The sequence below is a fragment of the Bacillus sp. LJBS17 genome, from assembly GCF_019334685.1.
In the GTDB taxonomy this organism is placed as follows: Bacteria; Bacillota; Bacilli; order Bacillales; family Bacillaceae; genus Bacillus; species Bacillus subtilis.
This window is the reverse complement of the sequence record NZ_CP079759.1, coordinates 3,261,184-3,317,117: the sequence shown is the minus strand read 5'-3', so window position 1 is coordinate 3,317,117 and position 55,934 is coordinate 3,261,184. Positions and strand designations below refer to the sequence as shown.

Annotated in this window: 65 protein-coding genes and 2 riboswitches (1 of these 67 running past the window's edge); of the genes, 48 read left to right on the top strand and 17 right to left on the bottom strand. The window is 44.7% G+C overall.

Going from position 1 to position 55,934, the window contains the following annotated elements:
• Positions 1 to 50: 50 nt before the first annotated feature.
• Positions 51 to 203, bottom strand: coding sequence for a YvrJ family protein (locus tag KXZ66_RS17185; RefSeq protein WP_003244090.1), 153 nt, complete (start codon positions 201 to 203; stop codon positions 51 to 53).
• 201 nt (positions 204 to 404) lie between these two features.
• Between KXZ66_RS17185 and sigO the strand changes: the two genes are divergently transcribed.
• From sigO to KXZ66_RS17160, 5 genes are all read left to right on the top strand, one after another.
• Positions 405 to 935: an RNA polymerase sigma factor SigO gene (gene sigO, locus KXZ66_RS17180; RefSeq protein ID WP_003228469.1), complete on the top strand. Its 531-nt coding sequence runs from the start codon at positions 405 to 407 to the stop codon at positions 933 to 935.
• Positions 936 to 938: 3 nt separating this feature from the next.
• Positions 939 to 1,178, top strand: a complete 240-nt coding sequence (rsoA, locus tag KXZ66_RS17175; RefSeq protein ID WP_021480583.1) for a sigma-O factor regulator RsoA — start codon at positions 939 to 941, stop codon at positions 1,176 to 1,178.
• Positions 1,179 to 1,329: 151 nt separating this feature from the next.
• Positions 1,330 to 2,043, top strand: a complete 714-nt coding sequence (gene yvrH / locus KXZ66_RS17170; RefSeq protein ID WP_003243545.1) for a two-component system response regulator YvrH — start codon at positions 1,330 to 1,332, stop codon at positions 2,041 to 2,043.
• Positions 2,040 to 3,782 carry a two-component system sensor histidine kinase YvrG gene (gene yvrG, locus KXZ66_RS17165; RefSeq protein WP_151870057.1) on the top strand — a complete coding sequence of 581 codons (1,743 nt, stop codon included), beginning with the start codon at positions 2,040 to 2,042 and terminating at the stop codon, positions 3,780 to 3,782. The genes yvrH and yvrG overlap by 4 nt, the downstream gene beginning before the upstream one ends.
• A 71-nt stretch (positions 3,783 to 3,853) precedes the next feature.
• Positions 3,854 to 4,732: an SMP-30/gluconolactonase/LRE family protein gene (locus KXZ66_RS17160; RefSeq protein WP_003228493.1), complete on the top strand. Its 879-nt coding sequence runs from the start codon at positions 3,854 to 3,856 to the stop codon at positions 4,730 to 4,732.
• Positions 4,733 to 4,768: 36 nt separating this feature from the next.
• Here the strand turns inward: KXZ66_RS17160 and KXZ66_RS17155 are convergent, their stop codons facing one another.
• Complete coding sequence (locus KXZ66_RS17155; protein ID WP_015384617.1) at positions 4,769 to 5,560, bottom strand: SDR family NAD(P)-dependent oxidoreductase; 792 nt, start codon at positions 5,558 to 5,560, stop codon at positions 4,769 to 4,771.
• 153 nt (positions 5,561 to 5,713) lie between these two features.
• A riboswitch (cobalamin riboswitch) is annotated at positions 5,714 to 5,853 on the top strand.
• 104 nt (positions 5,854 to 5,957) lie between these two features.
• Between KXZ66_RS17155 and KXZ66_RS17150 the strand changes: the two genes are divergently transcribed.
• The 11 genes from KXZ66_RS17150 (at position 5,958) to liaR (ending at position 15,973) form a co-directional block, all read left to right on the top strand.
• A complete protein-coding gene (locus KXZ66_RS17150) occupies positions 5,958 to 6,902 on the top strand; it encodes an ABC transporter substrate-binding protein (RefSeq protein ID WP_041850549.1) in 945 nt (314 codons plus the stop codon).
• Positions 6,865 to 7,926 (top strand): FecCD family ABC transporter permease, encoded by a 1,062-nt coding sequence (locus tag KXZ66_RS17145; protein ID WP_019712959.1) that lies wholly within the window; start codon positions 6,865 to 6,867, stop codon positions 7,924 to 7,926. Before KXZ66_RS17150 ends, KXZ66_RS17145 begins: the two co-directional genes overlap by 38 nt.
• Positions 7,926 to 9,254: an ABC transporter ATP-binding protein gene (locus tag KXZ66_RS17140; RefSeq protein WP_151870511.1), complete on the top strand. Its 1,329-nt coding sequence runs from the start codon at positions 7,926 to 7,928 to the stop codon at positions 9,252 to 9,254. The genes KXZ66_RS17145 and KXZ66_RS17140 overlap by 1 nt, the downstream gene beginning before the upstream one ends.
• Before the next feature lie 22 nt (positions 9,255 to 9,276).
• Complete coding sequence (locus KXZ66_RS17135; RefSeq protein WP_128993403.1) at positions 9,277 to 9,858, top strand: cob(I)yrinic acid a,c-diamide adenosyltransferase; 582 nt, start codon at positions 9,277 to 9,279, stop codon at positions 9,856 to 9,858.
• A gap of 176 nt (positions 9,859 to 10,034) precedes the next feature.
• A complete protein-coding gene (locus KXZ66_RS17130; RefSeq protein WP_003228502.1) occupies positions 10,035 to 11,303 on the top strand; it encodes an MFS transporter in 1,269 nt (422 codons plus the stop codon).
• Between the two features lie 161 nt (positions 11,304 to 11,464).
• Positions 11,465 to 11,845, top strand: a complete 381-nt coding sequence (gene liaI, locus KXZ66_RS17125; protein WP_038829327.1) for a cell envelope stress-induced membrane anchor protein LiaI — start codon at positions 11,465 to 11,467, stop codon at positions 11,843 to 11,845.
• Between the two features lie 26 nt (positions 11,846 to 11,871).
• Positions 11,872 to 12,549, top strand: a complete 678-nt coding sequence (gene liaH / locus KXZ66_RS17120; protein ID WP_015714684.1) for a stress responsive protein LiaH — start codon at positions 11,872 to 11,874, stop codon at positions 12,547 to 12,549.
• 100 nt (positions 12,550 to 12,649) lie between these two features.
• Positions 12,650 to 13,522 carry a LiaG family protein gene (locus KXZ66_RS17115; RefSeq protein ID WP_151870058.1) on the top strand — a complete coding sequence of 291 codons (873 nt, stop codon included), beginning with the start codon at positions 12,650 to 12,652 and terminating at the stop codon, positions 13,520 to 13,522.
• A 33-nt stretch (positions 13,523 to 13,555) separates the two neighbouring features.
• A complete protein-coding gene (gene liaF / locus KXZ66_RS17110; protein WP_100505807.1) occupies positions 13,556 to 14,281 on the top strand; it encodes a LiaRS two-component regulatory system accessory protein LiaF in 726 nt (241 codons plus the stop codon).
• Positions 14,278 to 15,360 carry a two-component system sensor histidine kinase LiaS gene (gene liaS / locus KXZ66_RS17105; RefSeq protein ID WP_128740720.1) on the top strand — a complete coding sequence of 361 codons (1,083 nt, stop codon included), beginning with the start codon at positions 14,278 to 14,280 and terminating at the stop codon, positions 15,358 to 15,360. Before liaF ends, liaS begins: the two co-directional genes overlap by 4 nt.
• Positions 15,338 to 15,973: a two-component system response regulator LiaR gene (gene liaR / locus KXZ66_RS17100; protein WP_021480575.1), complete on the top strand. Its 636-nt coding sequence runs from the start codon at positions 15,338 to 15,340 to the stop codon at positions 15,971 to 15,973. Before liaS ends, liaR begins: the two co-directional genes overlap by 23 nt.
• Before the next feature lie 7 nt (positions 15,974 to 15,980).
• Here liaR and gerAC read toward each other — a convergent pair whose 3' ends face one another.
• Genes gerAC through gerAA form a run of 3 tightly spaced genes read right to left on the bottom strand, consistent with a single transcriptional unit; the run spans position 15,981 to position 19,613 of the window.
• On the bottom strand, positions 15,981 to 17,102 hold the full coding sequence (gerAC, locus tag KXZ66_RS17095; RefSeq protein WP_072175787.1) for a spore germination receptor protein GerAC: 1,122 nt from the start codon (positions 17,100 to 17,102) through the stop codon (positions 15,981 to 15,983).
• A complete protein-coding gene (gene gerAB, locus KXZ66_RS17090; protein WP_032677048.1) occupies positions 17,099 to 18,196 on the bottom strand; it encodes a spore germination receptor protein GerAB in 1,098 nt (365 codons plus the stop codon). The genes gerAC and gerAB overlap by 4 nt, the downstream gene beginning before the upstream one ends.
• Entirely contained in the window at positions 18,165 to 19,613 is a 1,449-nt protein-coding gene (gene gerAA, locus KXZ66_RS17085; protein WP_032726836.1) for a spore germination receptor protein GerAA, read from the bottom strand. The genes gerAB and gerAA overlap by 32 nt, the downstream gene beginning before the upstream one ends.
• 117 nt (positions 19,614 to 19,730) lie before the next feature.
• Between gerAA and KXZ66_RS17080 the strand changes: the two genes are divergently transcribed.
• Positions 19,731 to 19,916: a YvzF family protein gene (locus tag KXZ66_RS17080; protein ID WP_003221676.1), complete on the top strand. Its 186-nt coding sequence runs from the start codon at positions 19,731 to 19,733 to the stop codon at positions 19,914 to 19,916.
• A gap of 66 nt (positions 19,917 to 19,982) precedes the next feature.
• Positions 19,983 to 21,371: a class II fumarate hydratase gene (fumC, locus tag KXZ66_RS17075; protein WP_003228523.1), complete on the top strand. Its 1,389-nt coding sequence runs from the start codon at positions 19,983 to 19,985 to the stop codon at positions 21,369 to 21,371.
• Between the two features lie 39 nt (positions 21,372 to 21,410).
• Here the strand turns inward: fumC and KXZ66_RS17070 are convergent, their stop codons facing one another.
• The gene (locus KXZ66_RS17070; RefSeq protein WP_003243192.1) at positions 21,411 to 22,286 is read right to left on the bottom strand and encodes a TetR/AcrR family transcriptional regulator; all 876 of its coding nucleotides are present in this window, start codon (positions 22,284 to 22,286) and stop codon (positions 21,411 to 21,413) included.
• 167 nt (positions 22,287 to 22,453) lie between these two features.
• Here KXZ66_RS17070 and spxO point away from each other — a divergent pair, with 167 nt between their 5' ends.
• Positions 22,454 to 22,618 (top strand): anti-adapter protein SpxO, encoded by a 165-nt coding sequence (gene spxO, locus KXZ66_RS17065; protein WP_003221681.1) that lies wholly within the window; start codon positions 22,454 to 22,456, stop codon positions 22,616 to 22,618.
• A gap of 27 nt (positions 22,619 to 22,645) precedes the next feature.
• Here the strand turns inward: spxO and cssS are convergent, their stop codons facing one another.
• Both cssS and cssR read right to left on the bottom strand, forming a co-directional pair.
• Complete coding sequence (cssS, locus tag KXZ66_RS17060) at positions 22,646 to 24,001, bottom strand: two-component system sensor histidine kinase CssS (RefSeq protein ID WP_003228527.1); 1,356 nt, start codon at positions 23,999 to 24,001, stop codon at positions 22,646 to 22,648.
• Entirely contained in the window at positions 23,998 to 24,675 is a 678-nt protein-coding gene (cssR, locus tag KXZ66_RS17055) for a two-component system response regulator CssR (protein ID WP_003228529.1), read from the bottom strand. Before cssR ends, cssS begins: the two co-directional genes overlap by 4 nt.
• Positions 24,676 to 24,952: 277 nt before the next feature.
• Here cssR and htrB point away from each other — a divergent pair, with 277 nt between their 5' ends.
• Positions 24,953 to 26,329, top strand: a complete 1,377-nt coding sequence (gene htrB, locus KXZ66_RS17050) for a serine protease Do-like protein HtrB (RefSeq protein ID WP_032726833.1) — start codon at positions 24,953 to 24,955, stop codon at positions 26,327 to 26,329.
• Between the two features lie 42 nt (positions 26,330 to 26,371).
• On the opposite strand, the gene mrgA is transcribed toward htrB, so the two are convergent.
• Positions 26,372 to 26,833, bottom strand: a complete 462-nt coding sequence (gene mrgA / locus KXZ66_RS17045) for a metalloregulation DNA-binding stress protein MgrA (protein ID WP_064671603.1) — start codon at positions 26,831 to 26,833, stop codon at positions 26,372 to 26,374.
• An 89-nt stretch (positions 26,834 to 26,922) separates the two neighbouring features.
• Positions 26,923 to 27,765: an oxidoreductase gene (locus KXZ66_RS17040; protein ID WP_072173519.1), complete on the bottom strand. Its 843-nt coding sequence runs from the start codon at positions 27,763 to 27,765 to the stop codon at positions 26,923 to 26,925.
• Between the two features lie 134 nt (positions 27,766 to 27,899).
• Here KXZ66_RS17040 and KXZ66_RS17035 point away from each other — a divergent pair, with 134 nt between their 5' ends.
• From KXZ66_RS17035 to KXZ66_RS17020, 4 genes are all read left to right on the top strand, one after another.
• Positions 27,900 to 29,696, top strand: a complete 1,797-nt coding sequence (locus KXZ66_RS17035) for a M3 family oligoendopeptidase (protein ID WP_072175788.1) — start codon at positions 27,900 to 27,902, stop codon at positions 29,694 to 29,696.
• A gap of 111 nt (positions 29,697 to 29,807) precedes the next feature.
• The gene (locus KXZ66_RS17030) at positions 29,808 to 30,245 is read left to right on the top strand and encodes a YusW family protein (protein WP_014477935.1); all 438 of its coding nucleotides are present in this window, start codon (positions 29,808 to 29,810) and stop codon (positions 30,243 to 30,245) included.
• A 217-nt stretch (positions 30,246 to 30,462) separates the two neighbouring features.
• Positions 30,463 to 31,290, top strand: a complete 828-nt coding sequence (locus KXZ66_RS17025; protein ID WP_080265401.1) for an ABC transporter ATP-binding protein — start codon at positions 30,463 to 30,465, stop codon at positions 31,288 to 31,290.
• Between the two features lie 24 nt (positions 31,291 to 31,314).
• On the top strand, positions 31,315 to 31,602 hold the full coding sequence (locus tag KXZ66_RS17020; RefSeq protein WP_021480568.1) for a YusU family protein: 288 nt from the start codon (positions 31,315 to 31,317) through the stop codon (positions 31,600 to 31,602).
• Between the two features lie 19 nt (positions 31,603 to 31,621).
• Here the strand turns inward: KXZ66_RS17020 and KXZ66_RS17015 are convergent, their stop codons facing one another.
• Complete coding sequence (locus tag KXZ66_RS17015) at positions 31,622 to 32,509, bottom strand: LysR family transcriptional regulator (protein ID WP_021480567.1); 888 nt, start codon at positions 32,507 to 32,509, stop codon at positions 31,622 to 31,624.
• A 133-nt stretch (positions 32,510 to 32,642) separates the two neighbouring features.
• Here KXZ66_RS17015 and KXZ66_RS17010 point away from each other — a divergent pair, with 133 nt between their 5' ends.
• Both KXZ66_RS17010 and KXZ66_RS17005 read left to right on the top strand, forming a co-directional pair.
• Entirely contained in the window at positions 32,643 to 33,383 is a 741-nt protein-coding gene (locus KXZ66_RS17010) for an SDR family NAD(P)-dependent oxidoreductase (protein ID WP_151870059.1), read from the top strand.
• A gap of 18 nt (positions 33,384 to 33,401) precedes the next feature.
• Positions 33,402 to 33,785 carry a tautomerase family protein gene (locus KXZ66_RS17005; RefSeq protein ID WP_015251261.1) on the top strand — a complete coding sequence of 128 codons (384 nt, stop codon included), beginning with the start codon at positions 33,402 to 33,404 and terminating at the stop codon, positions 33,783 to 33,785.
• A gap of 35 nt (positions 33,786 to 33,820) precedes the next feature.
• On the opposite strand, the gene mdtP is transcribed toward KXZ66_RS17005, so the two are convergent.
• From mdtP to KXZ66_RS16985, 4 genes are all read right to left on the bottom strand, one after another.
• Complete coding sequence (gene mdtP / locus KXZ66_RS17000) at positions 33,821 to 35,446, bottom strand: multidrug efflux MFS transporter MdtP (protein WP_021480565.1); 1,626 nt, start codon at positions 35,444 to 35,446, stop codon at positions 33,821 to 33,823.
• Entirely contained in the window at positions 35,443 to 35,910 is a 468-nt protein-coding gene (gene mdtR / locus KXZ66_RS16995; RefSeq protein ID WP_014480800.1) for a MarR family transcriptional regulator MdtR, read from the bottom strand. Before mdtR ends, mdtP begins: the two co-directional genes overlap by 4 nt.
• 158 nt (positions 35,911 to 36,068) lie before the next feature.
• On the bottom strand, positions 36,069 to 36,401 hold the full coding sequence (locus KXZ66_RS16990) for a spore coat protein (protein WP_003222766.1): 333 nt from the start codon (positions 36,399 to 36,401) through the stop codon (positions 36,069 to 36,071).
• A 12-nt stretch (positions 36,402 to 36,413) separates the two neighbouring features.
• Positions 36,414 to 36,659, bottom strand: a complete 246-nt coding sequence (locus KXZ66_RS16985; RefSeq protein WP_014480799.1) for a hypothetical protein — start codon at positions 36,657 to 36,659, stop codon at positions 36,414 to 36,416.
• Between the two features lie 93 nt (positions 36,660 to 36,752).
• Between KXZ66_RS16985 and KXZ66_RS16980 the strand changes: the two genes are divergently transcribed.
• Positions 36,753 to 37,661, top strand: a complete 909-nt coding sequence (locus tag KXZ66_RS16980) for a proline dehydrogenase family protein (RefSeq protein ID WP_151870060.1) — start codon at positions 36,753 to 36,755, stop codon at positions 37,659 to 37,661.
• Positions 37,662 to 37,685: 24 nt separating this feature from the next.
• Here KXZ66_RS16980 and KXZ66_RS16975 read toward each other — a convergent pair whose 3' ends face one another.
• Positions 37,686 to 37,832 (bottom strand): YuzL family protein, encoded by a 147-nt coding sequence (locus KXZ66_RS16975; protein ID WP_003240817.1) that lies wholly within the window; start codon positions 37,830 to 37,832, stop codon positions 37,686 to 37,688.
• Between the two features lie 174 nt (positions 37,833 to 38,006).
• Between KXZ66_RS16975 and KXZ66_RS16970 the strand changes: the two genes are divergently transcribed.
• The 21 genes from KXZ66_RS16970 to glxB all read left to right on the top strand — a co-directional run bounded on the left by KXZ66_RS16970 (position 38,007) and on the right by glxB (position 55,848).
• Positions 38,007 to 40,376, top strand: a complete 2,370-nt coding sequence (locus KXZ66_RS16970; RefSeq protein WP_165634582.1) for a 3-hydroxyacyl-CoA dehydrogenase/enoyl-CoA hydratase family protein — start codon at positions 38,007 to 38,009, stop codon at positions 40,374 to 40,376.
• A gap of 10 nt (positions 40,377 to 40,386) precedes the next feature.
• The gene (locus tag KXZ66_RS16965; protein ID WP_029318441.1) at positions 40,387 to 41,562 is read left to right on the top strand and encodes an acetyl-CoA C-acetyltransferase; all 1,176 of its coding nucleotides are present in this window, start codon (positions 40,387 to 40,389) and stop codon (positions 41,560 to 41,562) included.
• Positions 41,563 to 41,576: 14 nt separating this feature from the next.
• Entirely contained in the window at positions 41,577 to 43,361 is a 1,785-nt protein-coding gene (gene fadE, locus KXZ66_RS16960; RefSeq protein WP_095315018.1) for an acyl-CoA dehydrogenase FadE, read from the top strand.
• 110 nt (positions 43,362 to 43,471) lie between these two features.
• Positions 43,472 to 43,828, top strand: coding sequence for an arsenate reductase family protein (locus KXZ66_RS16955; protein WP_003222779.1), 357 nt, complete (start codon positions 43,472 to 43,474; stop codon positions 43,826 to 43,828).
• Between the two features lie 66 nt (positions 43,829 to 43,894).
• Positions 43,895 to 44,278 carry a glycine cleavage system protein GcvH gene (gene gcvH / locus KXZ66_RS16950; RefSeq protein WP_003222781.1) on the top strand — a complete coding sequence of 128 codons (384 nt, stop codon included), beginning with the start codon at positions 43,895 to 43,897 and terminating at the stop codon, positions 44,276 to 44,278.
• A 55-nt stretch (positions 44,279 to 44,333) separates the two neighbouring features.
• Entirely contained in the window at positions 44,334 to 44,570 is a 237-nt protein-coding gene (locus KXZ66_RS16945; protein ID WP_003228581.1) for a YusG family protein, read from the top strand.
• A 77-nt stretch (positions 44,571 to 44,647) separates the two neighbouring features.
• On the top strand, positions 44,648 to 45,010 hold the full coding sequence (locus KXZ66_RS16940) for a toprim domain-containing protein (protein WP_032677076.1): 363 nt from the start codon (positions 44,648 to 44,650) through the stop codon (positions 45,008 to 45,010).
• Position 45,011: 1 nt separating this feature from the next.
• Positions 45,012 to 45,332 (top strand): thioredoxin family protein, encoded by a 321-nt coding sequence (locus KXZ66_RS16935; protein WP_003228585.1) that lies wholly within the window; start codon positions 45,012 to 45,014, stop codon positions 45,330 to 45,332.
• A gap of 106 nt (positions 45,333 to 45,438) precedes the next feature.
• Complete coding sequence (locus KXZ66_RS16930) at positions 45,439 to 45,783, top strand: SCP2 sterol-binding domain-containing protein (RefSeq protein WP_003228587.1); 345 nt, start codon at positions 45,439 to 45,441, stop codon at positions 45,781 to 45,783.
• Positions 45,784 to 45,897: 114 nt separating this feature from the next.
• Positions 45,898 to 46,004: riboswitch (SAM riboswitch) on the top strand.
• Between the two features lie 105 nt (positions 46,005 to 46,109).
• On the top strand, positions 46,110 to 47,135 hold the full coding sequence (gene metN, locus KXZ66_RS16925) for a methionine ABC transporter ATP-binding protein MetN (RefSeq protein ID WP_003242531.1): 1,026 nt from the start codon (positions 46,110 to 46,112) through the stop codon (positions 47,133 to 47,135).
• Complete coding sequence (gene metP, locus KXZ66_RS16920; protein ID WP_003228593.1) at positions 47,128 to 47,796, top strand: methionine ABC transporter permease MetP; 669 nt, start codon at positions 47,128 to 47,130, stop codon at positions 47,794 to 47,796. Before metN ends, metP begins: the two co-directional genes overlap by 8 nt.
• 13 nt (positions 47,797 to 47,809) lie before the next feature.
• Positions 47,810 to 48,634 carry a methionine ABC transporter substrate-binding lipoprotein MetQ gene (metQ, locus tag KXZ66_RS16915; protein WP_021480560.1) on the top strand — a complete coding sequence of 275 codons (825 nt, stop codon included), beginning with the start codon at positions 47,810 to 47,812 and terminating at the stop codon, positions 48,632 to 48,634.
• 84 nt (positions 48,635 to 48,718) lie between these two features.
• Positions 48,719 to 49,096, top strand: coding sequence for a carboxymuconolactone decarboxylase family protein (locus KXZ66_RS16910; protein ID WP_014477920.1), 378 nt, complete (start codon positions 48,719 to 48,721; stop codon positions 49,094 to 49,096).
• Positions 49,097 to 49,289: 193 nt separating this feature from the next.
• On the top strand, positions 49,290 to 49,427 hold the full coding sequence (locus KXZ66_RS16905) for a YuzK family famiily protein (RefSeq protein WP_003228600.1): 138 nt from the start codon (positions 49,290 to 49,292) through the stop codon (positions 49,425 to 49,427).
• Positions 49,428 to 49,620: 193 nt separating this feature from the next.
• Complete coding sequence (gene sufC, locus KXZ66_RS16900) at positions 49,621 to 50,406, top strand: Fe-S cluster assembly ATPase SufC (protein ID WP_003151872.1); 786 nt, start codon at positions 49,621 to 49,623, stop codon at positions 50,404 to 50,406.
• Between the two features lie 17 nt (positions 50,407 to 50,423).
• Positions 50,424 to 51,737 (top strand): Fe-S cluster assembly protein SufD, encoded by a 1,314-nt coding sequence (gene sufD, locus KXZ66_RS16895; RefSeq protein ID WP_003228602.1) that lies wholly within the window; start codon positions 50,424 to 50,426, stop codon positions 51,735 to 51,737.
• Positions 51,737 to 52,957 carry a cysteine desulfurase SufS gene (gene sufS / locus KXZ66_RS16890; protein WP_003228604.1) on the top strand — a complete coding sequence of 407 codons (1,221 nt, stop codon included), beginning with the start codon at positions 51,737 to 51,739 and terminating at the stop codon, positions 52,955 to 52,957. Before sufD ends, sufS begins: the two co-directional genes overlap by 1 nt.
• Positions 52,947 to 53,390 carry a Fe-S cluster assembly sulfur transfer protein SufU gene (gene sufU, locus KXZ66_RS16885; RefSeq protein WP_003222809.1) on the top strand — a complete coding sequence of 148 codons (444 nt, stop codon included), beginning with the start codon at positions 52,947 to 52,949 and terminating at the stop codon, positions 53,388 to 53,390. The genes sufS and sufU overlap by 11 nt, the downstream gene beginning before the upstream one ends.
• A gap of 20 nt (positions 53,391 to 53,410) precedes the next feature.
• The gene (gene sufB / locus KXZ66_RS16880; protein ID WP_003228608.1) at positions 53,411 to 54,808 is read left to right on the top strand and encodes a Fe-S cluster assembly protein SufB; all 1,398 of its coding nucleotides are present in this window, start codon (positions 53,411 to 53,413) and stop codon (positions 54,806 to 54,808) included.
• A gap of 268 nt (positions 54,809 to 55,076) precedes the next feature.
• Positions 55,077 to 55,355, top strand: coding sequence for an ArsR/SmtB family transcription factor (locus KXZ66_RS16875; protein WP_015251274.1), 279 nt, complete (start codon positions 55,077 to 55,079; stop codon positions 55,353 to 55,355).
• Between the two features lie 109 nt (positions 55,356 to 55,464).
• Complete coding sequence (gene glxB, locus KXZ66_RS16870) at positions 55,465 to 55,848, top strand: methylglyoxalase (protein WP_167559213.1); 384 nt, start codon at positions 55,465 to 55,467, stop codon at positions 55,846 to 55,848.
• 65 nt (positions 55,849 to 55,913) lie between these two features.
• Here the strand turns inward: glxB and KXZ66_RS16865 are convergent, their stop codons facing one another.
• A protein-coding gene (locus tag KXZ66_RS16865) for a hypothetical protein (protein ID WP_003243521.1) crosses the window boundary here: on the bottom strand, positions 55,914 to 55,934 show its 3' portion. 255 nt of this gene lie beyond the right edge of the window; only the last 21 of its 276 coding nucleotides appear in the window; the start codon falls outside the window, past its right edge — the gene reads right to left on this strand; the stop codon is at positions 55,914 to 55,916.

The following is a 55,934-nucleotide window of genomic DNA, read 5'->3' as shown; positions in this document are numbered from 1 at the left end:
TGTTTTGTTAAGTGAAAAAAACCAGTGAAAAGTCAACTTCGATTGAAAAATTATTTTTTTGCATGATCTTTCAGTTCTGTCATTAGTTCTATTAGTTGATCAAACTTCTTTTCGAATCGGGTCAGCAGATACATTGCAATCAGCGCGGGAAACCCCAAATTGCCGATCTGTTTTACGACTTCCTCTATAAAAACCTGATCCATAGGAAAATACCTCCCTTCTTTTTCTGCAGTCATGTATGTAAGTGAAGGAAATCCGATAAAACGTAAACTGCTGCAAAGTATTTTGCAAAACACTAGTCGGAAAGTAGTAGTTTACTTTTTTTTGCTTTCCTTCATTTAATTTAGTAGGGAGGCGGTTTGATGGACTATCAAAGTCTTTTACGGTCAAAATGTAAGGAGATAATGAAGCATCCCATCGTGAAGCATTTTTTGAGCAATCCTCAGCATTACCGTTTGTTCAAAAACGTAATGGAAAGCCCTAACGAAAAAGATGCAAAATCATTGGACGAGCTATTTAAGCAGTTTTATAAAGAAATCCGCATCGTCAAGTATATGAATTCAATGATTCGCATCTTTTCTATTGATTTTGATAAGCGGGTTCGCAAAAATCAAAAACGGTATCCGCTGACGGTTGATCATCCGGAGGCAGGAGATCGGCTTCCTTCCGAAACAGGAAGCGATGCATTTGAAGAATTTTTAGACAGGCAGGATGATTTGAGCCAGCATGTTCAGGATTATCAGCTCTACCAAGCGATTCAGAATCTGACTGACAAACAAAAAAGTGTGCTGACGAAAGTGTATCTTCACGGTGCCACGATGCAGGAGATTGCAGATTCATTAGGGGAGTCCCGACAAAACATCTCCAACATTCATAAAAAGGGGCTGGAGAATATCAGAAAGCAGCTAGCGGCGCAAAAAAAGGGGGAAAAGTAAGCTGTGAACGGCCAGTTTGAACAAAAAAAGAAACAAAAAGACGAGACTTATGACATTGAGCACCTGATTGCATGCTTTTCACCGATGATCAGAAAAAAACTCAGCAATACGTCCTATCAAGAAAGAGAAGATTTAGAGCAAGAGCTGAAGATCAAAATGTTTGAAAAGGCTGATATGCTTTTATGTCAGGATGTGCCGGGGTTTTGGGAGTTTATTTTGTACATGGTAGATGAGAACTCATAATATTTTCATATGAAAAAACATCAAAAGGGAGCGCTTGTTTGCTCCTTTTTTGCTGTTTTGATTTGCCAATCTCCAATGTATTCAAAAATGTACCATAAATAAACGATATAATGATAAGATGAAAAAAACAGTGACAGAAAGGAACATAAAAGTGGAAAATGCGTCAATTTTAATCGTAGACGATGAGAAAGCGATTGTGGACATGATCAAACGCGTTCTCGAAAAAGAAGGTTATCGAAATATACTGGATGCGGCAAGCGCAGAAGAAGCGATTCCCGTTGTGAAGGCCAATAAGGTTGACTTGATTGTGCTGGATGTCATGATGGGCGGAATGTCCGGTTTTGAAGCCTGCACATTGATCAGAGAGTATTCAGACGCTCCGATTTTTTTCCTGACGGCAAGATCATCCGACGCGGACAAATTATCGGGCTTTGCGGTTGGAGCTGATGACTATATCACAAAACCATTTAATCCGCTGGAATTAGCGGCGCGGATCAGAGCGCATCTCAAGCGTACATATCAATCGAAAGAAACGAGTTCAAATCAAACCTACACATATGATTACTTTACTTTTTCTCCGCAAAATGCCGAGCTGATCGTAGGCGGGGAAGCCGTTGCCTGTTCAGCCCAGCTTCTGCAGCTTTTGCAGTATTTTTGTGAACACCCTAACGTGGTGCTTTCCAAAGATCAAATATATGAAAAAGTATGGGGCTATCCTTCCTACGGTGACAACAACACCGTCATGGTACATATTCGCAAGCTTAGGGAGAAGATTGAGCGCGATCCGAGCAATCCGGAGTATATTGTAACCGTTCGAGGTCTCGGCTATCGTTTTATCCCAAATCCTGAAGGCAAGCGGTCATGAGGTTAAGATGGAAGTTTTTGTTTCACTTTTTCGGCCAGATGCTGATTGTGATCCTGCTGCTTACGGTTATGCTTGTTGCGTCGTTTTTCTATTTAGACGCTCGTTTTAGCGATGCGGAATCCAATTCAGGGCTGACGAAGGCAACGACCGACACACTTGAGGCATATCTCGATGTAAACGAAGACGGGACATGGGAAGTGGATAATTTCCTGAAGAAATCTGTTGATAAACAGCACGGCTGGATGCAAATCATTGATTCGGAAGGAAACACTGATTATTCCTACGGCGTGCCAAAAGAAGTGCCGGGCACCTATACCAAGAAAGAGCTTTTGTCTATTTATAAAACCAAAAAGCTTCATAACTATAAACTGAATTATTGGGCCATCAATATTGAAGATAAGTCGTATCTTCTATTGTCCGGCTGGAAATCAAAAAGTGAACAGCTCCTGACTTCCGTTGAAAAGCGCGAACAAAAGATAGACTCGCTAGCGCACTATAAGTCCAGTACCGTCGACTATATTAAGCGGAAAAAAGGCGCCATTTACCTGTTAGACAGCAATGGAAAGATTCTCGACAGCATCAACAGCACAAAAAGCGAAAGAAAAACGATGAACCAGCTGGAGCTGCTTAAATACAGCTCTAAACCTTGGAACTATAAGCGGGAAATTTCCGTTAAGATCCTCAATAAAGACAGATGGATGGTCGCTACGGTGCCGAACCCTGTCTATGTAACCGATCAGGAGTTTAACAAATCGTTCCTGAAGGTTGTATTAAAAGCGATGTTTCTCGTGATGGCCGTTTTGTTCATGTATATCATTTGGATGACCGTTTGGTATATGTTCCGATTCGGGCTGCCGATTTTTCATACGATTAGATGGCTGGTCAATCTGTCAAAAGGGAAGCTTGAGGAGCCCAGAAACCGGGAAGGCCGTCCTGTCAGCAAAAATAAAAAGGGAAAAATCAAACAGCCGTACCGCTTCTTCGGTGAGATATTTGAATCAATGGATCAGCTGACTGAAACGCTGAGAAGGGATAAAAGAAACAGAGAAAAAATCCAGGCGACAAGGGAAGAATGGATTGCCGGTTTGTCACATGACTTAAAAACACCGCTCAGCAGCATTTACGGCTACAGCATGATGCTCGAGTCGAAGCAGTATGACTGGTCGCCGGAAGAAGTGAAAGAAATGGGGCAGGTTGTCAGAGAAAAATCTGAATACATGTCCAAGCTGATTGAAGACTTAAATTTAACGTATCGCCTGAAAAATGATGCTCTTCCTATTGAGAGAAATCTCACTAGCCTTATCCCGTTTTTTAAAAATGTCATTGAGGATTTTAAGAAAAATCCGTTTTCTGAAGGCTATGATATCTCGTTTGTATCCAAAGAAGAGCATATTGAATTTGCCCTTGATGAAGCGTGGTTCAGGCGCATATTAGAAAACCTCCTTGGGAATGCCGTGAAGCACAACGACAAAGGAACAGAGATTCAAGTCATTCTGGAGCAAACAAAAAATCATATATCTTTAAAGGTGAAGGACAATGGGAAAGGAATGGATGAAGAAACGATTACCCATTTGTTTAACCGTTACTACAGAGGGACGAACACAAAAGATTCAACTGCCGGAACGGGTCTCGGGCTCGCGATTGCCAAGGAGCTTGTCCATCTCCATAACGGAACGATCCATGTGAACAGCAGAATGAACATTGGAACGGTCATTACCATCCTTTTTAAAAAACAATAAACATCAAGTGGTTTGGACACCTCTTTGCCGGGAATAACAATATATAGACTGAAGCTAAAGAGGTGTAACACATGGATGCAGTATTGGAAGCAGACACTCGGGCAGTGATTGGAGAAGGCCCGTTATGGGATGAAGAAAACGGCCGCTTATATTGGGTTGATATCCTGGGGAGCGAGCTCCATATCTTTGACCCTGAAGAAAAAATCAACCGATCAATCAAATTCAAATCCTTTGTGACGGCGCTTGCGAAATATTCAAAGGATGAACTGATTATGACGATGAAGGACGGGTTTTACCTGTATCATCTTCGGGATGACAGCTTGGAAAAAATTAAACAGCCGAAGGACATGCATGAGAGCCTGAGATTTAATGATGCTAAATGTGACCCGTACGGAAGGCTTTGGGCGGGGACGACGAGCATGGAAGGCGAGCAAAAACAGGCGTCGCTGTACCGTTTGAATCTAGACGGCAGTCTTGTCAAAATCAAGGATCAAGTCTCCACCTCAAACGGTTTGGATTGGGACCGCGAGCGGAATTTGATGTATTACATCGACACGCCGACGCAGGAGATTGTGCGTTACAGCTATGATCCTCAAAGCGGAGATGTTTCGAATCCAGAACCTGTCTATCGTTTTGATCAGTCAGACGGATTGCCGGACGGCATGACAATTGACCAAAATGGCATGCTGTGGGTGGCGCTGTTTGGCGGCAGCCGCGTTGTTCACATTGACCCGTTTCAGAAAAAAGAAATCAATTCAATCAGCGTGCCGGCTAAATATGTCACGTGCTGCGCGTTCGGCGGCAGAGACTTAAAAACCCTTTACATTACAACGGCAACAGAACAAATGACAGAAAAAGAGAGATACGAGCAGCCTCACGCTGGAGGGTTGTTTTCAGCACAACTGGAAACAGGCGGATATCAGCCGGTACCATTTGCTGGAGACGTATAAAAAAACGCATCCGAAACACGGATGCGTTTTTTTATACTACAGAGAACGGATAATTCCGCCTTCCACACGCTGTGCCGTGCCGTTAATGGCGGATGCGGCGTCAGACGCGAGGAATACGATTGTGTTAGCGACTTCTTCTGCTGTCGCGTATCGCTGAATAAGTGAGGTTGGCTCATTGACCTTGAAATAGTCTTTGATAAATGTGTCTGTATCCTGGCCGGCTGCTTGTGCGGCACCTTCCATATAGGATGCCACGCCCTCGGTCCAAGTAGGTCCCGGGAGCACTGAGTTAACCGTCACATTTGTGCCTTTTGTCATTTCAGCCATTCCTCTTGAAAGGCTGATCAGCGCCGTTTTTGTCATTGAGTATGGAATCATCGTTGGCAGCGGTTTGACGCCTGCTTCACTTGCAATATTTAAAATGCGGCCGCTGTTTTTGGCAAGCATTTTTGGAAGGAAGTGACGGCTTGTCCGAACGGCGCTCATCACGTTCACTTCGAAATATTGATTCCACTCTTCATCTGTCACATCGGCGAAGTCTTTTACCTCGAAGAAACCAAGGTTGTTGACAAGGATATCGATATCACCGATTTCATTTACTTTTTCGATAAAAGCCGCTGCTTCATCTGTTTTTGACAAATCGGCAGCAGCACCGTGCACTGTTCCATAGCCAGAAAGCTCTTCAATCGTGCGATCGACAGTCTCCTGTTTGCGTCCGTTGACAATGACTGCCGCACCCTCTTGCAGAAAGCTTTTTGCGGCGGCTTTCCCGATACCGGACGTCGAGCCGGTGATTAAGACGAGTTTGTCTTTTAGCTGTAAATCCATAAGAATCATTCCTTTTGATTGATGATGGTATTAAGTATACAAGATCAAATTTAGTGTTTACGAGGATTTTGCTCCCATACACAATATGGGGAAAAGTCATTCAGGACACATATACAAGCCTGTCAGTCATATAGTATAATTACTCCGAAAAAAGGATACGAATGTCAAATAGGTGCCGGTCCGTGAACAACAGCCGGCTTAAAAGGGAAACCGGTAAAAGCCGGTGCGGTCCCGCCACTGTAATTGGCCAAGCGCCAAGAGCCAGGATACCTGCCTGTTTGATCAGCACGAATTCTGCGAGGACAGATGATGTGTAAACAATAGGCTTTTTTGTGTTGTTTACAGCATCTTTACCGTCGTAGAGATGCTTTTTTAGTTCGTTTAGGAGGAAAAAATTATGAAAAAACGAGCCGGGATATGGACTGCGCTCCTGTTGGCTGTTGTTATGCTGGCAGGCTGCGGCAATCCTGCGGATCAGAAGGATTCAAAGGCAAAACAAAAAACAGAAGCGTTTCCTGTCACCATTGATGATGCGTCAAATCAAGATGTAACCATCAAAAAAGAGCCAAAAAAGATTGTTTCATTAATGCCGAGCAACACAGAAATTACATACGCACTCGGCCTTGGTGACAAAGTGGTCGGTGTCACCACAAACGATACCTATCCAAAGGAAGTCAAAAAGGTTGAGAAAGTCGGAGATATGAATGTAAACGTTGAAAAAGTCATTTCTCTAAAACCAGATCTCGTTCTGGCCCATGAGTCTTCCATGTCAGCATCAGCGGATGCCATCAAACAGCTGAAGGACGCGGGCATTACAGTGCTGACTGTCAATGATGCACAATCATTCTCCGAGGTGTACAAATCAATCGAAATGATCGGAGAAGCTGCCGGGGCGGAGAAAAAAGCTGATCAGCTCGTGAAAAGCATGAAATCAGATCTAAAGGATATTCAAGAAAAAGCGAAAACCATTTCAAAAGACGAGGAGAAAAGCGTATTTATCGAGGTTTCTCCTGATCCTGACATTTATACAACCGGAAAAGATACGTTTATGAATGAAATGCTGAATGTCATCCATGCTAAAAACGCAGCTGCGGATCAGACAGGATGGGTGCAAATGACAGATGAGGCGATCGTAAAACTCAATCCTGATGCAATTGTTACAACGGACGGTGTGAAAGCGAAAGCTGTGGAAAAACGCGATGGCTGGAGCGAAATCAATGCTGTGAAACATCATCGTGTATATGATGTGGACCCTGATCTTGTGACACGTTCCGGTCCCCGTCTGATCGAAGGGGTCGAAGAACTTGCGGAAAGCATTTACCCGGATACGTTTAAGGAATAATCGTTATGCCGCATATATCATTGGTTTCTCATTTTTAGCCGTGAGCATCATCTTAGGAATTTCTTGCGGCAGCCTGCATATTCCTATTCCCGCTGTTTTTCGTGTCTTTTGGCATCAAGGCTTCGGCGGCTCTATTGGTTCTGATGATCCGATGTACACTAATATTATGATGAATATCAGACTGCCGAGAGTTGTGCTGGCCGCCCTTGTGGGGGCGGCTCTTTCTATTGCAGGGGCCGCTTTTCAAGGATTATTGAAAAATCCACTTGCTGATCCCTATACGCTAGGTGTGTCATCCGGTGCTTCAGTCGGAGCTGTTGTGACTCTGTTCTTAGGTCTGCACCTTCCTGTCATCGGAGGGTTTACACTCCCGGTTGTGAGTGTAGCCGCGGCACTTGCCACGATGGCGGCGGTCCTTTTCTTCAGCCGCCTCGTTCATGCTTCGATGTCTGTTTCCACCCTCATTTTGACCGGTGTCATCACCAACTCTTTTTTAGGCGCATTTATTTCTCTTATCATCGCCTTGACAGGAGACAACCTGCTTCCGATTGTGCATTGGCTGCTTGGCAGCGTCTCAATGAGGGGCTGGAGCTATGTTATTTTGTTTCTCCCGTTTTTTCTTTTGGGAACCATTTTATTGATTATAAACGGAAGGGAACTGAACGTGATGACATATGGAGAAGATAAAGCAAAGCTTCTTGGAGTCAGCGTTCAGCAGAGGAAGATGATGATATTAATAGCAGGATCTCTTTTGACGGGAAGCGCTGTGGCAGTATCGGGCACGATCGGCTTTGTCGGCCTTGTGATTCCGCATATCACAAGGCTATTGTGGGGAACGGACCATCGGCATTTACTGCCGCTGTCCGCCTTGCTAGGGGCAGGGTTTCTCGTTTTAGCCGATCTGCTTTCCAGAACCATCATTGAGCCGATTGAACTGCCGATCGGGATCATTACGTCCTTGGCGGGAGCGCCTGTGTTCGCTCTTATTTTAATTCGGCAGCACCGCGGGAGGAGAAGCTTATGATGAAGGCAGAAGGGCTGTCGGGAGGATACGGCGACAGCCGCCTAATCAACAATGTCAGCTTAACAGTGGAGAAGGGAGAATTTCTCGGAATTCTTGGCCCTAATGGAAGCGGAAAAACCACGCTTTTGCACTTGCTGACAGGTACGCTGCCGGCCAAGGAAGGCAGCGTTTATCTGGCCGGAAAACTGCTGGCGGACTATAAACCGAAGGAACTGGCGCAAATCATGGCCGTCCTGCCGCAAAAAACGGATCAAGCCTTCACCTTTACCGTCGAAGAAACTGTAGCCTTTGGCAGATATCCATTCCAAACGGGGCTGTTCAGACAGCAGACTGAAAAGGATGAAGCCATTGTACAGGAAGCAATGGAGCAAACAGGAGTGGCCGATTTTGCGCAAAAGCCGATTCGCGAACTAAGCGGAGGGGAACAGCAGCGGGTGTATTTGGCACAAGCTTTGGCGCAGCAGCCGCGTATTTTATTTTTGGACGAGCCGACTAATTTTCTCGATCTGGCTTATCAAAAAGACCTGCTTGATCTGATCAAACGCCTGACGAGAGAAAGCGGATTGGCAGCTGTCAGCGTTTTTCATGATCTGAACACCGCAAGCCTGTACTGTGATGAGCTCATGTTTATGAAAAACGGTGCCGCTGGTCCTAAGCAAAAACCGGAATATGCTGTCACAGAACAAAGCATAAAGGCGGTGTACGATACAGATGTCACCGCCTTGGTACATCAAAGCTCACCTAAACCGATGATTGTGATTCAGCCTGAAAAAGATAGCGCGAAGCGGCAGTCTATCCTATTTGAAGCATTGCTCCAAGCGGGGCGTGATAACATTCTTCTGCAAACGGAAATCCCGCTTCGAACATTGTCCTCGACGCCTATCGGTGCAGGGTTTTCGTGGAGCAGGACGCTGATCCATAAACGGCTGCCAGATCAGCCAGAACCGATAGAAGGACTTACGGCCTGTCTTTCAGAAAGCGGTTTTCAACTGCAGGAGACGTGTGCGATGGCTTCTTCAGAAAGACTTGACCGTTTCGTGTATCGAACGTATGAAGACAGAGAGTTATCCGTTTTCATATGCGTTCAGACCGGCTTTTCGATTTGGATTTTGATAAACGGCTATGCGGCAGATCAATTCTTCATCAAAGCTCTTATGGCTGCCGAAGCAGAACGGACGAAAGTGCTGGGAGACGGAAGAGGCACAGGTGATATTCTCATCGCCGCGACTCAAACTCAGCAATCCCAAAACATAGAACAGCGGCTGAACCAATTGATAAAGAAAGGGACAGCTGAATGTGTAAAAGAGGCTGCTGAGTTGTTTGAATAAGTCTGTAAAGGAGATTCAGGGTATGAAACTATATACAAAAACAGGCGATAAGGGACAAACGGGCTTAGTCGGGGGCAGAACGGACAAGGACAGCCTACGCGTCGAAAGCTACGGCACGATTGACGAGCTTAACAGCTTTATCGGGCTTGCTTTGGCAGAGCTTTCCGGGCAGCCCGGCTTTGAAGATCTGACAGCCGAGCTGCTGACCATCCAGCATGAGCTGTTTGACTGCGGAGGCGATCTGGCAATCGTCACAGAAAGAAAAGACTACAAACTAACGGAAGAATCTGTTTCCTTTTTAGAAACGCGCATTGATGCCTATACAGCAGAAGCGCCGGAACTGAAGAAATTTATTCTTCCAGGCGGATCAAAGTGTGCTTCGCTTCTCCATATCGCACGCACCATTACAAGGCGGGCAGAACGAAGAGTGGTGGCGCTGATGAAATCGGAGGAGATTCATGAAACAGTGCTGCGTTATCTCAATCGTCTGTCCGATTATTTCTTTGCCGCCGCACGGGTTGTGAATGCAAGAAACGGTATTGGCGATGTAGAATATGAAAGAAGTGCCATTGTGTTTCGGGACCGAAACAGCAGTGAATCATAAAAAGTGAAAACGAAAGCCGGCGTGTTCAAATACATGCCGGCTTTTTTTGTTTTTCACTCTGTCAATTTCCCATTTTACGACAAAAAATGAACCTTATGAATTATTGACTGAAAAATGGAAAAATGAGATATTGTAATAAATAGATGTAAAAAATAGGCAGTGGGGGGCTCTGATGGATGGTGAATTTAATTGAAAGTGATAGCATCTGGAAGAGAAATTTCAATTATCTGTTTTTCTCAAGAATAGTCAAGATATCCGGCGATATGTTCGCATTTAATTCAATATTATGGTTTTTAATTTATGACGGCAAAGGTGCGATCGGCACTGCTTTATTGATTGCTGTCACGTTTTTGCCGGAAGCCGTTCTGGCGCCTGTGACGGGGCCTTTTATGAAACAGACCACGCTGAAATTTTGGATGTACTTTTCAGATCTGACAAGGGCGGCGATTGTTTTGATTATCCCTCTATGTCATTTTGCGGGCTTCTCTCCGCTGTGGTTTGTCATGACGCTTATGATTGTGCATTCAGCTACTGGAGCTGCCTACAATCCCGCCTCTATCGCTTTGATTCCTCAAATCGTCAATGAACAGGGCATTCAAAAAGCAAACGCTGTGCTGCAATCCTCCGCTCAAATTGTCCGGCTTGGGGCTGTCACATTATGCGGCGCTTTTCTTACGTTTATCAGTCCTTCTTATACCATGCTTATCGCACTTGTGCTCTATTTGGTGTCAGGTTTTCTCGTTCTTTTTATTAAGTACACTGCGGTTGAATCTCAATCAGAGTCTGCGGTTGTTACACAGAGAGGCACATATATCGGAAGACTGAAACGCGGCTTTAGGCTCGTCAGAAAACACCAGATTTTATATCCGCTCGCCATTTACTGTATCTTTATGAATTTCGCGGCTGCCCCATGGGAAGCGCTCTCTGCCGTATACGTTGCGGAAGATTTAAACGGCCAGCCGATCGTATACTCGCTTTTAAAGGCCACTACCGCCGCGGGCGCGTTTTTACTAGGGTTTGTGCTGGCGAAAGTCAAAGTAAACAGGTACGGCTTGTTATTCGTCACTGCCGGCATTATTGAAGGATTTGCTTTCTTTATTACCGGGATGAACACCTTTTTGCCGCTCGTCTTTTTCGCTGCTTTTACCTTTGGTGCCGCAGTCAGTGCTGTTAATGTTCCTGAGTACACGATTATCCAGACGTCTGTGGATAGTGAGGATCAGCCGCAGGTTTACGCCGTTATACATATGATCTCAAATATTTCGATCCCTGCCGGAGCTGTCATTTGCGGGTATGCCGCTAATGCTTTCGGCTCAGGAACAGTGATTGCTGCCGGCGGGATTGTCGAAATTATTGCGGGTATCGGAATCTTGCTGTTTACAAAACTGGCCAAAGCAGAAAGGTCCGACCTGATTAAAGAAAGGGAAGCAAGTGTTCATCTGTAAAGGGTTTTGAAACGCCATGCCTCGTGCATGGCGTTTTTTTGTGCCAATGGGTCCGGTGCGAGATACGACTCCGGTCTTATATAAAAATCAATCTCTGATTCGTTTTGCATATCTTCCAACTTGTATAAGATGAAGACAAGGAAAACGAAAGGAGGATCTGCATGAAGATCAACAAGAAAACAATAGGCGGATTCTTATTAATTGTATTTGGGATCTCTGTCTTTTTTGGAGGAGGAAGCTTCGGCTTTATCATCCCTCTCGCCATCGGGGGCTTAATGACATACGCAGGAGTCAAAAGGTTTGCCGCGGGAAAAACCATCACGGGAATCATCGTGGGCGGTATCGGGGCCATTATGCTCATCTGCTCACTTCCGTTTGTCGTCGGAATCGCATTGGCGGCCGCTATGGTGTATTACGGCTGGAAGCTGATGAAAAACGGATCAGCTGATAACGGTGTATCATCTTTTGATCCTGAACCGGCTTCTGCTGCCTACCAATCTCACTTTGATGACGAATGGGAAGAATTTTTGAAGAAAAAATAATATCAATATATTAGGAGGAATTAGGTATGGTATTAAAAAGAATCAGAGATATGTTTGTTGCGTCAGTTCATGAAGGACTTGATAAAATGGAGAATCCAAAGGTGATGCTGAATCAATATGTACGCGATATGGAAAGCGACATCGCAAAAGCAAAGCAAACAATTGTGAAACAGCACACGATTGCCTATCAATTTAAGAAAAAATATGAAGAAGCCGCTGAAGTGGCTGGCAAACGGAAAAATCAGGCACAGCTCGCATTTGACGCGGGTGAAGAAGAACTGGCGAAAAAGGCGCTGACTGAAATGAAGTATTTAGAAGGAAAGGCGGCTGAGCATAAAGCTTCCTATGAACAGGCAAACAGTCAGCTGGCCGATCTGAAAGAGCAGCTGGCTGCACTTGAAACAAAGCTTCAGGACGTAAAGGATAAAAAACAGGCGCTGATTGCGCGGGCAAATGCGGCGAAAGCTAAAGAGCATATGAATACGACATTTGACAAAATTGACAGTGAAAGCGCGTATCGTGAATTTTTGCGTATTGAAAATCGTATTGAAGAAATGGAAATCCGCGCGAATTATTCAAAGTCAGCGGAAGCCGGCGCAGAACTTACACGTAAAGAATTCGCAGACGATGTGGAAGCAGAGATTGAAAAAATGCGGACACTTTCACTGCAAAAATCAGACCAGACACAAGCGGCAAATGAATAAGCGGAACGGGGAAGGATTTGCGGTCAAGTCCTTCCCTTCCGCACGTATCAATTCGCAAGCTTTTCCTTTATAATAGAATGAATGAGAAGGATGAAACCGAATGAAAAAAATGCTTGGCAAACTGTTGATCACTGCCGGTATTCTGGTTTTTTTCGCTGTTGTCGTAAAAGATGTGTTTGCTGCAGGCCTAGGTTTCATAAATGGCACAGAAGCCGATTCAGCCAGCGCATCGCCGCGGGAGATTGACAGCATGGTCATTGAGTCGGATAGCAAGGATGTCCGGATTATAGCGGAAGAACGAAGTGACATATCGGCAGGCATTTCAGGAGACTCAGGAAAGTTATTTGTTACTGAAAACAAAAGACAACTGGAGCTGACCGTAAAGGAAAAAGAATTTCAATTTTTGAATGGGTTTAACCGTTCAACTCTTATCGTCAGGCTTCCGTATGATTATAAAGGTGATCTGGCAGTACGAACCTCAAGCGGTGACGTGTCTGTGGCCGGGAATGACCATCTTACGCTTTCCGGGCTGAACGCAGTATCTGCGAGCGGAAATACGAGCGTGACGGACGTCCGCATTCAAGACCTGAAAGTGAAGGCATCATCGGGGGATGTTTCCATTTCAAATACCGTCTCCAAAACAGCCGGCATTGATTTAGCTTCAGGGGACGCAAATCTGGTTCATGTATCAGGCTCTCTTGATGTGAAAATGACTTCAGGAGATTTTAATGCTGTATTGAAAAAGGTAACCGGTCCCGTAACTGTCACGCTGACAAGCGGTGATGCTAATTTAAGCCTTCCCCAAAACGGCAGCTTTGCAGTCAATGCTTTATCAGCAAGCGGTGACGTCAGTTCGCCGTATTCATTTGCTGATAAAGCACATAAAGAACAGCATCACATCACAGGCACGCAAGGAAGCGGCCAGCATCCAATCGACATCAAAACGGACAGCGGGGATCTAGCGATACGGTAGCACCAGGCAGAAGAAAGGAGGCGGACACCAGGAATGACAAAAAAACAGCTTCTCGGATTGATCATTGCTTTATTCGGCATCAGTATGTTTTTGCAAATTATCGGAATAGGCGATCTGCTGTTTTGGCCGCTCTTTTTTCTGATTGCCGGCTATTTCCTTAAAAAATATTCCCGTGATTGGCTTGGCTCCGTCATGTATATCTTTGCCGCGTTTCTATTTTTGAAAAACCTCTTCAGCATCACCTTTAATTTATTCGGCTATGCGTTTGCCGCATTTCTGATTTACGCCGGCTACAGGCTTATCAAAGGGAAGCCGATATTTGAACCGAATGAGAAACAGGTCAACCTCAATAAAAAAGAACATCATGAGACGCCAAAAGATGTAAAACATCCCGACATGCGCAGCTTTTTTATCGGAGAGCTGCAAATGATGAAGCAGCCGTTTGACCTGAATGATTTAAATGTCTCTGGTTTTATCGGTGATATCAAAATCGATTTGTCTAAAGCAATGATTCCCGAGGGAGAAAGTACAATCGTCATTAGCGGAGTCATCGGAAACGTTGATATATATGTACCATCGGACCTTGAAGTAGCTGTCAGCTCGGCTGTTTTTATAGGAGACATCAATCTGATCGGCTCGAAGAAAAGCGGATTAAGCACGAAGGTATATGCCGCGTCAACCGATTTCAGCGAGTCAAAGCGCCGGGTCAAAGTGTCCGTTTCCTTATTTATCGGTGATGTGGATGTGAAATACGTATGAGAAAAAAAATGCTTGCCAGCCTCCAATGGCGCGCCATCCGCATGACAACGGGAATCAGCCTGCTCCTTTTTGTTTGCCTGATTTCTTTTATGATGTTTTACTATCGGCTCGATCCGCTTGTTTTGCTGTCATCAAGCTGGTTCGGAATTCCGTTTATCCTGATTTTGCTTCTGATCAGCGTGACCGTCGGTTTCGCCTCAGGGTATATGTACGGCAACCGGTTGAAGACAAGGATTGATACATTAATTGAATCCATTTTAACCTTTGAAAACGGCAATTTCGCTTATCGGATACCTCCGCTCGGTGATGATGAAATCGGCCTGGCCGCCGATCAGCTGAACGAAATGGCGAAGCGCGTGGAGCTTCAAGTCGCATCCCTGCAGAAACTTTCCAATGAACGTGCGGAATGGCAGGTGCAAATGAAGAAGTCGGTTATCTCAGAAGAACGCCAGCGATTGGCTAGAGATCTTCATGATGCGGTCAGCCAGCAGCTCTTTGCCATATCGATGATGACATCAGCCGTGCTGGAACATGTCAAGGATGCTGATGACAAAACAGTCAAGCGAATCAGGATGGTCGAGCATATGGCAGGCGAAGCCCAAAATGAGATGAGGGCGCTGCTGCTCCATTTACGGCCTGTTACCCTTGAAGGAAAAGGGCTGAAGGAGGGGCTTACGGAGCTTTTGGACGAGTTCCGAAAAAAGCAGCCGATTGATATTGAGTGGGATATACAGGACACAGCGATATCCAAGGGTGTTGAAGACCACTTGTTCAGAATCGTGCAGGAGGCCCTTTCAAACGTATTTAGACATTCAAAAGCGTCAAAAGTAACCGTGATTCTGGGCATAAAGAACAGCCAGCTCCGTCTGAAGGTGATTGATAATGGAAAAGGCTTTAAAATGGACCAGGTGAAAGCCTCCTCATACGGCTTGAATTCTATGAAAGAACGTGCAAGTGAAATCGGCGGGGTCGCCGAAGTGATTTCAGTAGAAGGAAAAGGCACCCAAATTGAAGTGAAGGTCCCGATTTTCGCGGAAGAAAAAGGAGAGAACGAACGTGATTCGAGTATTATTGATTGATGATCATGAAATGGTCAGAATGGGGCTCGCGGCTTTTTTGGAGGCGCAGCCCGATATTGAAGTCATCGGCGAAGCATCGGACGGCAGCGAAGGTGTTCGGCTTGCTGCGGAACTGTCGCCGGATGTCATTTTAATGGACCTTGTCATGGAGGGCATGGATGGCATTGAAGCTACAAAGCAAATTTGCCGGGAGCTTTCCGACCCGAAAATTATTGTGCTCACTAGCTTCATTGATGATGACAAAGTGTACCCGGTTATTGAAGCTGGCGCGCTCAGCTATCTGTTGAAAACCTCAAAAGCGGCAGAAATCGCCGATGCCATCCGCGCCGCAAGCAAGGGAGAGCCGAAGCTGGAGTCAAAAGTGGCGGGAAAAGTATTATCCAGGCTGCGCCACTCAGGTGAAAACGCGCTCCCGCATGAATCGCTGACGAAACGGGAGCTCGAAATACTCTGCCTGATCGCAGAAGGAAAGACAAACAAAGAAATAGGCGAGGAACTGTTTATTACGATTAAAACAGTCAAAACACATATTACCAATATTTTATCAAAGCTGGATGTCAGTGACCGGACGCAGGCGGCGGTGTACGCGCATCGAAATCATCTCGTCAAATAGGCGGCTCCTATTTGTTTGCGCCTTTCGTTCCGAAGTCTCTGACAATCACATTGACCCGGTAGTCTATTTCCGCATTGCTGAAATAATCATCATCCCATTTTCTTGCGATCTTTTTCCACTTTTGAGGATAATGAATTCTGACTTGGTTTCCCAATCCGGTCACATCCGCTTTGATCTCTTTCTGCAGCTTCTCTGTAATAAATGTCGTTACTGTTTTGTGTATTCGTTTTTCGACTGCCTTTTCAATGCTTTTAATATATGAATCCTTAAACGAATCTTCACTGGGATTCCAGTCCTCAGATAGACGACCTTCAATAGTGCGGGTGACGGTGAATTTGAACTTTCCGTCCTTATAGGCCGTCTTGATCTTCCGATTGCTCGAATATACTTCATAAGAAAAGAGATGGCCATCGCGCTTCAAGTCAATGACGCCTCCCTCGACAGTGCCTGAAAATAAGTTAATATTTTGAACCTCAATCGGGGTGAGATCCCGGTGCCATAATTTATTTTTGATGATAGAGGCTCCGTTTATCGCGAGCTTGCCGTTTTCCTTACCGACATGAGGGATGAGGAATGAATCGTCAGAGGTTAAGTGTTCTGAGATCTCCCCCAATGTAACTGGCTCCATCATTCTGATCGTCACCTTATTTTTCTCTGTCAGATCATATATCACGTTGGATGCGGGTTCGCCTTCATCATTCATGTTAAATATATCCTTAGTTCGGCCGTTGGTGATAAAGACATAGGAACTCCTCCTTGTTCCGTTGTCTCTGACAAACTGGTTAATGATCGCGTCCATTCCAATTTGATCCGCAATCACGCTTTTGGAAAGCAGAATGAGACGCAAATGCTGTGAAAACGTAGGATTATGCTTTAATGCAGAGGTTCTCATCATTTGATGGACAGTTTCACCCTTTGTGATAGAAAGCTGTGTCGGATCAGATGAAGAGCCCTCCTTGGCACTGATTTTTTTCGGCACGAGAATTTGCTGTGTCAGCTCTAAGTTTTCATCGTCAGGCTTGTCTAGCCCTACTCCGATCACTAAGCTTAATTCCTCGATATTCTCACTGTCCCAGCATCCGGACAGCAATAGGGTGCATATAAACATACATAAAATCCGGATTTTCATTTTGCTGTAATCCTCCTCTTGAGAGCTACAATGAAAAAGAGAATGAAGGGAAGCAGAAACAGGGAGACAAAAATATAGCCAAGATAATCGCTATACACCATGACTTGATTGGCGTCATCCGGCCAGAGAGAAAAATAAAAGACCGTTATGCCGATAATCACCATGCTTGTTTTAGTCGATAATCCGAATGTCTTCTTTAGCCCGTTAGCGGCAAAGTATCCGTAAATGACAAATGTGGTGAAAAACTGGATGATCCAGACCACCAGTAAAAACGATTCAAACCGTTCAATAAATATGCCTTTAAGCTCAAAGGACTGAAAGAGAGAAATAGTCGGCCAAATCAGCGTTTTTACCTCGGGAGCGGTCAAAGCTCCGACAACGATAATATACGTAAGGATATATAAGATAATCGGAATCAGAAATCCTAGAGACGCATATCTGAACGTGTATTTCTTTTTCTTCATATGTTCAGGAAGAAACAGCATCACTTCCATTCCTAAAAAAGAGATGGAAACGACGGTAAGGGAGTTTGCAATGGGTCCAAGGCCTTCGCCTAAAACAGGACGCAAATTATTAATATCAAAAATTTTAAAACTGATCCCAAACACAACCAGCAAAATAATAATGGTTACCGTTAAATAAAAGGGAAACAGCCGCGACACATCACTTAAACCCCCGACGATTAAATAAATACCGCAGCAAATAAACGTTAAAATAATGACTTGAATTGGGGTTCTCTCCAGCAGGAAAAACTTCACCATTTCAGCCATTGCCCGTGTCTCGAAGCTGGCTACGCCGAGGAAATAGCCGCAGATCAAAAGGCCGATGATGCTGCCGATCCATTTCCCAAGCCCTTCCTTCAAATATTCAAAGAGTGAAGGGTATTGATGTTTTTTCTGAATGAGCGTGTTTAAATAAATGAAGAAAATAAAAATGAAACTTTCTAATATCAGCGTGATCCAGCCGTCAGGCGTATTAGCCTTAGTGGTCAGCGCTCGCGGCAATGTTAAAAGTCCGGCCCCAAGCATTGTATTTGCAACAATAGAAATACCTTGAAAGGTATTAAGTTTCAGTGGAGTCTGTTTTTGGCTCATTTGGATTATTCGCCTCTTTTGGTTTGTTTTTAATTGGGAGACGGATAATGGAGTCATCCGTATTTTTCAGGCTAAAGAATCCGTTTGGCGAAAAATACGGAGACCCAAAGCTCGTTTGTCTCGTTAAGTGCGTATAAACGACAAGCATAAATAAAATAATGCCGTACAGCCCTAAAATAGCGGCGGAAAACATCGAAATAAAACGCAGCACCCGGAAAGACAGACCCATTCCGTATTGAGGAACGGTAAAGGATGCCAGGGCAATGACACTGACGACAATGACCATAATCGAACTGACGAGATTCGCTTCTACAGCAGCCTGTCCGATGACTACGCCCCCAACGAGGCCGATCGTCTGTCCGAGCGGATTGGGGAGTCGCAGTCCGGCTTCCCTTAGCAGCTCGATGGTGACTTCCATCAGCAGGGCTTCAAATATCGGAGGGAACGGCACGTTTTCCCTGTTCGCCGAAATTGTAACGGCGAGCGCGGTCGGCAGCAGCCCCTGATGGAAGGAAACAAGTGCTATATAAATCGATGACAAAAACAAGGTGATAAAGATAGAAGCAAAGCGCAGCGACCGGATAAGAGATGCTGAAATCCAGCGTTCATAGTAGTCATCCGGGGATTGCATCAGGATGCCGAGAGAAACCGGCACCAGCAGCACAAATGGTGAACTGTCGACCAAAATTGCCACACGGCCGTTAAACAGGGCTGAAGATACTTTGTCAGGTCTTTCCGTATTTTGTATCTGCGGAAATGGTGAATATTTATTATCTTCAATGAGCTCCTCGAGCGTTCCGCTGTCCTGGATATCTTCCAGCTGGATATTTTTAAGCCGCGCCTTCACTTCTTTTATGACGGACTTTTTCGCTTTGCCCTCAATGTACATAATGGCTGCGGGCTTCAGCTTGTTTTCGCCGATCATGATTTTTTTGGTGATCAATTTCGGATGAGAGGTTCTTTGTCTGATCAGAGCGAGATTTGTATCAATATCCTCTACAAACGCAACTTTTGGGCCGCGTACCACTTTTTCAGTTGTCGGCTCTGTCAGGCTTCTTGTTTTTTTCTTTCCTGTGGTCAGAATATAGGCTTTATCCAATCCGTTGATAAACACAGCACAATTGCCGTTGAGAATCGATTCAATCGTTTTTTTTGCGGTTTCAACAGGTCTTGCGTCAAGCTGGTCAAGGCGTTTTTTGACCTGGTCAAGCGTTAAGGTCTCCTCATCTTTAATTAAAGTTTTAATGGCTTCTGACACCTTATTCTCATCAGTCAGTTCACTGAAATAGAGATAGTAAAAAACCAGTCCGTTCGCAAGCATTTTTTTGTTTTTCACCAGATCATCGTTTTCTTTTAATTTTGGCAGCACCAATGCTAAATTATCGTGTATATATTCCTTAAACTCTGTTTGTTCCAATGAGGTCACCTCTTATCCAAAACCTTAGTAGAGGTTATCTTTTCCTGTTAAAAAAATGATATACTGTGTTAGAGTATTTCATGGAGTAAGTTTTTTTATGAAAGCGGAGGATACGAAGTGGCACAGGTAAGGCTAGCTGGAAAACAAGAAGAAATTGAACAGCTCATTAGATCATTTGAAAAGCATTATGATGTCTCTTATACATCAAAGGAGTACGGAAGGACGAATCCAAAATACAAATATTCAAAGGATTCCCGCGTATATCTTGAATTAAAATTAAAATCTGCCAAGATCGAAAAATAAAAAGGATTTTTTGTGTCATTGGCGAATTATGATCTATTGAAGCAACCGTTATGGAGGGATACATAAATGGAATACAGAATTGAACGAGACACCATGGGAGAAGTAAAAGTTCCTGCTGATAAATTTTGGGGCGCCCAAACACAGCGAAGCAAGGAGAACTTTAAGATCGGTTCTGAAAAAATGCCGATGCGTGTTGTGAAGGCGTTTGCAATATTAAAACGAAGCACAGCTCTAGCTAATAAACGCCTCGGCAATCTGGATGCTGAAAAAGCAGAAGCGATTGCAGCGGTTTGTGATGATGTGCTCAAAGGCAAGTACGATGACAACTTCCCGCTTGTCGTATGGCAGACCGGAAGCGGCACACAAAGCAATATGAACATGAACGAAGTGGTAGCCAACCGTGCGACTGCTTTATTAAAAGAGAAGAACTCTGATCAAACGATTCATCCAAATGATGACGTGAACCGAAGCCAAAGCTCAAACGACACATTCCCGACTGCGATGCATGTTGCCGCTGTTTTGGCTGTTTACGAGCAGCTTGTGCCGGCGCTTGATCAGCTTCGCAATACACTGGATGAAAAAGCAAAAGCATACAATGATATTGTCAAAATCGGGCGCACGCATCTTCAGGATGCTACGCCACTGACCCTCGGACAGGAAATCAGCGGATGGGTTCACATGCTGGACCGTTCGAAGGAAATGATTTTGGAAGCGACAGATAAAATGCGTGCGCTTGCAATTGGTGGAACGGCTGTCGGAACGGGTATCAACGCCCACCCAGAGTTTGGAGAGCTTGTCTCAGAAGAGATCACTAAGCTGACCGGCCAAACGTTTAGCAGTTCACCGAATAAATTCCACGCGCTGACAAGCCATGACGAAATCACTTATGCGCATGGCGCATTAAAAGCGCTTGCGGCTGACTTAATGAAAATCGCGAACGATGTCAGATGGCTCGCAAGCGGACCTCGCTGCGGCATCGGCGAGATCGTCATTCCTGAAAATGAGCCGGGAAGCTCCATTATGCCTGGTAAAGTCAACCCGACACAAAGCGAAGCGTTAACAATGATCGCAGCGCAAATCATGGGGAACGATGCGACAATCGGCTTTGCTGCGAGTCAGGGAAACTTTGAACTGAACGTGTTTAAGCCTGTTATTATTTACAACTTCCTGCAATCTGTGCAGCTGCTCAGTGACGGCATGAATTCATTCCATGATAAATGTGCTGTCGGTATTGAGCCTAATAAAGAAACCATTCAGGAAAACCTGTCAAATTCATTAATGCTTGTTACGGCGCTGAACCCGCATATAGGTTATGAAAACGCGGCGAAAATCGCCAAGCTTGCCCATAAAGAGGGATTGACGCTCAAAGAAGCAGCTTTGAAGCTTGAATTGCTGACAGAGGAGCAATTTAACGAAATGGTTAAGCCGGAAGACATGGTAAAACCAAAGGCGTAATAGAAAGAAAGAACGGCTGCTTTTTAAGCAGCCGTTCTTCTAAATATGTTGCTGTTTTAATAAATATTTAAGCTGCTCCGCATCTTTGGCGAGAGCTTCAGACTCCGTCAGATTATGAATCATTCCTTTTATGATCGCCAGCTTCGGTGTTTTTTTCTTCATTTCTGCTTCAAGTATGTCCAAGCTCTCCGATAATTCAAGAGAGGAGTTTGTGTTTAAGCTGTTAATTTTGTCACGTAGGCTTTTCACAATTGATTCAGTCAGCGGGTCAGGCCGTCCGTGCGTAAGAGGCCCGAATAAAGAGCTCGCCTCTTCCAATGTGATGAAAGGCTTATCGTTTCGTTCAGACATGCCTTTTACCATATCATCTATTCGATTCATAATGATATCAGCTAATTGAGACGGCTTCACAGTGTACCCGAGCAAAATCATGCATTCCAGGTAAATCTGGCTGATGCCCTCTATTAAAAAACAAAGCTCAGCAGTGTACGGTTCCGCTTTTTTTCCATAGATGTTCAGCAGGCTGTCGATATGAAATTGAAGTGAGGACTGGCGGATTTTTTTTGCGCATTGCTCCACTTCTTCTGTGTAAGGCAGAGAACCTTCCTTCAACTGCATACTGATAAAATCTTTGTGTTCAAGAATGTTTTCATAGAGGACGGTCAGTTGTTTACGGTAAGCCGTTCTGGGGCTGTCGCCCTTCGTTTTAATATTTAAAATTCGGGTAAATGTTTTATCATAATAGTAGTTCAGCATAGAGAGAAGAAGCGCTTCTTTCGAAGGAAAATAAATATAAAAAGCGCCTTTAGATATTTTGCATTCTTTTGCGATTTCCTGAACTGATGTTGAGTTGTATCCTTTTTGGGCAAATAGTTTTAAGGCTGTTTCAATAATCAGTTTTTCTTTTTCCTTCAATGGTTCCACCCTTTCGGAGCCCGGAGGCCTGCTAGGATATGACCATATAGTCACACCGTCTGTTATAAAATTAACCTTATTGTAACTTGTTTTTTTATCATGTATTATTTATATTATAAATTGAGATGACCGAATGGTCAAAGCTCAAGCGAAAGGGTGAATCTAGAATGAGAGAATTGGACGAAATGATCAGCCGCTTGCGAAACAGAGGAATCAAAGTGGAGAAAGTCAAATATCCGAAGCAGACCTTGTCAGAGAAAAAATGGGTTCATCAATGCAAACAGCCGCTCAAAACAAATTACAGAGATTTTAACGGCTATTCTTTCACATAAAAAAATAGACTGCAAAACATCTACAGTCTATTTTGGCACTGCTATGCGGTACGTTACACCCGTTTTGTCATTTTCAATTGAGATAGATGCCTTATGAAGAGTTAAAATTCGTTTTACGATGCTTAGACCAATGCCGAATTCGCCTTTCTTCCCTTTATTAAAAGGCTCATAGAGGCTGGAGAGCATCTCATCTTCAATATGCGGACCGTCATTTTTAATGGTGATCACGATATTTCGATCATCTTGTTTCATGCTGATTTCTATTTTTGTCTCAGCATAGCGGATTTGATTTTCCAGAATGTTTTCGAGGAGTTTGTTCCATTGCTCCGGATCGCCCGGCATCAAAATATCCTCTTCTACATCAATTTCCCACGATAGTTCTTTCCGCGCCCACTTCAATCGTTCGATGACTTCTTCTGTCACTTCCACAATACTGAACATGTCGTGCTGCACTTTTTGCTTCGCTAAATAATCCAGCTTCGTTAAATATAATAAATCCTTTATTTTTTTCTCCAGCTTAAGGGCTTCGCATTCAATAACATCTACAGTGTTTTCAAGGTCTCCTTTAGGAAAAATCCCGTCTTTAATTGATTGTGTATAGCCTCTGATGACCATGACCGGCGTTTTTAAATCATGAGAGATATTTTGCAATAGAGTTCTTTCTGTTTCATCCTTTTGCACAAGCTTTTGGCGCATCTCTTCGATGGTATGGCCCAATTTGCCGATTTCATCTTTCCGATCCACTTTTACTGGGTCATCCCAATCCTGTTCAGAAATCCGTTTGACGTGTTTTTCAAATGATACAAGAGGCCTTGATAAATACTTTGCAAGCCAAATAGCCGGAATCCAGCTTAATAAAATGACGACAGCTATAATAAACAGAAGCTGTTTGAACAAGGTATAGGCCAAATCGTCCCGATAAGAATCAAGCGCGTAAGAGAGCATCATCGCTGATTGTCCATTGACGGAAAGTCCCTTTTTAATGACAAAAAACACTTTCTCTCCATTGACGTCGGCGCTGTAACGTTTCTTTTTAGCTTCCTGCTTATCAGCCAGCTTGTACACCTTGTGGATAAATGAAGATGACAGAATGCTTAAATCCTTGTCTGAAGAAGCCTCTTCATTTTCAGGAAGGAGCACGTGCTGTACGGAGCGGACAGTTGTCGGCGCCGTCGCTTCCTCGCTGTAATAGCGCCTTTCAATCGAACCTGGCAGGCGGTACTCTGTCAGCACATGCTGCTCATTTTCAATCGTCGTATACGTTTCATTAGTGAAAAAATCTCGCAGCGTGTTTGAAAATAACACAAGCAGTAAAATCGATATCGCTAACAGGATGCCGGATATGACAACCCATATCTGAAACGCGAGCGGCTTGTTTTTCATGATGACATCATCCTGTAGCCGAAACCGTAAATCGTCTCCACCTTCAATTCAGGCATCTTTCTGCGCAGTCTCCGGACGAGATCATCAACGACCCGATCTGTTCCGAAGTAGTCATGTCCCCACACTTTTAGGAGGATATCCTCACGAGAGTATGGATGCCCTTTATGATGGATAAATAATAGCAGCAGATCAAATTCCTTTGACGTCAAATTGATGATATTCCCGTTTTCGTCATAAACCTCGCGGGCGTCTTCAGCAACCCGATACGAGGAGACGGCAATTTCATTTTTTTGGACAGGAGGAGCTTCCTTATATACGAGCTGCAGCAGCTTTTGCACACGGATAATCAGCTCCCGCGGCAGAAACGGCTTGGAAATGTAGTCATTGCTGCCAAGCTCTAAGCCAAGCACTCTGTCAATATCCGCATCTCGGGCGGAAATAAAAATGACCGGCACGTCAGGATCTTTCGCCTTGATTTCTTTTATTAATGTATAGCCGTCGGTATCCGGCAGCATGATATCGAGAATCCATAGGTGGGGAGACGGTGTCATTTTCTTTCTGGCGTCTTCACCTTTCGTAAAAGATGTAATGTTCCAGCCCTCATTCTCTAAATACTTCGTCAGCAGTTCATTCAGGTTATCCTCATCTTCAACTAGATAAATGGTGTATGACAAGGCTCTTCACATCCTTTCAACGTCATTATAAACTAGTTTTAACATACGGCAGGCAATTTTCATAATTTCACATATTCTTTTCATTTTTATCCCACAATGTTTGTTTATGATATGTATAAGGGAAGAAAGGAAGAGAAAAAGAGCGAGGAAGATGTAGGATGATCAAACATATTCTATTTTGGTGCTTTGCTTTTCTCCTCATTATTGGGACAATTGAACTTGTACATGCGATGAATATGTAACGATAAATGAATAACCGTTAAAGGAGTGTAAGAACATGGATTATCGACGTGATGGCCAAAACGATCAACATCAAACTGAACCTTCACATACAGAACAGCAGAATACAGAAAACCAGAAGCTGATTGGACATTCTGAACAAGAATTGCTTGACGCGCCTGTGTCGTATGAAGCGGGACGGCAGGAAACGGCTTCTGCTTTAGAAATGGAAAAGCAAGAAACGGCTGTGAAAAAAGAAAAGAAACGGAGAGCCGCATGGCTGAGCCCGATTTTAGGCGGTATTATCGGCGGGGGCCTCATGCTTGGCATCGCGCCTTATCTGCCGTCAGACCAAAATCAGGCGACCGAAACCGCTTCCGCAAATAAACAGGTGCAGTCTGATAATTTTACAACGGCGCCGATAACGAACGCATCAAACATCGCTGATATGGTAGAGGATTTAGAGCCTACGATTGTCGGAATCTCAAATATCCAAACCTCTCAAAATAACACATTCGGCACGGGAGGAGGCTCCAGCTCAGAAAGTGAAAGCGGAACCGGGTCAGGTGTTATTTTCAAAAAAGACAGCGATAAAGCGTATATCATTACAAACAACCATGTCGTTGAAGGCGCGAACAAGCTGACTGTTACGCTATACAACGGAGAAACGGAAACTGCCAAGCTTGTCGGCAGCGATACCATTACTGATTTGGCAGTTTTGGAAATCAGCAGCAAGAACGTCAAAAAAGTGGCGAGCTTTGGTGATTCTTCACAGCTGCGCACTGGCGAAAAGGTAATCGCTATCGGTAACCCGCTCGGACAGCAGTTTTCCGGTACGGTGACACAAGGCATCATTAGCGGACTGAACCGGACAATTGATGTGGATACAACACAAGGGACGGTGGAAATGAACGTGCTGCAAACCGATGCAGCGATCAATCCGGGGAACAGCGGAGGCCCATTAATCAATGCAAGCGGCCAGGTCATCGGCATCAACAGCTTGAAGGTGAGCGAAAGCGGCGTGGAATCACTTGGATTTGCGATCCCAAGCAATGATGTCGAGCCGATTGTTGACCAGCTGCTGCAAAACGGGAAGGTGGACCGTCCGTTTTTAGGCGTGCAGATGATTGACATGTCACAAGTTCCTGAAACCTATCAGGAAAATACGCTCGGCCTGTTTGGAGATCAATTGGGCAAAGGTGTTTATGTAAAAGAAGTTCAAGCAAATTCGCCGGCAGAAAAAGCAGGTATTAAATCTGAGGATGTCATTGTCAAACTAAACGGTAAAGACGTGGAAAGCAGTGCGGATATCCGTCAGATCCTTTACAAAGACTTAAAAGTCGGAGATAAAACAACAATCCAAGTGCTGCGAAAGGGAAAAACGAAAACGTTGAACGCGACACTGACCAAGCAGACAGAAAGCAGTTCAAGCTAAGAAAAAAACAAAAAGCTGAACCCAAATAGGGTTCAGCTTTTTTTATCCTAAGTAAGAGGAAAGCATCCACACTTGTTTTTCAACTTCTTCAATTAATCCGACAAACAAGTCCGCTGTCGCATTGTCTTGATTTTCTTCAGCCAGGCCGATCACGAATTTAGATTCGCTGCTGATTTGTTTGTAGTCGTTTACCAATGCTTGTACCATTTCTGAAGCTGATGTTTCGTTTCCGTCGTCTGTGATAGATGCATGCTCAGTGTATTCTTTCACTGTGGCAACAGGCTGTCCGCCAATCGCCAGCAGGCGCTCAGCGATGGTATCCACTGTTTCAGCCGCATGGTCATAAAGTTCTTCAAATTTCTCGTGCAATGTAAAGAAATGAGGCCCTTTCACATACCAATGAAAACGGTGGAGCTTAGAGTATAAAAGAAACCAGTTTGATAATTGTGTGTTCATTGAATTCTCAACTAATGTTTGATTTGTTTTTGCGTTTTCAGTTTTCATAAGATAACGTCCTCCTTGTGATCTGTTGACTTAATTATATCATATACTAAATAAAAATCAATACTAAATTATAATAATTATAATTTAGATCAGCTGAATAGCTTTTTCTTCAGGATAGACTCCCACGCAGACCAAGGAAAAAGCGATCGGAACAGCAGGGTGAGCTTGATGCCCTTTCCGATCGGGTATCGCAATTTCTTGATATGCTGTTTTGTTGCCAATTGATAAATGAGGTCGGCAACCTCTTGGGGATCTCCGCTTTCTTCTCCGTTTTTTTCAACGTAGGAAAGGATCTTTTTATAGTATTGATGATAGGCTGAATCGTCAGCAGGCACCGACATAAAATTTGATAATGACGTTGACCAGATCGATGTCTTGTATGAGCCCGGCTCGATCAAAGCGGTTTCGATACCGAACGGAAGCAGCTCGATACGCAGGCTTTCAGAAAAACCTTCCAATGCATGCTTGGAAGAAACATATGGCGACAGCGCTGGGAATCCGGTCAGTCCGCTGATGCTGCTCACGTTTATAATCTTTGCGCCGCCATGCTTTCTTATGTAAGGGAGAACGGTTTTTGTCACATGGATCACACCGAAGACATTCGTTTCAAATTGTTCTCTGAAATGTTCCATCGGCACATCCTCGATAAATCCTCCATAAGCCGTTCCGGCGTTGTTAACGAGTAAGTCGATCGGGGCGTAAGCACTAATGGCTTTTCCGAATGAGACTATAGATTGTTCATCGGTGACATCGAGAGCTGTAATGTGAATAGAATCAGACACATTGTGTGCTGCAGCCAATTCTCGAAGCTGTTCCGCTTTTTCAGGCTGTCTTGATGTGGCTATCACGAAAAATGATCGGGCAAGCTTTACAGCTGCCAGCAGACCGAAGCCGCTGGACGCTCCTGTTACGATGGCTATTTTTTTATTCATCCTATACCTCCTATTAAACGGCTACAGCTATTGTACTATCCTGAACAGGAGATGACGCCTGTAAAAAGAAATTTTTATACAACAATTCAGAATTGTTCTATAATAGAACGAAAGAAGGAAAGGGGTTTTGTGATATGGCGCTGCAAGGGGTAGGCCAAAGATGGGATCTTGATTCATTTTTTAAGGGCGGGAGCCAATCGGAAGAATTCAAAGGTTATATTGAGAAGCTGTCACAAAGTCTGCGTGCATTTCAAGACAGGACTGATGCGTTTCAGGTGCCTGAATCGCCTGAAGAGGCTGAAGGGCTGACCGCGTTGCTTGATTTATTCGAACAGACATCCGTCAAGCTTCAGCAGGCCGGCGCGTTTGTTGCCTGTCTTCAGGCCCAGAATATCAATGATCAAAAGGCTATAGAGCATCAGGCACTCATGAACCGGCTTTCCGCAGATTTTCAATCGTCGCTCGTTACATTAGATCATAAACTTGTGGACATTGATCAAGAAGTGTGGAATAGGTTGTTAACAAAACCGGGATTGCGCGATGTTTCTTACATATTAAATGAAAGAAGACAGAGGGTTGCCGAAAAGCTTAGCCCCGGTAAAGAAAAACTGATCGGGAACCTTGCGGTGGACGGATATCACGCTTGGAGTGACTTATACAATATGATTGTCGGGAAAATGACGATCCCGTATGAGGAAAACGGTGAAAACAAGCAATTGTCTGTCGGTCAGGCGGAGAATATGATGGACCATCAAGACCGTACTGTCAGAAAAACAGTATATGAACGTTTCCGCCAAGCTTGGGAGAGTAAGCAAGATATTTTCAGCAGCACGCTGAATCATTTGGCGGGATTCCGGCTTGAAACCTATAAAGCGCGCGGTTGGGAGAATGTCCTGAAGGAACCGCTGCAAATTAACAGGATGAAAAAAGAAACACTTGATACGATGTGGCAGGTCATCACTGAAAACAAGAAGCCGTTCGTTCAGTTTTTGAACCGGAAAGCATCCATGCTCGGCCTTGAAAAACTCAGCTGGTACGATGTCGAGGCACCGATCGGTTCTGACGGAAAGGTCTATTCGTATGATGAAGCCGCAAATATCATTACCAGCCAGTTTTCAACGTTTGGCAAAAAACTGTCCTCATTCACTGAAAAAGCGTTTCGGGACGGCTGGATTGAGGCGGAAGACAGGAGCGGAAAAAGAGTCGGCGGCTTTTGCACCAGTTTTCCGGACAGCGGGGAATCCCGGATTTTCATGACATTTTCGGGAAGCGCCTCAAATGTCTCTACCCTTGCGCATGAACTCGGGCACGCGTTCCATCAGGAAGCAATGCTCAACGTCAGGCCGTTAAACCGTTCCTACGCCATGAACGTTGCAGAAACAGCTTCAACGTTTGCAGAGATGATAGTGGCGGACGCGACTGTCCAGCAGGCCGAGACGAGGGAAGAAAAGCTTGTTCTTCTGGAGGATAAAGTGCAAAGAAGCGTTGCGTTCTTCATGAACATTCACGCAAGATTTCTATTCGAAACGAGATTCTACGAGGAACGAAAGCGGGGAGTGGTACCGGCCAGCCGCTTGAATGAGCTGATGGAAGAGGCGCAAAGAGAGGCATACTGCAATGCGTTAGAAGAATATCATCCGCTTTTTTGGGCATCAAAGCTTCATTTTCACATCACGAGGGTGCCGTTTTACAATTTCCCTTATACATTCGGCTACCTGTTTTCTCTTGGCATTTACGCGCTGGCGCTTGAAGAAAAAAATGCATTCGAAGAGAAGTATATGGCGCTATTGCGCGATACGGCTTCTATGACAGTGGAGGATTTGGCGATGAAGCATTTGGGCGCTGACATCACAAAGCGCGATTTCTGGGAGAATGCCATCAAGCTGGCTGTGCGTGACGCCGAAACCTTTTTACAAATGACCGAATCTTAAAGAAAAAGCCGTGGCGTTATATGCCCCGGCTTTTTCAATTCTTCTCTGAATGAGGATTTCATTCTCTGGATATACCTAAAATAAATGGAATCCTACAGGGGGGAGAAACATATGCATTTGATCAGAGCAGCCGGGGCTGTATGTCTCGCAGTGGTTCTGATTGCGGGCTGCCGTTTCAATGAAGACCAGCAGCAGGCAGAAGGAGAAAATACAGCCGTCACCCAGCTGAAGTCCGTTCCCTACAGCAATTTTTCGCTTCGTGTGAGCTACGGGGATGGTGAGCATAACCGTTATGAAGGAATCTATACAAAGAACGGGACTCAGGAAAAAGCGGAAATACAGGATAAGCTCTCCGGTGTCAATCAGGAGGGAGAAGAAGCATTGGATGAGATGAAAATGATTCTGAGCGAGCTTTCCGTGACAGACCAAATGGCTGAAACAGAAGTGATACACAGTGTGCTGGCAGCATTTAATCTGGACAGTCATTATGATCATATCGATTTAAAATTGAAGCTGAAGGACGGCTCCATCAGAGAAATCAAGAAGTAATCTTGTGATAAAAAACCCATAAACGTCAATTATGTCCATAAAACTAATTGAAAATGATTTTCAAAGTCAGTGTTTTCTGCTACAATGAGGGATATATGACCATATCAAATGGCTGAATATCGGAATCACTTGCATTGATGATAATTGACTTAAAAGCATGTATATAGAAAACGTGCAATACATAGTGCTGCTAAAAAGCCAGCAAAAAGGAGCGGTTATGGGTATGAGTGCAATTTCTACAGAAACGCTGAGCTTAGGATACGGGGATGCCGTTATTATTGATGAGTTGAATTTAACAATTCCCAAAGGTGAAATTACCGTATTTATTGGCAGCAATGGCTGCGGAAAATCGACACTTTTACGTTCATTAGCGCGCCTGATGAAGCCGAGAGGCGGTTCAGTGCTGCTGGAAGGAAGAGCGATTGCCAAGCTTCCGACGAAGGAAGTCGCAAAAGAGCTCGCAATCCTGCCTCAAGGTCCTTCGGCTCCTGAGGGGCTGACGGTGCATCAGCTGGTGAAGCAAGGAAGATATCCTTACCAAAACTGGCTGAAGCAGTGGTCAAAAGAGGATGAGGAAGCAGTTGAAAGAGCGCTTAAAGCAACAAAGCTTGAGGACATGGCTGACCGCGCCGTTGATTCTTTGTCAGGCGGACAGCGCCAGCGGGCTTGGATTGCGATGACGCTTGCCCAGGAAACGGATATCATCCTTCTTGACGAGCCGACGACGTATTTAGACATGACGCATCAAATTGAAATTCTTGATTTGCTGTTTGAGCTGAATGAAAAGGAAGGCCGGACGATTGTTATGGTACTCCATGACTTAAACTTGGCGTGCCGCTATGCGCATCATCTTGTGGCCATAAAAGATAAACGGATTTATGCAGAAGGCCGTCCGGAAGAGGTCATCACTTGTGATCTTGTGCAAAATGTATTTTCTATGAACTGTCAGGTTACACAGGACCCGCTCTTCGGAACGCCTCTTTGCATTCCTCATGGCAGGGGCAGATGCATTGTCCAGGAAGCGGCTTTCACATCGCATGGATAAATAACGCAGCGAAGGAGCTTTCAATTGAGAAAGCTCCTTGCTGTTTTTTCGAAAGGAAGATGGCAAATGGAACAAAAACTTCAGGAGCAGCTGGATGGATTGCTGGAGAAGTATACTGAGCTTCTGCTTGGTGAGACAAACGATGAGCTAAAAGAAGAAGTGAAGCAATGGATTTTGTACACCCATATAGCCAAAAGCATGCCTCCGCTCGCTAAGCATTGGAATGCGACATACCCTGATGCAAAGCAGGGCATTAAAGAGATCATTCAGCATATTAAGGAATTAAATGAAGCGCATCGAAACAAACAATAGCCAAAAAGCAGTCTGTTCATTATTGCAGACTGCTTTTTTGTGATTCAGCCGTTTTATCTGGCGTAAAGGAATCCATAAAGGTTCTCAGCGCGCTGCTGATAAACGAATCTTTTCGAACAATAAACTCTGTTTTCATCTGGCTGAGCGCTTCAGGCAGCGGGTACAATCGAATTGATCCTTCTGCTTCATGTTTCTGCACAACCGTTCTTGGCAGCAACGAGATGCCAAGACCTGCTGTAACTCCGCCGATAATTGCTTCAAGCGTCCCAAATTCCATAATGACCGGCTGTGTGACACCGACGGAACGCAGCCATTTTTCAAGTGTTTCTCGATACGAACAGCCTGTGCTGTAAACGAGAATCGGCTTTGTGATGGCTTCCTCAACATCGGGCACGGAGGCAGCCGAAACAACTACTGGTTCTTCTTCAAACGCAGGATAGGATTCGAGCTCAGGATGATGGCATTCGCATCCGATAAACGCGCCATCCAATTCATAACGAAGAACTTTATCAAGGAGAAATTGCGTATGTCCTGTTGTTAAAGATAGCTGGACGTTTGGATGTTCTTCATAATAAGATGCCAGGAGCTTTGGAAGCCTTACCGCGGCGGTTGTCTGAGTGGAGCCGATCATAAGCGGCCCGCTTGGTTCTGCGGAGGATGAGAGCGCTTTAGACGCTTCATCAAGCAGGCCGATAATTTTATTTGCGTAGTCCAGCAGCAATTTTCCGCTTGCAGAAAGTGTCATGCCCCGATTATGGCGCAAAAACAGTGTGGTACCCAGCTCAGCTTCCAATTGCTGAATTCTGGCCGTGACATTCGATTGTACATAGCCAAGCTGCAGGGCTGCTTTCGTAATGGTTCCTTCACGAGCTACCATTTGAAACACACGTAAATCTCCGCTTTCCATTTTGAACTCCTCCGTTCGTTTGCTATCAATCTAAGTGATATCTAGTATCTTTAACAATCATTATACGTAACATCAAAGCTGGATTACAATGGAATCAGAAATATACTTTAGTCAACAGCAAGGAGTGGCGGCAATGAATGTCTTGAACAAAATAGCTCTCGTAACGGGGGGCGGCACAGGAATCGGAAAAGCAGCCAGTATGGAATTGGCAAAGCGCGGGGCGATTGTGGCGGTGAATTATTCACGCTCGCAATCAGAAGCGGAGGAAACAGTGGAAAAGATTCGAAAAGCTGGCTGGCAAGCCTTCGCCATCCAAGCAGATGTATCCAAAAACAGCGACGTGCAGGATATGGTTCAATCAATCGTGAAAACATACGGCCCGATTGATATTTTAGTCAACAATGCCAGCATTACACGGCATATTCCAATGGATAATCTTGAGGCTGCGACAGAAGACATATGGGATGAGCTGTATGCCGTCAATGTGAAAGGGATGTTTTTCTGCGCGCGGGCAGTGGCTCCGTTCATGAAGAAAAGCAAGGCCGGGGCGATCGTAAACGTCGGCAGCATCGCAGGGGTAACTGGTGCCGGCTCATCTATGCCTTATGCAGTATCAAAATCGGCGGTGCACGGTTTAACGAAATCATTGGCCCACGCCTTAGCACCTGAAATCAGAGTGAGCGGTGTAGCACCAGGAGCTGTGGCAACGAGATGGTGGGCCGGCCGGGAAGAAAAAATGAAAAGCATGATCGGCTCTTTGCCGCTGCAGTGTATTGCTGAACCAGATGATGTTGCCAAATTGATTTGTTCACTAATTGAACAGGAATCACTCACAGGCCAAATTATCACAATTGACAGCGGACAGACGCTGTAAAGAAAGGGGTGCAGGGAGATGCCATTTGTACAGATTCATTTACGGTCGGGAAGAAGCGAAGCGTGGCTTCAAAAACTGAGCAGGACTGTCCACCAATCGATGATTGAAGAAATCAATGTGCCGGAAGATGACTATTTTCAAGTCATCAGACAATATGAAAAAAGCGAATTTTTTTATGATCCATTTTATCTCCAAGTCGAGCGTACTGATGAACTGATATACATTCATTTTACACTGAAACAGTCAAGAACAACTGAACAGAAAAAAGCACTTTACCGCTCAATCGCGAGCCGGATTCATTCCGAGCTTGGTGTCAGAAAAGAAGATGTGTTTATCATGCTGGCCGGAAATCAGGCTGAGGATTGGTCTTTCGGAAATGGAAGAGCCCAGATGATTGAATAAAAAACCCCGCGGATTGATACCCGCGGGGTGCTCTATTAATGGGAAGGTGATTCAACGGCTTTTGCCGCCTTCTCTTTTTCTTGTTGGTCTTCCGCTTTCTTATTTGATAGCTTGATAGGTTTTAAGAACAAGGTGAATACGGCTCCGACTGCGATAAAGATCAGGCCCGTATAAAACACGCTGTGGAGCGAATCCATCAACGATGTTTTTAAAATCGGCACAATATGGGATGAGAAAGCCGCAGGGATTTGTTTGACCGCGTCCGGACTGAACAGTGATTGCAGCAGCCCTTGCGGATTTGTATCAATCATACCCTTTAGCTGGGCGGCAAACGAGCTTGCCTGTGCCGGAAGAGAGTCTAAATATGGAACCAATTTATCTGTTAATAGATTTCCTGATCTCGCATTCATTACGGCTCCCAGCATGGTAATGCCGAATGTTCCACCGATAGAACGGAAGAATTGGCTGGATGAAGTGACAACTCCAAGCTCCTCCTTCGAAAAGCTTTCCTGTAAAGCCAATGTCAGAATCGGCATAACAAGACCCATTCCCAGACCAATAATCGCCATAAAAGATGTAGCGACAAGCTTGCTCGTGTCGAGATCCAATGTCGTTAACAGCAGGAATCCGCCGGCCATAACCAGCATGCCTGCAATGATTTGCGGTTTAATCCCGATTTTATAAACAAGCTGTCCGCCGATGATACTTGTGATAATCATAGAAATCATCATCGGTGTCATAATTGTACCCGATTCAGACGCACTTACACCGACAATTCCTTGCATAAAGAAAGGAACAAACGTAATGGCGCCAAACATACCGATACTCATAAAGAAGCCGATCAAGTTTAGAAATGTAAATGTTCTGTTTTTAAATAAATACATTGGCAGGATTGGCTCTTTTGCTTTTGATTCTACGATGATAAAGCTGACAATGCCGATCAGTGCGAGAGCGAACAACCCAAGAATCTGCCATGAATCCCATGCATAATCTTTTCCGCCAAAGCTTAAGGCGAGCAGGAGGCTGACCACACCCACAATCATTGTGAAAATACCAGCGATATCGAAGTTGATCGGCCCAGTCTGCTGGCGTCCCTGTAATCCCCTGGCAATAAAAATAACCGCAATAATTCCGACTGGCAGGTTAATATAGAAAACCCATTTCCAGTTTAACGAGTCTACAATCCAGCCGCCGATTTGCGGCCCAATCACTGAAGCCAGCCCGTAAATTGCGCCAAAGACACCTTGGAATTTAGCACGCTGTTTTCCTGTGAACAAGTCACCGATGACAATCATCGCCATCGGCATCATGATGCCTCCGCCGATTCCCTGCAGTCCACGGAAGATAATCAATTCCGTCATGTTGTTGGCCATTCCGCACAAAGCAGAAGCTGCCATGAAAATAATTAAACCTGATACATAGACAATGCGGCGTCCCAATAAATCAGCCAGTTTACCGGCAATTGGAACAATGGTTGTTGATGTTAACAAATATGCCGTTGTCAGCCAGGTCATCATGCTCAAACCGCCCAGATCACCGACAATTTTAGGCATGGCCGTTCCGACAATAGTACCGTCAAGGGCTGAAAAAAACATGGCAATAATTAAGCCTGTTATTAATAACGTTCGTTTTGATTGTTTGCCTTCTTTACTCATTTTCATCCGTTTCCTCTTTTCATGTTTTGCTTTTCATCCGTTTCTGCTGCTTGTGCGAGCTTTGCAGTAATATGCGCCGCCTGCAGCATTTCCTCCTCCGTCAAAAAGGAAAGGTAGCGCGCCATAATGGCCTTTCTGCCTGCCAAAACCTCCTCGAACTTTCTGTCTCCTTCGTCAGTAAGACTGAGATCAATCACTCGCCTGTCTTTTGTGTTGTGTGTTCTGGCGATAAGATTTTTTTGTTCAAGGCGATCTGCCATCAGCGTCACCGCGCTTGGCTTCACCTCCATACGCTCGGCAATTTCAGAAATTTTGAGGCTGCCGTGTTTCTTTAGGCTGGCCAGCACAAACAGCTGCGCTGGGGTGACACCTTGTTTCTCCATGCTTTCCAGCATTTCAGGCTGTATCTTTTGAAAGAGCGCCTGAAGCGATAATTGAATATCGGACATTAACTGATCCGCACTCTTCATATTCATTTCCCCTCTGTTACATACACTGTATATATATTTTAATGACAAAATAGTTAATGCTTATTAAATATAAATAAGCGTAAATGAAAAGTCAACTGATTTTACACAAAAAAAGGATAGATGCCCGAAAGAACATCGTATCCTTTTTACTGATGTTGTTATTGCTGATAAGGAGACTGCTGCTGAATGGTCTGCTGGAATTTTTGATAGGACTGCTGCAGCTTTTGTGCATCCTCCGCTTCAACAGAATACCATCCATATTGGAACATGAGATCATATAGTTTTCTTTGCGCTTTTTGTGACTCATCAAAAATGGATTGAATATCCTGATAAAGAGACTCGTGGCTGAATTCGTGCAAGGCAGTGCAATAAGCTGTTGTCATGTATTTTTCGGTTGTCAGCAATTCGTTGACGAAATCTCTGTCATTCATTTCCGATGTTGTCGGTACAGGTGTCTGCGGATTGCTAATTTTTTGATTTTGCTGATTCATTCTGGCGCCTCCTTATTGGATGTAGCCGGACTGCTGCTGGCCTGGCTGCAGGTGCTTTAATATTCTTTGATAGTGATCATGATGCATGTGTCCGATGCGGTCGAGTTCTTGCTTTAACGTTTGATCCTGGCACTGCTGCGCCATGAAATGCGCTTTTTTCATCGCGAGCAAATTCCAGTTCAGCATGTCATTGAGATACAAATGATCCTTTGTCGAAATAACGGAAGGCGGCATTTGAGATTGCTGCTGATTATCCATTGTGATCCTCCTTTGGTTTCTGTTCATTTTATAGTTTCCTTCAGACTGGGAGTTATATACAGGGTTTTGAAGATGACGGCGGGAGGGAGTCGGATGTTGAGACATGTGTTTTTATTCTTATCTCAAAATAAAACACTTACCAAGTTCGCAAAAGCATACGGAACGCGGCTTGGAGCACGAAGGTTTGTCGCAGGGGATACGATTGAATCGGCGGTTAAGACCGTCAAAAGGCTAAACAGATCCGGTTTGTGTGCAACAATTGATTATTTAGGCGAGTATGCAGCTTCAGAAAAAGAAGCAAATCAAGTCGCGGAGGAATGCAAGAAAGCCATTCAAGCCATTGCCGAACATCAATTGGACTCAGAGCTTTCGCTTAAGCTGACCTCAATCGGGCTCGATCTTTCAGAAGAACTTGCTCTTACTCATTTGCGCGCCATTCTTTCCGTTGCGAAGCAATATGATGTTGCTGTGACCATTGATATGGAAGACTATTCTCATTATGAACAGACACTTTCTATTTACAGGAAATGCAAACATGAATTTGAGAAGCTCGGCACGGTCATTCAGGCGTATCTGTACCGTGCGGCAGAAGATATCAGAAAGATGCGGGATTTAAAGCCGAATCTCAGACTTGTAAAAGGCGCTTATAAAGAATCTGCGGCTGTAGCGTTTCCTGACAAAAGAGGAACGGACCTTCATTTACAGAGCTTAATAAAGCTGCAGTTGTTAAGCGGGAACTACACGGCTGTCGCCACACATGACGATGACATCATTGAATTTACGAAACAGCTCGTCGCCGAACATCAAATCCCCGCGTCGCAATTTGAGTTTCAAATGCTATACGGCATCAGGCCGGAGCGTCAAAAGGAACTCGCCAAGGAAGGCTACAGAATGCGTGTGTATGTCCCATATGGAACGGACTGGTTCAGCTACTTTATGAGAAGAATTGCCGAACGGCCTGCCAATGCAGCGTTTGTGTTAAAAGGAATTTTGAAAAAGTGAAAGCAGCCGCGGGAAGCAGCTGCATTATGATTGTTCCATGTTATGTTTTTTATACTGCTGATTTTGACTTGTCCGTTTTCCGCCGCCGTAATGCTGAGTCGGACCGGCATCTCCTTTTACGCTCGCCGCGCTGACTGCCGCTGAAGACGGATTTTTTTTCTCTCGTACCATTCCCTTCACCTCCGGACTTAAGTTGCCCGACTTTTATAGGCTTCATACAAAAAAATAACAAATTAGCTATTGAAGTCGAACCGGAAATCTTTTAAGATGAAAGAAGAAACGGGTTTCATTTTTTTTGGTCAAAAAATGAATGATTATTCATTCAATGTTCAAGGGGGATATCTCATGCACAAACACATTCGGAAGGCAGCCGTTTTAGGATCGGGGGTAATGGGTTCCGGGATTGCGGCGCATTTGGCTAACATCGGAATTCCTGTCCTGCTGCTAGATATTGTGCCGAACGATTTGACAAAGGAAGAGGAAAAAAGGGGTCTGACGAAGGACAGTCCGGAGGTGCGCAGCAGGCTGAGCCGGCAGGCGATGAAAAAACTGCTGAAACAAAAGCCCGCTCCCCTCACATCAGCGAAAAATACCTCCTATATTACACCTGGCAATCTGGAGGATGATGCAGAAAAACTGAAAGAAGCAGATTGGATTATTGAGGTCGTTGTCGAAAACCTTGAAGTCAAAAAGAAAATTTTCGCTCTTGTGGATGAACATCGAAAGACTGGAAGCATCGTCTCAAGCAACACATCCGGCATATCAGTGCAGGAAATGGCTGAAGGCCGGTCGGATGATTTTAAAGCCCATTTTCTCGGAACGCATTTTTTTAATCCCACACGCTATTTAAAGCTGCTGGAGATCATTCCGATTAAGGAAACGGATCCTGATATTTTAAAGTTTATGACAGCTTTCGGAGAAAATGTCCTCGGGAAAGGCGTTGTTACAGCAAAGGACACACCGAACTTTATCGCAAACCGAATCGGGACTTACGGGCTTCTCGTGACAGTCCAAGAAATGCTGAAAGGCGGTTATCAGGTCGGGGAGGTTGATTCGATCACAGGACCGCTGATCGGCAGGCCGAAAAGCGCCACCTTTAGAACGCTTGATGTGGTCGGCCTCGATACATTCGCCCACGTTGCCCGAAATGTGTATGACAAAGCTGATGGCGATGAAAAAGAAGTGTTTCGCCTTCCAAGCTTCATGAACGATATGCTGGAAAAAGGGTGGATCGGAAGCAAGGCCGGCCAAGGCTTTTATAAAAAAGAAGGAAAAACGATTTATGAGCTTGACCCAGTGACGCTTACTTACGGCGAGCGGACAAAAATGAAATCACCGGCACTTGAAGCGGCAAAACAGGCAAAAGGGACAAAAGTCAAAATGAAAGCGCTTATTTATTCGGATGACAGGGCCGGCCGTTTGCTGTGGAATATCACTTCTCAAACCCTGCTTTACTCAGCCGAGCTGCTTGGCGAGATTGCCGACGATATTCATGCGATTGACCAAGCCATGAAGTGGGGATTCGGCTGGGAACTGGGACCTTTTGAGATGTGGGACGCCATCGGCCTCAGGCAGTCAGCGGAAAAGCTCGAGCAGCTTGGAGCAGATATGCCTGGCTGGATAAAAGAGATGCTGGACAAAGGAAATGAAACCTTCTACATCAAAGAGAACGGAACGGTATTTTATTATGACCGCGGCGAATACAGAGCCGTGAAAGAAAACAAAAAACGAATTCATTTACAAGCACTTAAAGAAACAAAAGGCGTGATTGCGAAAAACAGCGGAGCAAGCTTAATTGACCTTGGAGATGATGTCGCCCTTCTTGAATTTCATTCGAAAAGCAATGCGATCGGCCTCGATATCATTCAAATGATCAACAAAGGATTAGAGGAAACAGAGCGGAATTACAAGGGCCTTGTCATCGGCAATCAAGGGAAAAATTTCTGCGTCGGCGCGAATCTCGCCATGATCTTAATGGAAGTCCAAGATGACAACTTTTTGGAAGTTGATTTTGTGATCCGCCGTTTTCAGGAGACGATGATGAAGATCAAATACAGTGCGAAACCGGTCGTCGCCGCGCCATTTGGCATGACGCTCGGCGGAGGAACGGAAGTATGCCTGCCTGCGGCGCGCATTCAAGCGGCAAGCGAAGCCTATATGGGCCTTGTTGAATCAGGTGTCGGCCTCATCCCTGGCGGAGGGGGAAACAAAGAGCTGTACATCAATCATCTACGCCGCGGCCTTGATCCGATGAATGCGGCAATGAAAACATTTGAAACGATTGCGATGGCGAAAGTGTCCGCTTCCGCTCAAGAGGCTCGTGAGATGAACATCTTAAAAGAAACGGATCACATCAGCGTGAATCAAGACCACCTGTTATACGATGCGAAGCAGCTGGCCGCATCTTTATACGATACCGGCTGGCGGCCGCCTGTAAAAGAAAAGGTCAAGGTGCCGGGAGAAACCGGTTATGCAGCACTATTGCTTGGCGCTGAGCAGATGAAGCTGTCCGGCTATATATCTGAGCATGATTTCAAGATCGCGAAAAAACTCGCTTATGTCATTGCGGGCGGAAAAGTGCCGTTTGGTACAGAGGTTGATGAAGAGTATTTATTGGAGATCGAAAGAGAAGCGTTTTTGAGTTTGGCAGGAGAGGCAAAATCTCAAGCGAGAATGCAGCATATGCTTGTGAAAGGTAAACCTTTACGGAATTAGGAGGGAGCTTATGAAAGAGGCAGTCATTGTGTCAGGTGCAAGAACACCGGTTGGAAAAGCAAAAAAAGGATCGTTGGCCACCGTTCGCCCGGATGATTTGGGAGCGATTTGTGTAAAAGAGACACTGAAACGTGCAGGCGGTTACGAAGGCAATATTGACGATTTGATTATTGGCTGTGCAACGCCTGAAGCGGAGCAGGGGCTTAATATGGCGAGAAATATCGGTGCGCTCGCGGGCCTGCCGTACACAGTTCCGGCGATTACAGTTAACCGTTATTGCTCTTCAGGCCTTCAGTCTATTGCATATGCAGCAGAAAAAATTATGCTCGGCGCCTACGATACAGCGATCGCCGGCGGAGCGGAATCCATGTCGCAAGTACCGATGATGGGGCATGTTACCCGTCCGAACCTTGCTTTGGCAGAAAAGGCACCGGAATATTATATGAGCATGGGCCACACAGCCGAGCAAGTCGCGAAAAAATACGGCGTCTCCCGTGAGGATCAAGACGCGTTTGCCGTTCGCAGCCATCAAAACGCCGCTAAAGCCCTTGCAGAAGGAAAATTTAAAGATGAAATTGTACCCGTAGAAGTGACGGTGACAGAAATTGGAGAAAACCATAAGCCTCAGGAAAAACAATTTGTATTTTCTCAGGATGAAGGTGTTCGCCCGCAAACGACTGCAGACATCTTATCGACATTGCGCCCGGCCTTTTCCGTTGACGGGACGGTGACTGCGGGCAATTCTTCGCAGACAAGTGACGGAGCGGCGGCTGTCATGCTGATGGACCGGGAAAAAGCCGATGCTCTTGGCCTGGCGCCGCTTGTGAAATTCCGCTCCTTTGCCGTAGGCGGCGTGCCGCCGGAAGTGATGGGAATCGGACCGGTGGAAGCAATTCCGCGCGCTTTGAAGCTTGCCGGACTTCAGCTGCAGGACATCGGCTTGTTTGAACTGAATGAAGCTTTTGCCTCACAGGCCATTCAAGTAATCAGGGAATTGGGAATTGATGAAGAAAAAGTGAATGTCAACGGGGGCGCAATCGCGCTTGGACACCCGCTTGGCTGTACGGGCACAAAGCTTACACTCTCACTCATCCATGAAATGAAACGGAGAAACGAGCAATTTGGAGTCGTGACCATGTGTATCGGCGGCGGGATGGGAGCGGCCGGTGTATTTGAATTATGCTAAAGGGGGAAAAACAAATGGCAAAAAAAGCGGCTGAAGTACAAAAAGGCGGCGGATTTTTAATCGAGGATGTCACATACGATCAAATGTATACACCGGAGGATTTCACTGACGAGCATAAAATGATTGCGAAAACAACGGAGGATTTCATCGAGCAAGATGTTCTCCCTCATATAGATGATATCGAAAACCACCAATTCGAGCATTCTGTCAGACTGTTGAAGAAAGCGGGCGAACTAGGGCTGCTTGGCGCCGATGTGCCGGAAGAATACGGAGGACTCGGCCTAGATAAAATCAGCTCGGCACTCATCACTGAGAAATTTTCGCGTGCGGGAAGCTTTTCTCTTTCTTATGGCGCGCATGTCGGTATCGGTTCCTTGCCGATCGTCTTTTTCGGGTCAGAAGAACAAAAGAAAAAATATTTGCCTGGACTCGCTTCAGGCGAAAAGATCGCCGCTTATGCTCTGACTGAGCCTGGCTCTGGGTCTGATGCACTTGGAGCAAAAACAACAGCTGTGCTGAATGAAGCAGGAACCCATTATGTATTAACAGGGGAAAAACAGTGGATTACCAACTCTGCTTTTGCCGATGTATTTGTGGTTTACGCTAAGGTAGACGGCGACAAGTTTTCAGCCTTTATTGTAGAAAAAGAGTTCCCGGGTGTCTCCACGGGACCGGAAGAAAAGAAAATGGGAATCAAGGGATCATCGACAAGAACCCTCATTCTGGATCAAGCTGAAGTGCCAAAGGAAAACCTGCTCGGAGAAATCGGCAAAGGGCATGTCATCGCCTTTAATATTTTAAACATCGGCCGTTACAAACTGGCGGTTGGCACAATCGGCGCATCTAAACGCGTCATCGAGCTGTCTGCGGCATACGCAAATCAGCGCCGCCAATTTAAAACGCCGATTGCTGGTTTTTCATTGACACAGGAAAAAATCGGGACAATGGCCTCAAGGCTGTATGCGATGGAAAGCTCTGTATACAGAACCGTCGGGCTGTTTGAAGACAATATGAGCCAGTTCACGGCCGAAGATCTCAAGGACGGCCGGCAAATCGCCAAATCGATTGCGGAATACGCCATCGAATGCTCTCTGAATAAGGTATTCGGCTCTGAAACGCTTGATTATATCGTTGATGAAGGCGTGCAGATTCATGGAGGCTACGGCTTTATGCAGGAGTACGAAGTAGAAAGGGCCTATAGGGATTCAAGGATCAATCGGATTTTTGAAGGCACAAACGAAATCAACAGGTTAATCGTGCCAAGCACCTTCCTGAAAAAAGCGCTTAAAGGCGAGCTGCCTTTATTCGAAAAAGCGCAGTCGCTGCAGGAAGAACTCATGATGCTTATGCCTGAAGAGCCTGGAAGCGGCGTCTTAGAGCAGGAGAAATATATCGTCAAGCAAGCCAAAAAAATTGCGTTGTTTGCTGCCGGCCTAGCCGCGCAAAAATACGGAAAAGCGATCGATCGTGAGCAAGAAATTCTCGTGAACGTAGCGGATATCGTCAGCAATGTATACGCAATGGAATCAGCCGTGCTCAGAACGGAAAAGGCCATTGCCGCACAAGGCGCTGAAAAAGCAGCGCAAAAGGTGCTGTACACAGAAATTTTCGTTCAAGAGGCCTTTAACGAAATTGAAGCGCATGCGAAGGAATCCCTTATCGCAATGGAAGAAGGAGATTCACTCCGCATGATGCTTTCCGCTCTGCGCAAGCTGACGCGCGTAACGCCTAAAAACGTGATTCAGAAAAAACGCGAGGCGGCGGCAGGCATTTTTGAGGCTGAGAAATATACTGTCTGATTGGCCAAGAGCTCCGAATGCGCGGAGCTCTTTTTTAAGAAGCACTGTTTTAGGTTTTTAAAACAAACTGTGTTAAAATAACCTCGATTATTTTATTGAGGGGGAAGAAGATGTCGTTAACTTTTTACTGGTACCCTAAATGCGGAACGTGCCGCAAAGCAAAGAAGTGGCTTGAAGAGCATGGAAAAGAAATAAACGAAATACATATTGCTGAGCAGCCGCCAAGCAAAGAAGAATTAAAAGCGCTTTATGAAAAAAGCGGGCTGGATCTCAAGAAATTTTTCAACACGAGCGGCATGAAATACCGCGAACTCAATCTCAAGGAAAAGCTGTATCACATGTCAGAGGACGAACAGCTCGAGCTGCTGGCTTCAGATGGCATGCTGATCAAACGCCCGCTTACAACAGACGGTGAAAAAGTGACTGTCGGATTTAAAGAAGACCAATTTGAAGAAAACTGGGCTTAATGTAAATTTTTTTTGAAAAGTGTGGTATCTTCTTATTGTAGTGCTGTAAAAAATGGAGGGATTCAATTGAGCATACCAAAAGATTTGCGTTACTCAGGAGAACACGAGTGGGTAAAAGTTGAAGGAGAAAAAGCCAGAATCGGAATTACGCATTTTGCCCAGTCCGAACTAGGCGACATCGTGTTTGTCGAACTTCCTGAAGTGGGCGCTGAAATCAAAGCGGACGAGCCATTCGGCAGTGTTGAATCCGTTAAAACGGTATCTGAGCTTTATGCACCGATTAACGGAACGGTTGTGGAAGTAAACGAAGATCTTGATGACAGTCCGGAATTCGTCAACGAATCTCCGTACGAAAAAGCATGGATGATCGTCGTTGAGCCATCTGACGCTTCTGAAATTGAAAAACTGATGACAGCAGAGCAATACGAAGAGATGACACAAGAAGACTAAAACAGGATAGCCGTAAAAGCAATTGGACACGCTAACGTTATGGGAGGTGTCCAATATGGCTTTCGACAAACAAAAGCTCGATGTCACCAATGACGTGACAGGCCGCTTTCAAAATGGCCGGCTCTCGTTATATCATGATAATGAGATGATCGGCCAAATGACAAGCATGAATGAATATGAGCTTAAGTCCGGTTATTCCTTTGAAAATGAGAAATTTTATAAGACAGCCGATGTGGTCTCTGGAGACGACGCAAAATATGTAGATTGTGACTACGAAAACGGCTGGTGTTAATGTTGGCGGTGAATTTCACTGCCTTCTTTTACAATCTGAACGTTTCAAATTTGACGCGGCAGGTGAACAAGATGAAGATGGATGAGCTGGAAAAGGTTATGATTGTCGAGGGGAAATCAGATAAAGAGAAAATCGAAAGCGTCCTGAATGAACCGGTGCGCATTATCTGCACAAACGGAACAATCAGCCAGCTGAGGCTCGAGGAATTGGCTGACGAGCTTTATGATAAAGACGTCTATATATTAGTTGATGCTGATGAATCAGGTGAGAAATTGAGAAAACAGCTGAAGCGTGAATTTAATGAAGCCTGCCATCTCCATGTCGACAGAGCCTATAAGGAAGTAGCGGCTGCGCCCAGGCACCATATCGCTTCTGTATTGCTGCGTGCGAATCTGAATGTCCATACTATTTTTCTTGAAAGAAAGTCCCGAGGTGTATAGCATGAAAGAACTCCAAGAACACGAACTTGATCACATTGAAGATGATGTGTACCTTCTATATTTATATACTCCGTTTTGCGGCACCTGCCAGCTTGCAAGCAAAATGCTGACAGTGGTGAAAGAAATGCTGCCGGATGTCGCCTTCTATCAAAACAATGTCAATTACTCTCCGACATTCGCAAAAGCGTATCAAATTGAAAGCGTCCCTTGTTTTCTGCTGTTTAAAGGCGGAAAGATGGTCGAAAGAGGATATGCATTTCATTCCGTTTCTTATTTATATGAGCTGATCAAACAAAAATCATCTTCCGCATCCCATTTATGACATATTTCTCAGCATATCCAATGAAATTGTCGTTCGTTTTATAAAGGGGTTCTTGCGACAAAGAGAGAAATGTGTATGTATGACCAACAAATAGGAGGTTGTACATATGGAGAAAGCGGAAGTTTTAGAAGATGAGTATCAGCATCTGTTTTTAAAACCCCTTTTGAATGCCTCAACATTGCTCATTACCTTCCAAGGAGAAGCAGAAGCCTTAACCGTCTCAATAAACGAACAGGGAGAAATGAAAAAAGTTTCTCCGCCCCAAACGTCCAACCTGACCTTTTACGGAAACCAAACGGAAATTATTGATTTATTGCACGGAGACATTTCCCTTCAGCACCTTATTCAGAGCGGAAGCCTCAAAGTAAAGGGGTCATTCAGGGCCCTGTTAAAGCTGGAAGCCATTCTCTGGCTGACAAATGGATTTTTTCAGAGGATTTTAAAAAATTAAAAAATAATAAATTATTATAATAGTAAAAGTTGACATCATTTATTTTATTGACATTTAATCATTCGCCGTGCTATTCTACATTAAGAATTTCCGGACGAAAAAGACTATATATTTCTCTTATCAAGAGAGGTGGAGGGAAGTGCCCTATGAAGCCCGGCAACCATCAACACTGTTGAAATGGTGCCAATTCACACGAAGCGTTCAGCTTTGAAAGATGAGAGAAAGGCATTTTATATAAGCCTTTCTGCTCAAGTGTGCAGAAAGGCTTTTCTTTTGCAGAAAAAACCGGAAGATTTCTTAGAATAGTGTTAAGGCAGGTGATTGCTTTGATCAATCTTCAGGATGTTTCAAAAGTTTACAAGTCGAAACATGGAGATGTCAATGCTGTCCAAAACGTCTCGCTTTCCATTAAAAAAGGTGAGATTTTTGGAATTATAGGATATAGCGGAGCTGGTAAGAGTTCCTTAATCCGTCTGCTGAACGGCCTTGAGAAACCAACCTCAGGAACCGTGGAAGTGGCGGGAACCAAGATTAATGAAGTAAATGGACGCGGTTTAAGAAAAGCACGCCATGAGATCAGTATGATTTTCCAGCATTTCAATTTGCTTTGGTCGCGGACTGTCAGAGATAATATCATGTTTCCTTTAGAAATTGCCGGGGTGAAAAAGAGCGAGCGGATCAAGCGCGCCAATGAACTGATTAAACTGGTAGGTTTAGAAGGAAAAGAAAAATCTTATCCGTCCCAGCTGAGCGGCGGTCAGAAGCAGCGTGTCGGAATTGCCAGAGCGCTTGCAAACAATCCGAAGGTTCTTCTTTGTGACGAAGCGACATCAGCATTAGATCCGCAAACGACAGATTCAATTCTGGATCTATTGTCCGATATTAATGAAAGACTCGGTTTGACGATTGTGCTGATTACGCACGAAATGCATGTCATCCGCAAAATCTGCAACAGAGTCGCCGTCATGGAAAACGGCAAGGTGGTCGAAGAAGGCGAGGTTCTCGATGTCTTCAAAAATCCAAAGGAACAAATGACAAAACGATTTGTTCAGCAGGTGACAGAGCCGGAAGAAACGAAAGAGACGCTTCAGCACCTTCTTGATGATACAGCATCAGGAAAAATGGTTCAGCTCACATTTGTCGGTGAGTCAGCTGAACAGCCTCTGATTACAGAGATGATCAGAAACTTCAATGTCAGCGTCAATATTCTGCAAGGGAAAATTTCGCAGACGAAGGATGGGGCTTACGGTTCACTGTTCATCCACATTGACGGAGACGAGGAAGAAGTGCAAAACGTGATCCGATTCATTAATGACAAACAGGTGAAAGCAGAGGTGATCACGAATGTTTGAAAAATACTTCCCAAACGTTGATTTAACTGAATTATGGAACGCGACATATGAAACACTTTATATGACGCTGATTTCTTTACTGTTTGCTTTTGTCATCGGGGTCATCCTCGGCTTGCTGCTCTTTCTGACGAGCAAAGGAAGCCTCTGGCAGAATAAAGCGGTCAACTCTGTGATTGCGGCCGTTGTTAACATATTCAGATCGATTCCGTTCCTTATTTTAATTATTTTACTATTAGGTTTTACGAAATTTTTAGTCGGCACGATCTTAGGGCCAAACGCCGCATTGCCGGCGCTGGTAATCGGCTCGGCACCATTTTACGCGCGCCTTGTTGAAATCGCGCTGCGTGAGGTGGATAAAGGTGTGATTGAAGCCGCTAAATCAATGGGCGCGAAAACGTCTACGATTATTTTCAAAGTGCTGATTCCGGAATCAATGCCTGCTCTTATTTCTGGCATTACGGTTACTGCCATCGCTTTGATCGGCTCAACGGCAATTGCCGGAGCCATTGGTTCAGGAGGCCTTGGAAACCTTGCGTACGTAGAAGGATATCAGTCTAATAACGCTGATGTTACCTTCGTTGCTACTGTGTTTATTTTAATCATCGTGTTTATTATTCAAATCATCGGTGATCTAATAACAAATATTATAGACAAACGATAAGGGAGGATTTACATTGAAAAAGCTATTTTTGGGTGCATTACTGCTTGTATTTGCAGGAGTCATGGCTGCCTGCGGTTCGAATAACGGCGCTGAATCCGGCAAGAAAGAAATTGTCGTTGCGGCAACAAAAACACCGCATGCGGAAATTTTAAAAGAAGCTGAACCATTGCTGAAAGAAAAAGGCTATACGCTGAAAGTGAAAGTGCTTAGTGATTACAAAATGTACAATAAAGCTTTAGCTGATAAAGAAGTGGACGCGAACTACTTCCAGCACATTCCTTACCTTGAGCAAGAAATGAAAGAAAACACAGATTACAAACTTGTGAATGCCGGCGCTGTTCACTTAGAGCCATTCGGTATTTACTCTAAAACATACAAATCACTGAAAGACCTTCCAGACGGTGCGACAATCATTCTGACAAACAACGTTGCTGAACAAGGACGTATGCTTGCAATGCTTGAAAACGCTGGATTAATCACTCTTGATTCTAAGGTAGAAACAATTGACGCAACACTGAAAGACATTAAGAAAAACCCGAAAAACCTTGAATTCAAAAAAGTGGCGCCTGAATTAACGGCAAAAGCATATGAAAACAAAGAAGGAGACGCGGCCTTCATCAATGTAAACTATGCGATCCAAAATAAATTAAATCCTAAAAAAGATGCAATTGAAGTAGAATCAACGAAAAACAACCCATACGCTAACATCATCGCAGTAAGAAAAGGCGAAGAAGATTCTGCAAAAATAAAAGCGCTGATGGAAGTTCTTCACTCTAAAAAGATCAAAGACTTCATCGAGAAAAAATACGACGGAGCTGTGCTTCCTGTATCTGAATAAGACTGAAACCCCGGATGAGAATTCCGGGGTTTTTTTCGCGTATTTTCCTAAAAGCTGTTCATAATAAAAAGGAATGTTAAACAGATGGAGGGATTTTCTTTGAATCAAGACAGAGGAAGCATGCAGGACGCGTTAAAACAATATAAACATGGTTTAGGCACATTTGAACAAAAGATGCCGCTGATGGGAAGAAAATTTAACGAATTTACTGAACAGTGCTTTGCCGGGAATTCTCTGACTGAAAGAGAAAAACAGCTGATCGCCCTCGGAATTGCCATCAATGCTCAGGACGAATATTGCATGATCTATCATACAAAAGGCTGTCTCGATCAGGGAGCGACAGAAGAAAACATTCTCGAAGCCGTCAGTGTGGCAGCGGCATTTGGAGGCGGCGCGGCTTTCAGCCAAGGCGTGACAGTCGTTCAACAGTGCATTGAGGAATTCGGAAACACCACGCATTAAGAGAAGGAATATTCCGAAAAACCATTCTCATTTGTTCTGAAAGGATGCTTTCGTCTCATCTGCCGCTATTTCATGCCAAATCGTTTTTGCGGCATCCAACGCAGCACTGGTACAATAAAAAGCAAATATATGAAGGGATTGATTCATTATTTGCAGCAGCCAGGACAGACTGAACCTCGATTATACGTCAGAAATGGAAAAAGCGATGCAGCTGTCACACGGAATTGGATACGAGGAATATGGACGCCGGCTGGAAACAAGAATGAAAGTAGAGCGGCAGAGAGAGCTTGATTATGAAAAAAGCAAGCGGATTTCTGCGGGAGCTTATTGAGAAAATCAATCTTTTAAAAAAGGGTGGGAATCCACTCTTTTTCTTTTTCAATCGCTTTAATAAAGTGCTGATCTTTGTTAAACTTGAGGAATGTGCAAGGCACGATAAAAAGTTGTATTTACTTTTCATTTGTTATAAAATTAGAATGAGAATAAAATGAGAATAATGATTATATATTTTTGGAGGTATAGATATGGCTGCTTCAACATTAACGATCAAAGATCTTCACGTTGAAATCGAAGGGAAAGAGATCTTAAAGGGTGTAAACCTTGAAATAAAAGGTGGAGAATTCCACGCAGTAATGGGCCCGAACGGAACTGGTAAATCCACTTTATCAGCTGCTATTATGGGGCATCCTAAATATGAAGTAACAAAAGGCAGCATCACGCTTGACGGCAAAGATGTACTGGAGATGGAAGTGGACGAGCGTGCGCAGGCAGGCTTATTCCTTGCGATGCAGTACCCAAGTGAAATCAGCGGTGTGACAAATGCCGACTTCCTTCGCTCAGCAATCAACGCGCGCAGAGAAGAAGGCGATGAAATTTCTCTCATGAAATTCATCCGCAAAATGGACGAAAACATGGAGTTCCTTGAAATGGACCCTGAAATGGCTCAGCGCTATCTTAACGAAGGCTTCTCAGGCGGGGAGAAAAAACGCAACGAAATCCTTCAATTAATGATGATTGAACCGAAAATCGCCATCCTTGATGAAATTGACTCAGGTCTTGATATTGACGCTTTGAAAGTTGTATCAAAAGGGATCAACAAAATGCGCAGCGAAAACTTCGGCTGCTTGATGATCACTCACTATCAGCGCCTGTTAAACTACATCACTCCGGATGTTGTTCACGTTATGATGCAAGGCCGCGTTGTAAAATCCGGCGGTGCAGAGCTTGCACAGCGTCTTGAAGCAGAAGGTTATGACTGGATCAAACAAGAACTTGGCATTGAAGACGAAACTGTTGGCCAAGAAGCGTAAGCGTTAGGGGGATTAATATGACACTAGGTACAAAACTATCCGTAGATCAGGAGTATCTCAAAAGCTTTTCCGAAAAGCACCAAGAACCTGCCTGGCTGAAGAACCTGCGCTTACAGGCTCTTGAACAAGCTGAGGATCTGCCGATGCCGAAACCTGACAAAACAAAAATCACAAACTGGAACTTCACGAATTTCGCGAAGCATACAGTAGATAACGAACCGCTTTCTTCATTAGAAGATTTGACTGATGAAGTAAAAGCGCTGATCGACATTGAAAACGAAGATAAAACATTATACGTACAGCGTGACCAGACGCCGGCACATCTTTCTCTTTCTCAAGAATTGAAAGACAAAGGCGTCATCTTCACTGATATTCTGACTGCTGCACGCGAGCACAGCGACTTGGTGGAGAAATACTTTATGAAGGACGGCGTGAAGGTTGACGAACATAAGTTAACTGCACTTCACGCGGCTCTTGTTAACGGAGGAGCATTCCTTTATGTTCCGAAAAATGTTCAGGTGGAGACGCCGGTTCAGGCTGTTTATGTCCACGAAAGCAATGATACAGCTCTATTCAACCACGTGCTGATTGTGGCTGAAGACCACAGCTCTGTAACATATGTAGAAAACTACATCAGCACTGTAAACCCGAAAGACGCTGTCTTCAATATTATCAGTGAGGTCATCACAGGTGATAATGCCAGCGTGACATACGGTGCGGTGGATAATCTGTCAAGCGGTGTGACAACTTATGTGAACCGCCGCGGTGCTGCGCGCGGACGCGACAGCAAAATCGAGTGGGCTCTCGGCCTGATGAACGATGGCGACACGATTTCCGAAAACACAACAAACCTTTACGGTGACGGCACATACGGCGATACGAAAACGGTTGTTGTCGGAAGAGGAGAGCAAACAGAAAACTTCACAACACAAATCATCCATTTCGGTAAAGCTTCTGAAGGCTATATCTTGAAGCACGGTGTGATGAAGGATTCCGCTTCTTCTATCTTTAACGGAATCGGCAAAATCGAACATGGCGCTTCTAAAGCGAATGCGGAGCAAGAATCACGCGTGCTGATGCTCAGCGAAAAAGCACGCGGAGACGCAAACCCTATTCTTTTAATTGACGAAGACGATGTAACTGCAGGACATGCGGCATCTGTCGGCCGTGTGGACCCTATTCAGCTTTACTACCTGATGAGCCGCGGAATTCCGAAAGAAGAAGCAGAACGCTTAGTCATTTACGGATTCCTTGCACCGGTAGTAAATGAACTTCCGATTGAAGGCGTTAAGAAACAATTAGTTTCTGTTATCGAAAGGAAAGTGAAGTAATGAATATCACAGATATTCGTGAACAGTTCCCGATCCTTCATCAGCAAGTGAACGGACATGATCTCGTTTATCTCGACAGCGCGGCGACTTCCCAGAAGCCGCGTGCTGTCATTGAAACACTGGATAAGTATTATAACCAATACAATTCCAATGTTCACCGGGGCGTCCATACACTTGGAACCAGAGCGACAGATGGTTATGAAGGAGCGCGTGAAAAAGTCCGCAAGTTTATTAACGCGAAGTCAATGGCTGAGATTATTTTCACAAAAGGCACGACCACATCACTGAATATGGTGGCGTTAAGCTATGCGCGCGCCAACCTGAAACCTGGTGATGAAGTGGTCATCACCTACATGGAGCATCATGCGAATATCATTCCGTGGCAGCAGGCTGTAAAAGCAACTGGCGCCACATTAAAATATATTCCGCTGCAGGAAGACGGAACGATTTCTTTAGAAGACGTCAGGGAAACGGTCACAAGCAACACAAAAATTGTTGCGGTGTCTCATGTATCTAATGTTCTCGGCACGGTCAACCCGATTAAAGAAATGGCGAAAATCGCTCATGACAATGGGGCTGTCATTGTGGTGGACGGTGCACAAAGCACGCCTCACATGAAAATTGACGTGCAGGATCTCGATTGCGACTTCTTTGCGCTTTCTTCCCATAAAATGTGCGGACCTACTGGTGTTGGTGTGCTGTACGGAAAGAAAGCCCTGCTGGAAAACATGGAGCCTGCCGAATTCGGCGGTGAAATGATCGACTTTGTCGGGCTTTATGAATCAACTTGGAAAGAGCTTCCGTGGAAATTCGAAGCGGGTACGCCGATTATTGCAGGAGCAATCGGCCTCGGTGCCGCCATTGATTTTCTCGAAGAAATCGGTCTTGATGAGATTTCCCGCCATGAGCACAAGCTTGCAGCTTATGCGCTTGAACGCTTCCGCCAGCTTGACGGCGTAACGGTTTACGGGCCGGAAGAGCGTGCCGGGCTTGTCACATTTAACCTTGATGATGTTCATCCGCACGATGTGGCGACTGTGCTTGATGCGGAGGGAATCGCAGTCAGAGCCGGCCACCATTGTGCGCAGCCGCTGATGAAATGGCTGGATGTAACTGCTACTGCAAGAGCAAGCTTTTATCTGTATAATACAGAGGAAGAGATTGATAAGCTTGTGGAAGCTCTTCAAAAGACAAAGGAGTATTTTACAAATGTCTTTTAATGCAAACTTAGATACATTGTACAGACAGGTGATTATGGATCATTACAAAAACCCGCGAAATAAAGGGGTTTTGAATGACAGCATTGTCGTGGATATGAACAATCCGACATGCGGCGACCGCATCAGACTGACAATGAAGCTTGACGGAGACATCGTGGAAGATGCGAAGTTTGAAGGGGAAGGCTGTTCCATTTCAATGGCATCCGCTTCGATGATGACTCAGGCGATTAAAGGGAAAGATATTGAAACTGCCCTTTCCATGTCTAAGATTTTCTCGGATATGATGCAAGGGAAAGAGTATGATGATTCTATAGATCTCGGGGATATTGAAGCCCTTCAAGGCGTTTCAAAATTCCCGGCCCGTATTAAATGTGCAACCCTGTCATGGAAAGCACTTGAAAAAGGAGTCGCGAAAGAAGAAGGCGGCAATTAAAAGGATTGGAGTGAAAATGGATGGCTAAAAAAATGCCTGATATTGGTGAATACAAGTATGGTTTTCACGACAAGGACGTTTCCATTTTCCGTTCAGAGCGCGGATTGACAAAAGAAATCGTAGAAGAAATTTCTCGCATGAAAGAAGAGCCTCAATGGATGCTTGACTTCCGCTTGAAATCACTTGAGCATTTCTACAACATGCCGATGCCTCAATGGGGCGGAGATTTAAACTCACTGAACTTTGACGAAATTACGTACTACGTAAAACCGTCTGAGCGTTCAGAGCGTTCTTGGGATGAAGTTCCTGAAGAAATTAAGCAAACATTCGACAAGCTCGGTATTCCTGAAGCTGAACAAAAATACCTTGCGGGTGTTTCTGCTCAGTACGAATCTGAGGTTGTATACCACAACATGAAAGAAGATCTTGAAGCGCAAGGCATCGTCTTTAAAGACACTGACAGCGCGCTGAAAGAGAATGAAGATATTTTCCGTGAGCACTGGGCAAAAGTAATCCCGCCGACTGATAACAAGTTTGCGGCGCTTAACTCAGCTGTTTGGTCCGGCGGATCTTTCATCTACGTGCCTAAAGGCGTGAAGGTTGAAACACCGCTTCAAGCTTACTTCCGTATCAACTCTGAGAACATGGGTCAGTTCGAACGTACACTGATCATTGTTGACGAAGAAGCAAGTGTTCATTATGTTGAAGGCTGTACTGCGCCTGTTTACACAACAAACTCACTTCACAGTGCGGTCGTTGAGATCATCGTGAAAAAAGGCGGCTACTGCCGTTATACAACGATCCAAAACTGGGCGAACAACGTTTACAACCTTGTAACAAAGCGTACAGTCTGTGAAGAAAACGCAACAATGGAATGGATCGACGGCAACATCGGTTCTAAGCTGACAATGAAATATCCGGCTTGTATCCTAAAAGGCGAAGGCGCGCGCGGTATGACGCTTTCTATCGCTCTTGCGGGTAAAGGCCAGCATCAGGATGCAGGTGCGAAAATGATTCACCTTGCACCAAACACATCATCTACTATCGTATCAAAATCGATTTCAAAACAGGGCGGAAAAGTAACATACCGTGGAATCGTCCACTTCGGACGCAAAGCGGAAGGCGCTCGCTCTAACATCGAGTGCGATACGCTCATTATGGATAACAAATCAACTTCAGACACAATTCCTTACAATGAAATCTTAAATGATAACATTTCATTGGAGCACGAAGCGAAAGTGTCTAAAGTATCTGAAGAGCAGCTCTTCTACTTGATGAGCCGCGGTATTTCTGAAGAAGAAGCAACTGAAATGATCGTAATGGGCTTTATCGAGCCATTCACAAAAGAGCTTCCGATGGAATACGCAGTTGAAATGAACCGTTTGATTAAGTTCGAAATGGAAGGTTCTATCGGTTAATGATGAAAACCCCTTTGTTTATCAAGGGGTTTCGAGATAGTTATCAACTTTAAAATGGCCGGCGTGCCGAATTTGATTGTAGAAGACGAACTTTTGAAGTTCGTCTTCTTTTATTTTTCAGAGACATATCCACTGTTATTTTGATGGTTTTAATTCCTTATCGATTAGAATATTTCAGACTGCGCCGGATAGGTTCAGTTCCTATATCACGCAACCATACAGTTGCTTATACTTGACATGCAACTAATGAGTTGCTTATACTCAATAGATGAATTGGAACAAAGACGCTATATTCAAAGCACTCGGCGATTCGACTCGGCGGCTTATATTAGACGAATTATCTGAACGCAACGAGCTGACGTTGTATGAACTTACGATACGTCTTATTACAAAGTACGACCTTTCTATTACGCGACAGGCGATAGCTAAACACCTTTCTGTACTGGAGGATGCAGGACTCGTAACATCAAAACGAAAGGGAAAATATCGAGTACTTATATTCAACAACGAACCGCTTAAAAATTTGCTGAAAGGATGGATCGAGTAATTTTATAAAACCAGTACTGAGTTTCTGACAAAAGTTGGTTTGTTTTGCTTGAAGCCGGATTGTTTGCACAGTACCATGTACCATAAATATCAAAGGAGGCAACAACAATATGAAAATCATTGTGACTAGTATATTCGTGCAAGATCAAGACAAGGCACTGAAGTTCTATACAGAAAAACTGGGGTTTGTAAAAAAGGAGGATGTTCCCATGGGGAAATTCAGGTGGATAACGCTTGTTTCTCCAGATGATCAAGACGGAACCGAGCTTTTACTCGAACCGAATGAACATCCTGCCGCCAAGGAGTATCAAAAGAATATATTCTCCGAAGGCCTCCCGGCCACAATGTTTGGCGTTGCAGATATTCAAAAAGAGTACAACCGATTAAAGGAAAAAGGCGTGACGTTTACGATGGAACCGACAAAAATGGGCGAAGTCACAATAGCTGTCTTCGACGATACATGCGGTAACCTTATTCAAATTGTACAGAAGTAACCGATTCAGTCGCGTCCTTTTTGTATGCAGAAGAAAAACCGCTGGCCACAGGGCCCGCGGTTTTTTTACTCTTCTTCTGTCTCCTG

Coding starts and splice junctions, on each gene's coding strand:
- KXZ66_RS17185 (WP_003244090.1), bottom strand. CDS start 203: ATGGATCAGGTTTTTATAGAGGAAGTCGTAAAACAGATCGGCAATTTG.
- sigO (WP_003228469.1), top strand. CDS start 405: ATGAAGCATCCCATCGTGAAGCATTTTTTGAGCAATCCTCAGCATTAC.
- yvrG (WP_151870057.1), top strand. CDS start 2,040: ATGAGGTTAAGATGGAAGTTTTTGTTTCACTTTTTCGGCCAGATGCTG.
- KXZ66_RS17160 (WP_003228493.1), top strand. CDS start 3,854: ATGGATGCAGTATTGGAAGCAGACACTCGGGCAGTGATTGGAGAAGGC.
- KXZ66_RS17155 (WP_015384617.1), bottom strand. CDS start 5,560: ATGGATTTACAGCTAAAAGACAAACTCGTCTTAATCACCGGCTCGACG.
- KXZ66_RS17150 (WP_041850549.1), top strand. CDS start 5,958: ATGAAAAAACGAGCCGGGATATGGACTGCGCTCCTGTTGGCTGTTGTT.
- KXZ66_RS17140 (WP_151870511.1), top strand. CDS start 7,926: ATGAAGGCAGAAGGGCTGTCGGGAGGATACGGCGACAGCCGCCTAATC.
- KXZ66_RS17135 (WP_128993403.1), top strand. CDS start 9,277: ATGAAACTATATACAAAAACAGGCGATAAGGGACAAACGGGCTTAGTC.
- KXZ66_RS17130 (WP_003228502.1), top strand. CDS start 10,035: ATGGTGAATTTAATTGAAAGTGATAGCATCTGGAAGAGAAATTTCAAT.
- liaI (WP_038829327.1), top strand. CDS start 11,465: ATGAAGATCAACAAGAAAACAATAGGCGGATTCTTATTAATTGTATTT.
- liaH (WP_015714684.1), top strand. CDS start 11,872: ATGGTATTAAAAAGAATCAGAGATATGTTTGTTGCGTCAGTTCATGAA.
- KXZ66_RS17115 (WP_151870058.1), top strand. CDS start 12,650: ATGAAAAAAATGCTTGGCAAACTGTTGATCACTGCCGGTATTCTGGTT.
- liaF (WP_100505807.1), top strand. CDS start 13,556: ATGACAAAAAAACAGCTTCTCGGATTGATCATTGCTTTATTCGGCATC.
- liaS (WP_128740720.1), top strand. CDS start 14,278: ATGAGAAAAAAAATGCTTGCCAGCCTCCAATGGCGCGCCATCCGCATG.
- gerAC (WP_072175787.1), bottom strand. CDS start 17,102: ATGAAAATCCGGATTTTATGTATGTTTATATGCACCCTATTGCTGTCC.
- gerAB (WP_032677048.1), bottom strand. CDS start 18,196: ATGAGCCAAAAACAGACTCCACTGAAACTTAATACCTTTCAAGGTATT.
- fumC (WP_003228523.1), top strand. CDS start 19,983: ATGGAATACAGAATTGAACGAGACACCATGGGAGAAGTAAAAGTTCCT.
- spxO (WP_003221681.1), top strand. CDS start 22,454: ATGAGAGAATTGGACGAAATGATCAGCCGCTTGCGAAACAGAGGAATC.
- cssS (WP_003228527.1), bottom strand. CDS start 24,001: ATGAAAAACAAGCCGCTCGCGTTTCAGATATGGGTTGTCATATCCGGC.
- htrB (WP_032726833.1), top strand. CDS start 24,953: ATGGATTATCGACGTGATGGCCAAAACGATCAACATCAAACTGAACCT.
- mrgA (WP_064671603.1), bottom strand. CDS start 26,833: ATGAAAACTGAAAACGCAAAAACAAATCAAACATTAGTTGAGAATTCA.
- KXZ66_RS17040 (WP_072173519.1), bottom strand. CDS start 27,765: ATGAATAAAAAAATAGCCATCGTAACAGGAGCGTCCAGCGGCTTCGGT.
- KXZ66_RS17035 (WP_072175788.1), top strand. CDS start 27,900: ATGGCGCTGCAAGGGGTAGGCCAAAGATGGGATCTTGATTCATTTTTT.
- KXZ66_RS17030 (WP_014477935.1), top strand. CDS start 29,808: ATGCATTTGATCAGAGCAGCCGGGGCTGTATGTCTCGCAGTGGTTCTG.
- KXZ66_RS17025 (WP_080265401.1), top strand. CDS start 30,463: ATGGGTATGAGTGCAATTTCTACAGAAACGCTGAGCTTAGGATACGGG.
- KXZ66_RS17015 (WP_021480567.1), bottom strand. CDS start 32,509: ATGGAAAGCGGAGATTTACGTGTGTTTCAAATGGTAGCTCGTGAAGGA.
- KXZ66_RS17010 (WP_151870059.1), top strand. CDS start 32,643: ATGAATGTCTTGAACAAAATAGCTCTCGTAACGGGGGGCGGCACAGGA.
- KXZ66_RS17005 (WP_015251261.1), top strand. CDS start 33,402: ATGCCATTTGTACAGATTCATTTACGGTCGGGAAGAAGCGAAGCGTGG.
- mdtP (WP_021480565.1), bottom strand. CDS start 35,446: ATGAAAATGAGTAAAGAAGGCAAACAATCAAAACGAACGTTATTAATA.
- mdtR (WP_014480800.1), bottom strand. CDS start 35,910: ATGAAGAGTGCGGATCAGTTAATGTCCGATATTCAATTATCGCTTCAG.
- KXZ66_RS16990 (WP_003222766.1), bottom strand. CDS start 36,401: ATGAATCAGCAAAATCAAAAAATTAGCAATCCGCAGACACCTGTACCG.
- KXZ66_RS16985 (WP_014480799.1), bottom strand. CDS start 36,659: ATGGATAATCAGCAGCAATCTCAAATGCCGCCTTCCGTTATTTCGACA.
- KXZ66_RS16980 (WP_151870060.1), top strand. CDS start 36,753: ATGTTGAGACATGTGTTTTTATTCTTATCTCAAAATAAAACACTTACC.
- KXZ66_RS16975 (WP_003240817.1), bottom strand. CDS start 37,832: ATGGTACGAGAGAAAAAAAATCCGTCTTCAGCGGCAGTCAGCGCGGCG.
- KXZ66_RS16970 (WP_165634582.1), top strand. CDS start 38,007: ATGCACAAACACATTCGGAAGGCAGCCGTTTTAGGATCGGGGGTAATG.
- KXZ66_RS16965 (WP_029318441.1), top strand. CDS start 40,387: ATGAAAGAGGCAGTCATTGTGTCAGGTGCAAGAACACCGGTTGGAAAA.
- fadE (WP_095315018.1), top strand. CDS start 41,577: ATGGCAAAAAAAGCGGCTGAAGTACAAAAAGGCGGCGGATTTTTAATC.
- KXZ66_RS16955 (WP_003222779.1), top strand. CDS start 43,472: ATGTCGTTAACTTTTTACTGGTACCCTAAATGCGGAACGTGCCGCAAA.
- KXZ66_RS16945 (WP_003228581.1), top strand. CDS start 44,334: ATGGCTTTCGACAAACAAAAGCTCGATGTCACCAATGACGTGACAGGC.
- KXZ66_RS16940 (WP_032677076.1), top strand. CDS start 44,648: ATGGATGAGCTGGAAAAGGTTATGATTGTCGAGGGGAAATCAGATAAA.
- KXZ66_RS16935 (WP_003228585.1), top strand. CDS start 45,012: ATGAAAGAACTCCAAGAACACGAACTTGATCACATTGAAGATGATGTG.
- KXZ66_RS16930 (WP_003228587.1), top strand. CDS start 45,439: ATGGAGAAAGCGGAAGTTTTAGAAGATGAGTATCAGCATCTGTTTTTA.
- metP (WP_003228593.1), top strand. CDS start 47,128: ATGTTTGAAAAATACTTCCCAAACGTTGATTTAACTGAATTATGGAAC.
- KXZ66_RS16910 (WP_014477920.1), top strand. CDS start 48,719: ATGGAGGGATTTTCTTTGAATCAAGACAGAGGAAGCATGCAGGACGCG.
- KXZ66_RS16905 (WP_003228600.1), top strand. CDS start 49,290: ATGGAAAAAGCGATGCAGCTGTCACACGGAATTGGATACGAGGAATAT.
- sufC (WP_003151872.1), top strand. CDS start 49,621: ATGGCTGCTTCAACATTAACGATCAAAGATCTTCACGTTGAAATCGAA.
- sufD (WP_003228602.1), top strand. CDS start 50,424: ATGACACTAGGTACAAAACTATCCGTAGATCAGGAGTATCTCAAAAGC.
- sufS (WP_003228604.1), top strand. CDS start 51,737: ATGAATATCACAGATATTCGTGAACAGTTCCCGATCCTTCATCAGCAA.
- sufU (WP_003222809.1), top strand. CDS start 52,947: ATGTCTTTTAATGCAAACTTAGATACATTGTACAGACAGGTGATTATG.
- sufB (WP_003228608.1), top strand. CDS start 53,411: ATGGCTAAAAAAATGCCTGATATTGGTGAATACAAGTATGGTTTTCAC.
- KXZ66_RS16875 (WP_015251274.1), top strand. CDS start 55,077: ATGAATTGGAACAAAGACGCTATATTCAAAGCACTCGGCGATTCGACT.
- glxB (WP_167559213.1), top strand. CDS start 55,465: ATGAAAATCATTGTGACTAGTATATTCGTGCAAGATCAAGACAAGGCA.